This window comes from Synechococcus sp. CCY9201, assembly GCF_034931105.1.
In the GTDB taxonomy this organism is placed as follows: domain Bacteria; phylum Cyanobacteriota; class Cyanobacteriia; order PCC-6307; family Cyanobiaceae; genus CBW1002.
Genome location: NZ_JAYGIC010000028.1, coordinates 56,194 through 112,998, shown reverse-complemented (window position 1 = coordinate 112,998; position 56,805 = coordinate 56,194). Strand labels below are relative to the sequence as shown.

The following is a 56,805-nucleotide window of genomic DNA, read 5'->3' as shown; positions in this document are numbered from 1 at the left end:
TGCCCCGCCGTGCTGCCCGTGTCTCCATCGCTGGATCTGTGGCAACCGGTGGTGATGCTGGCGCTGTTGCTTGGACCGATCGCTGCACTGCCGGCCCAGGCGGATCCTGGCGGCTCCGATCCGGAATCAAGCTCCAGCTCTCCGATCGTGAGTCTTGATTGCCGCCTGGCCGATGGGCCCTGGCAACCCTGCGCGATGACGGTGATGAGCATCGGTGAGCGCTGGCAGCTGCAGGTGGGTGAGCGCCGCTACGACTTCCAGCACGACGGATCCGGCAGCGTGCGCATGCGCCAGGACCAGGCCGCTGGAGGCTGGCGCGAGGTGGAGAGCACCTGGAGCGCGGATGCTTCCCTCTGCTGGGATGGACTCTGCGCCCGAGGTGATATCCCCCTCGACTGAATCACCGTCAAGGTGCAGGGGCAGAGTCGAGTGCATCGAGCAGGCAGACCTTGCAGGCCTCCGCGTCGAGACCCAGCCCCAGGGCCACCAGTTCAAGCCCAGGCTCGCCGGCCAGCTGGCTGGAGGGGGCGGTTTCGTACCAGCACTCCAGACGCGGACCCACGGCCTGAATCTGCAGGGGGCGTGGACGGCCCTGCTGCCACAACCAACCCTTGAGCCGGATCAGCCCCTGGCGCTGGATCAGCTCAGCGATGGCTGGCTCCACCTGCTGACGCGACCAGTCGCCGGCCAGGCGCAACACCGCCGATCCCATCGCCACGTGGGCGTGGTCGTGGTGTTGATCGTGGTCGTCGGGATGGTGGTCGTGGTCGTCGTCGAGGTGCTCGCCGTGCTGATGAGCGTCAGCCTCGTCTGGCCGGCGGAGCTGCAGCACCAGCTCCGGGCTGATGTCACCCCGCTGCATCGGCAGAACGGCCGTGGCGCTGCGCAGGCGTGGATGGAGCTGCTGGCGCAGGCGATCGAGATCGTCTGGGCTGATGCGATCGGCTCGGCTGATCAGCACCAGATCCGCCGCCTCGAGCTGGTCTTCGAACAGGTCCTCGATCGCCGTGGCGTGATCCAGGCTCGGATCCGCCAGGCGTTGCGCCTCCAGCACAGCCGGATCCGCCACCACATGGCCAGCCGCCAGCGCTTCACCATCCACCACGGTGACCACGGCATGGACCCGCGTGCGGGTGCGGATCTCAGGCCAGCGGAAGGCATCCACCAACGGAGCCGGCAGGGCGAGGCCACTGGTTTCGACGACGATGCCGTCGAGCTGGTCCGAGCGCTCCAGCAGCCGCGTCATGGTGGGCAGGAAGTCGTCCTGCACGGTGCAGCAGAGGCAGCCGTTGGTCAGTTCCACCAACCGGCCTTCGGCTTCCTCTTCCGGGCAGAAGCCGCAATCGCGAAGCAGCGATCCATCGATGCCCACATCACCGAATTCGTTAACGAGAACGGCGAGACGCTGACCGCTGTTCAGAAGCAGATGGCGCAGCAGGGTGGTCTTGCCGGCGCCAAGAAAGCCGGTCACCACCGTGACTGGAAGGCGGGAATTCAAGGGGGCCATGGTTGGGTTCAGCCCACCAGGCTCGACCAGGCCCAGGCGCCACCGCAGCCGATCAGCCCGGCCGCCATCAGGCGCTGGCGGGTCGGGGTGAGGCTGGCAGCGGCACGGCGCATCGCCCAGAGCGACACCAGCAGCAGAGCCATCTGACTGAGCATCAGGCCGATCAGATAGCTGCCGGTCGGACCGGCCGTCCAACCCAGAACGGCATCACTCAGCACGTAGCCATGCAAGGCAAAGGCAGGCACCAGAACCCATCGGGGCAGCCTGTCGAGCAGAACCAGGCCCACCAGGGTGAGGGTGAACGCCACGGCTGCTTCGGCTCCGGGCAGGTTGGGCAAGGCCAGCCCCAGAGCACTGCCACCCAGACCGGTGGCCAGCAGGGCCACCATCCAGGTGGCACGCTGCTGCAGCCCCACCAGCGACAGGGCAAGCAGGAAGAGCAGATGGTCGGGACCCAGAAGCGGATGGGCCAGGCCGCTGATCAGTCCATGGATCGGCGTGGGCTTCAGCCCCATCAGCTCCATGGCATGGTGCGCCTGTGCCGGCCCCGACAGCAACAGACCAGCCAGGAGAAGGATCGGCAGGCCACAGAGCGGCAGGAGACTGGAGCGAAGACGTCGGACTGGGGCAACAGATTCCGGGGGCTGTGGCGTGCGAAGCCAGAGGGGGCCGGAGCCCTCCTGGGAACCAGGGAAAGACATGCAGGGGTCCGGTCCGCGCCGGGATCGAGAGAGCAACCGGTGGGCGTTCTGGCTGGGCTCCAGGACTGGAGCCATCACAGCTGCGGGACAGCGCCGGATTTTCACCGGACTTTCCCCGTTACCTCCGGAGGCTGTTCCCCTCCGAAACCGGAGCTCGAATCTATGCGGTCAGACAAGCAGCGGGCTTTGCAGCGGTCGCCATGGCAATCCAACGCATCATGGGATTCGTCTCACCTGGGCTTGGTCGGCTTCGGTCTGGTTGGCCATAGCTCGACTGGCCTCGGCTTGGTTTGCTCAGCGGCAACCCAGGCTTTCGGCTGTGCTGACGCCTGTGACTGGATTGGAGCCGCTGGCTCGCTTGCAGAGGGCCTTCTGTTCGGTCAGATCGAGCACCGCATCGCTGAAATCGGCGCCGCTGATCTCGGCATCGCGGAAGCGGCTCTGCATCAGCATGGCGTTGCGCAGCCGGGCGTCCCGCAGATCGGCACCATCAAACCGACTGGCGTAGGCCACCACATCGCCCAGGTCGGCCCCCTGCAGATTGGCGCCGCGCAGGTTGCTGGAATTGAACACGGCACCCCGCAGATCGGTGTCGCTGAGGTCGTAGCCCTGCAGCTCGGCCTTGAGAAATTCCTGCTGCTTCAGGTCGCGGCCGTGCATGTCCGGTTGCAGGTCCTGGACGGACCGTTGGCCGCGCAGCTCCGGCGCCGTGATCGCCCCAGCTGGAAGGGCTCCGCCGAGCCAGGCGGGTCCGGCGAGCAGCACGAACGTGCTCAGCAGCAGAGCGAGTGGGGCCTTCCTGCTGAGCATCCAGCCGCCACAACGGGCCAGGAACCGCAGACAATGGCGGAGCATCACGGCGCGGGTACGGTGGCCCTTCAAGTTATGCCAAGGGGTTCGCCAGCGCGAGCACCCCTGGCAACGGCCTCCTGTTCATGAGCATGTCCCTGCGGGTGGTGGTGCCACCCCATCCCCTGATCGGCCACTGGCTCACGTTGCTGCGCGATGCCCAGACCCCGCCCGCCCTCTTTGCCACCGGCATGGCCGAGCTGGGACGCTGGCTCACCTACGAAGCCCTGCGCGACTGGTTGCCCCATCAGCGGGTGACCGTCCAGACCGACCTGGCCTCGACCGAAGGCACGGTGGTGGATGCCTCGGTGCCGGTGCTGGTGGTGCCGATGCTGCGGGGCGGGCTGGGGCTCTGGCAGGGAGGCCAGACCGTGCTGCCCGTCGCCACGGTGGCCCATGTGGCGGTGCAACCCACCGGCTCCGGCGATCTGTTCTGGGCACTCGACGCCCTGCCCGCGGTGATCGCTTCCCGGGTGGGGGTGCTGGTCTACGCCCCGGAAATCGGCGATGGGCGCGACCTGATCGCCGTGCTGCAGCGCCTGCAGCAGCGGGGCGTGGAGGGCCAGCGGCTGCGGGTGATCTCAACCCTGGCGGCCCGTCCCGGTCTGAGTGCCATCGCTGAAGCTTTCCCGGATCTCACCGTCTATTGCGCCTGCATCGACGCTGAGCTGGATCCGGCCGGCAGGCTCTCACCGGGAATCGGCGACGTTGTCCTTCGCTTGTTCGGCAGTCTCGGGGCTGCTGCCTAGGCTCAGGTTCGTCGCTCCCGTACCGGAAGAGCCCATGTCCACCTCTCGCCGTTCCTCGGGTCCGGATGCAGGCGGCAACCCTGGCTATGGCAGAAGCAGTCTGGTGCTCAGCGCCTTCGCCGGTGCGGCACTGGGGGCGGCAGGACTGGGCTGGTGGCTGCTCAATCAAGCGGATCGCCGCCGCCAGCGACTGCGGCAGGAGCGACTGCTGCGCCTCTCACGCCTGCAGGGCGCTGGAGCCGGGGACAGCGGATCTTCGGATGAGGGCCTGACCTCCAGACCAGCCGATGGCAGCCCCAGCGAGGCCCAGTTGCACGACAAGGTGCAGCAGCTCAACCAGGCCATTGAAGATGTGCGGCGACAGCTCGAAAGCCTCACCACCAACGGTAATCGTGCTGTGAATCGGGCCTCCAACGGAGACAGCTGAGCCGGATCGGTAGGTTGCTCTCACAGCCAGTTCCGCTCGCCCGCCATGCTCCGCTCCGCTGCCATCACCCAGGGCATCCAGCGTTCACCCAACCGGGCCATGTTGCGGGCCGTTGGTTTTGGAGACGGCGACTTCAACAAACCGATCATCGGCATCGCCAACGGCTACAGCACGATCACGCCCTGCAATCTGGGGCTGAACGATCTCACCCGTTGCGCCGAGCAGGCTGCCCATGCCGCCGGGGCCATGCCCCAGACCTTCGGCACGATCACGGTGAGCGATGGCATCTCGATGGGTACCGAGGGGATGAAATATTCCCTGGTCAGCCGGGAGGTGATCGCCGATTCGATCGAAACCGCCTGCAACGCCCAGAGCATGGACGGGCTGCTGGCGATCGGTGGCTGCGACAAGAACATGCCAGGCGCCATGCTGGCCATGGCCCGCATGAACATTCCGGCCATCTTTGTGTATGGCGGCACCATCAAGCCCGGCAAGCTCGGCCCCTGCGATCTCACCGTGGTGAGTGCGTTTGAGGCGGTGGGTCAGTTCTCCGGCGGACGCATCGCCGAAGAGGAACTGGTGGCGATCGAGAAGAACGCCTGCCCGGGTGCTGGAAGCTGCGGCGGCATGTTCACCGCCAACACGATGAGCTCCGCCTTTGAGGCGATGGGGCTGAGCCTTCCCTACAGCTCCACCATGGCGGCCGAAGATCCGGAGAAAGCCGAGAGTGCGGCCCGATCAGCCGAGGTGCTGGTGGAGGCGATCGCCAACAACATCCGCCCGCGCGACCTGCTCACCCGCGAGGCCTTTGAGAATGCGATCAGTGTGATCATGGCGGTGGGCGGTTCCACCAATTCAGTGCTGCACCTGCTGGCAATCGCCCGCACGGCCGGCGTGGAACTCTCGATCGATGATTTCGAGCAGATCCGCCAGCGGGTGCCGGTGATCTGCGATCTCAAACCCAGCGGCCGCTACGTCACGGTGAATCTGCACCAGGCCGGAGGCATTCCCCAGGTGATGAAGCTGCTGCTGGATGCCGGCCTGCTGCATGGCGATTGCCGCACGATCGAAGGCAAGACCCTGCGGGAGGTGCTGGCCGACGTTCCCAGCCAGCCCCCCGCCGATCAGGACGTGATCCGTCCCCTCTCCAACCCTCTCTATGCGAAGGGACACCTGGCCATCCTCAAGGGAAACCTGGCTCAGGAGGGTGCGGTGGCCAAGATCTCAGGAGTGAAGACCCCGGTGATCACTGGCCCGGCCCGGGTCTACGAAAGTGAGGAAGCCGCCTTGGCCGCCATCCTCGATGGCCAGATTCAACCCGGCGATGTGGTGGTGGTCCGTTACGAGGGCCCCGTTGGCGGTCCCGGCATGCGCGAGATGCTCAGCCCCACCGCCGCGATCATCGGTCAGGGTCTGGGCGAATCGGTGGCCCTGATCACGGACGGCCGCTTCTCCGGTGGCTCCTACGGCCTCGTGGTGGGTCACGTCGCCCCAGAGGCCGCCGTGGGAGGCACGATCGCTCTGGTGGAGGAGGGCGACAGCATCACCGTGGATGCAAGGCAGCTGCTGCTGCAGCTCAACGTGGATGAGGCCGAACTGCAGCGGCGCCGTGCCGCCTGGGTCAGGCCTGAACCTCGTTACCGCACGGGTGTGCTGGGCAAGTACGCCCGGCTGGTCAGCAGCAGCAGCCTCGGGGCTGTGACCGATCCGGTCTGACCCTTGCGCTCAGCTCCGAGAGTTCAAGCCTGAGGGTCTGCCTTTGAGCCCAGCAGGGCTCGCAACCGCCGGGCCAGGGCCTCAAGCCCTGCGCCGTCGGCGGGCCTCTCACAACGCAGACCGGTGACCCCATCCATCCAGACCGGATGGTTGCCATGCCAGAGCATCGGTCGATCCGGGTCGTGGCGCCAGGCCAGAGTGAGGTTCAGGGTTCCACCACTGCGGTAGAGCTCCAGATCCAGGTCATCGTCTGGCCGACGTTCCCCATCGATCGCCCGTGCCTCCAGGCGCAGGCAGCAGTCGCCCAGGTCGTCGTGCGGCGGACCAGCTACCTGATCAGCCTCGCGATCGAGCAGCACGGCATGGCGCAGGGGCTTGCGGCAGAGGTCGGCGGCGGCAGCCACCAGTTGGGACAGATCGGTGGCCATCGCCTCAGGCCACGGCCCGGATCGCTTCAATCACCAGGTGGATCGGCCCGGCACGGAAGCCACTGTTGGAGCCGCCATCATCGGCGAATCGGGAATGGAGCAGCTGCAGGCGCGTGATCCGGCTGGGATCGAAGCGCAGGGGCAGCCCCAGGGGTCTGGCCCGTACCGATGGCCGCAGATCAGCAAAGGCAATCCTGATCCGGCTGAGCTCACCGGCGGGTTGGGTGGCGAACTCCGCGACCCAGCGCAGACCACCGGGGATCAGCTCCGTCATGCCACCCAGGCCATCGGCGCAGGCAACCGCCAGCTTGTAGCGGCGGCCATCGGCCCTGAGATCCAGTTCAAAGGCCGCGTAGGCCGACAGATCGAGCGGCGGGCCGAACACGGGGGAGCGGCAGCTGATGAAGCCACCGCCCGCTTCGATCACCTCGCCATCGAACACCAGCCCACCGCTGCCCGCCTGAGTGCTGCCGCGGCTCTGGCCCCCCATCACGGTGTCGTTGAGGGCATGCCAGCCGCTGAAGCCATCGCCGGCCACCAGGGTGAGCGACGCGGGCTTTTCGGTGGAGGGGCCGGAAGACGCCATGACGAAGGAACCAGAACTGGCTTCAGCCAATCCTGGCGCCTCTCAGGCAGTCGCCGTGCCGGCGGCAGCGGCATCGGCCAGGATCAGCACCTCAGTGGCCGGACTCACCAGCCGGGCTGGGGTGCGTTCCACAGATTCCTGGGGATCCAGCAAGCGCCGCAGGGCCTCCGCCTTAGTGGCGCCGCTCACCAGAAAGATCACCTGCCGTGCCGCCGAGAGCACCGGGGCTGAAAGGCTGAGGCGCGGCAGCCCTTTGCCTTCGCCGATCGTGACCGGCTTGACCCGCTCCAGGCAGGCTGCCGTCCCAGGAAACAGGGAGGCGGTGTGGCCGTCATCGCCCAGGCCCAGCAGCACCACATCAAAGATGGGGATGGCACCAGGGCTGAGTTGAGCCAGCAGGGCGGTGTAGGCCTCAGCGCAGGCCTCAGCCGAGCCGACCTCGGTGGGAACCGGGTGGAAGCGGGCGCCGTGACCGGGTCCACTCTCCAACAAGGTTTCCCGCAGCATGCGCGCATTGCTGGCCGCAGCATCCGGGGGCACCATCCGCTCATCGCCGAGCAGCACATCCACCCGCTCCCAGGGCAGGTGTTCCTGTCCCAGCAGGGTGTAAGCCGCCCGAGGTGTTTCGCCACCCGCCAGGGCGATCAGGGCGCGGTCGCGTTCGGCCAGTGCCAGATCGAGGCGAGAGGCGATCGTCTCGGCAACACGACGGGCGAGGTCGTCAGCTGAGGAGGTAACGACAAGGCGGTAGGTGGTCATGGCAGGCAGCTCCAGCTCCGGTGCGTGGCGTTCCGTTGTGTTGCCGATGGCTGTGTTGCCGTCGGTTGGTTTGTCTTCAATCGAGCCACTCGGTGTGGAAACTCCCCGGGCGATCCGTGCGCTCGTAGGTATGGGAGCCGAAGCAGTCGCGCATGGCCTGCACCAGGTTCTGGGGCAGGCGGCCGGTGCGATAGCTGTCGATGTAGTCGAGGCTGCTGCTCAGGCAGGGCACCGGAATGCCCGCCAGGGCGGCGCCGGCCACCACCTGGCGCAGGCCCGGCAGGCGGCGGTTCACCTGGTCGGCGAACCAGGGATCGAGCATCAGGTTGGGCAGGTTTGGATCAGTGGCATAGGCATCCTGAATCCGCTGGAGCAGGCGGGCCCGAATAATGCAGCCTCCCTTCCAGATCTGGCCGATGGCCGAGAAATCGAGCTGGTAGTCGTGGATTGTTGAGGCCGCCTGCAGCAGAGCCATGCCCTGGCCGTAGCTCACGATGCAGGCCAGGATGCAGGCATCCCTGAGGGGCTCCATCCCCGAGGCCGGTTCGCCCAGATCAAAGCTGTGGGGTGCCGGTGCCGCCAGCACGGATTCGGCCGCCAGGCGCTCCGGCCTCAGGGAACTCAGCACACGGGCATTGAGAGCCGCGTAGATGGTGGGAACCGGCACCCCCATCTGCAGGGCGCTCTCCACCGTCCAGAGGCCGGTGCCCTTCTGGCCGGCCGCATCGACGATGAACTCCACCAGATCGGCTCCGCTCTCGGGATCCTTGGTGCGCAGGCAGACTTCGGTGATCTCGACCAGGAAGGAAGCGAGCTCCTCCATGCTGTTCCACAGGCCAAGCACGTCGGCCATGGCATCGCCATTGAGGCCGGCCACCCGCTTCATCAGGTCGTAGGCCTCGGCCAGAATCTGCTCGATCCCGTATTCAATGCCGTTGTGGACGGTCTTGACGAAGTGGCCGGCACCGCCGGGCCCGATGTAGGTCACACAGGGGCCGTCTTCAACCTTGGCGGCCATCTTGCGTACCAGGGACTCGATGGCGTCGTAGGCGGCGCGGGTGCCCCCCGGCATCATGCTGGGACCCTCAAGCGCGCCCTTGGCGCCACCGCTCACACCCATGCCGATGTAGCCGAAACTCTTGCTCTCGAGTTCCGCCACCCGGCGTTCTGTGTCGGTGTAGAGGGAATTTCCGCCATCAATCAGCAGGTCGCCTTCCTCAAGCAGCGGTGAAAGCTGGGCGATCATCGCGTCGATCGGTGCCCCCGCCTTGACCATCATCAGGATGCGGCGCGGCCGCTCCAGGGCCGCCACAAACTCTTCGAGGGTGGCGGCGCCCACGATGTCCTTGCCGGCACCGCGGCCGGCCAGAAATTCGTCGGTCTTGGCGGTGGTGCGGTTGTAGACGACGCTGGAGAAGCCATTGCGCTCGGCGTTGAGCACCAGGTTCTCTCCCATCACGCCGAGACCGATGAGGCCGAAATGCGCCTTACTCATGAATTCGAAATTGAGGATCCGGTCGAAAAACCGTAGACCTCAAGTGTGGCCAGGCTCAGGCCCAATGGTCAGGCTTGTCACAGGATTGGGCTGGGATGTCAGCGATTCCTGGCTTGGGCGACTGGTCGCCTGAGCCGCAGAGCGATACAGGCTGGACGGTGATCAGATCACCATGCCATCGGGAATCGTGCCGTTCTTCACAACCACCACAATGCCATTGCGAATATAGAAATTGAGCTCAGGACGATCGGCTTCCTCCACTTGATCCTTATTCACGATCGCCACATTGGAGCCGATCCGCACATTCTTGTCGATGATTGCCCGCTTGATCGTGGTGCCCTTGCCGATACCGATCGGCAGCCCGCCACGTTCCCGAAGCACCAGCCGTTCTTCACTCGATTCAAAATAATCCGATCCCATCACCAGGGTGTCCTGAAGAACCACCTCGTTTTCCACCCGGGTACGAACCCCGAGGACGCAGTGGTGAATGCTGCAGGCTTTCAGCATCGACCCTTCCCCGATGATCGATTGCGTGACCTGAGCATCCCAAAGCTTGCTGGGGGGTAGATAGCGAGGGCGTGTATAGATGGGAAACTTTTCGTCGTAGAACGAAAAGGCAGGATTAGGTTGATCGGTCAGCGCAAGGTTGGCTTCGTAGAAGGCACCGATCGTTCCGATGTCTTCCCAGTAGTCATCAAATAGAAAACTCTGCAGATTGTCGCCCCGCTCCAGGGAAGCCGGAATGATCTCCTTGCCGAAATCCGTGGACTTGGGATGGGATGCCAGCAGATCAAACAGTGTGTCCCGGCTGAACACGTAGATGCCCATCGACGCCAGATGGGGCCGTTTCGCGGCTTCCTCTTCGGAGAGCCCAAGGCTGCGGGTGTCCACTCGCATCGCCTCAAGAGCCTCTCCCTTGGGCTTCTCGCGGAATTCCTGAATCTGCCCGGCTGAATTGGTGCGCATCAGGCCGAAACTTTCGGCGTCTGCCGGATTGACCGGCAGAGCCCCGACAGACAGATCGGCACCGGTATCAATGTGGTGCTGGACAAACTTGCTGTAATCCATCCGGTAGAGCTGGTCACCGGACAGAATCAGGTAGTGATCCACGTCCCATTCCTGGAACAGCCACTGGTATTTGCGCACCGCATCGGCCGTGCCCTCAAACCAGCTGGGGCTGTCTGGGGTCTGCTGAGCAGCCAACACCTCGACAAAACCCTGCCCGAAGCCAGCCGAGAGGTTGTAGCTCATCGTGAGGTGACGATTGAGCGAGGCACTGTTGAACTGGGTCAACACGTAGATCTTGTTGATCTCCGAGTTGATGCAGTTGCTGATCGGGATGTCGATCAGACGGTATTTACCAGCCAGAGGAACAGCAGGCTTGGCCCGCATCTTGGTGAGAGGGTACAGGCGAGTTCCGGCTCCTCCGCCGAGAATAATTGCCAGAACTCGCTTCATGAATCAGCGCCTCTCAATGTTCGTCGTCTTGGTCGACCGTACTTGAGTGACCTGCTGTCAGGCGAGTCTCCGCAGCACTTCGATGCCTGTCCCAGATCACCAGATCAGGTCTCGTTGCTGCCGTCGACCAGCTCGAACAGATCCTGCAGCACCTTCATCGCCGTGTGGCGTTGTTGACGCGGCTGGGGGGCCCGCAGGTTGGTCACGGGAGTGTGGAGGATCTTGTTGATGATTCCCTTGCTGAGCGCCTCCACCACCTTGCGCTCCCTTGCCGAGAGATCCGGGCCCATGCGGCTCAGGGCTTTCTGAAGTTCCTGCTCGCGGATGTCCTCCAGCTGGATCCGCAGCCGGTTCACCACGGGCACGGCTTCGAGGCCATCCCACCATTCCAGAAACAGCCTTGCCTCCTCCTCCAGCAGGCCTTCGGCTTCGACGGCGATCTCTCGACGGGCCTCCTGGTTGCGGGCCACCACTTCCTGGAGGTCGTCCACATCAAAAGCCTCGACACCAGCCAGGTCGCAGGCATCGGAGGCGATGTTGCGGGGGACACCGATGTCCACCAGCATCAGGCTGGATCGGCGGTTCAGCCGCTTCAGTCGCTCCGCATCGATGATCGGGTCATCAGCGGCGGTGCTGGTGAACACCAGTGAGCAGGTGCTGAGGCAGTGATCCAGGTCCACCAGGGGTCTGCACTGCACGGGCAGATCCGGGAAATCGGCCGCCAGGGTTTCGGCCCGACTCACGGTGCGGTTCAGCAGCACCACACCCCGACAGCCCTTGGCCGCCAGATGCTGCAGCAGCAGCCGGGACATGCGTCCAGCCCCCACCACGGCCACCTGCTCCTGGTCGAGCGGGACCAGGTCGTCCACTCCTCGGGCCTGGCCGACCTTCAGCTGGGCCAGCTCAACGGCCGCTGAGCTGATCGATACGGCCCCGGTGCCGAGATTGGTTTCGGTTCGCACCCGCTTGCCGGTACTCACCGCCTGGTTCAGCAGGCGGTTGAGAATCGGGCCGAGGGAGCGGTGCTCCTGGCCGAGCCGCACCATCTTCTTCACCTGGGAGAGGATCTGGCCCTCGCCCAGCACCAACGAGTCGAGGCCTGCAGCCACCCTCAGCAGGTGGGCAATGGCATCTTCATGATGAAAGGTGAAGAGATGCGGGCTGAGCTCATCGACGCTCAGGCCGGAATGCTGGCTGAGGAAGGAGCCCACAGCCGAGATGCCCTGGTCGGGATGCCGCAGCAGGGCATAGATCTCCAGCCGGTTGCAGGTGCTGAGGATGGAGGCCTCCAGCACCTGCTCATCGGAGCGCAGTTGCTGGAGAGAGGCCTCCATGGTCTGCTCCGGGATGCTCAGGCGCTCCCGGATCTCCACAGGAGCCGTGCGGTGGCTCAGGCCGACAACGGCAATGTGCATGGAGGCAGACCTCTTGGCGCGGACGGTTTGTCGCGGACGGATTGACGCGGACAGTTGGGGTGATCAGCGCAGCGCGATGCTCTGGGCACCGGGCTTCATGTGGATGGTGTCGGTGAAGCGGGCGGTGCTGTCGAGGGTGCTGATCACCAGGGAACTGGTGCGGGTGCAGTCCTTCTCGAATTTCACCCCGTTGAACAGCAGGCCATCGGTGATGCCACTGCCGGCGAAGACCACGTTCTCTCCGGAGGCGAGCTCCTCAGCTTCGTAGACCTTGTCCACGTCGGTGATACCCATCTCATTGAGGCGGGCGATGTTGCCCTCCTTGGTGTAATCGGCCCACTCGGAGGTCTGGGCGACGGCGGGGTCGTAGACCAGCTGCCCCTGGAAATGGCCACCCAGGGCCCGCATGGCGGCGGCGGAGATCACACCCTCGGGTGCCGCGCCGATGCCCATCAGGCAGTGGGTGCCGGTGCCGGCGAAACCACAGGCGATGGCAGCCTGCACATCCCCATCGGAGATGGGCTGTACACGGGCGCCGGTGGTGCGGATTTCGGCGATCAGGTCCTTGTGACGGGCACGGTCCATCACCACGATCACCAGCTCGCTGGTGGCGAGTCCCAGGCACTCGCTGAGGATGGCGATGTTCTCGGTGGCACTCTTGCGGATGTCCACCTTGCCCTTGGCGGCCGGGGGAGCGGCCAGCTTCTTCATGTAGAAGTCGGGGGCGTTGAACAGGCCACCGCGGTCGGAGGCAGCGAGCACGGCCATGGAGCCACGCTGGCTGTTGGCGCAGAGGTTGGTGCCTTCGCAGGGATCAACGGCGAAGTCGACCCCAGGACCGCTGCCACTGCCCACTTCCTCACCGATGTAGAGCATCGGCGCTTCATCGCGCTCGCCTTCGCCGATCACGATGCGGCCCTGCATCTGGATCTGGCCCATGCGTTTGCGCATGGCTTCAACGGCTGCTGCGTCGGCTTCGTCCTTCTTGCCCAGGCCGGTGAGCTCAGCGGAGGCGATGGCGGCCTGTTCGACGACCTCGAGAATTTCCTGGATAAGAGTGCGATCCACAGCAGTGCGGCAGGGGTGACTGCCTCAACGAGGGGACCGGCAGACCGGGCAGGCGGGAAGAGCCAGTGCTCGGATGCTGCTGTGCAAACGCTTCGGAGACCAGGGCCAGGTCCGGCGAATGGGCCGGTCTCGGCGGAAGGTTCCAGCCGCTGCAGGGCCTCTCAGACTTGAAGCGGGCCAACTGTATCAGCGACCACCGCGGGCCCCTCCCATTGCCCGCCGCCCAGGGTCGGGAAAGGCCGCTTCCTACAATCGGTGCACCCCTTCGTACGACAGGTCCCGCCCATGAGCACCAAGCCCCTGGTGATCTCCCCATCGATCCTGTCGGCCGATTTCTCTCGCCTCGGCGATGACGTGCGCGCGGTCGACGAAGCCGGTGCCGACTGGATCCATGTGGATGTGATGGATGGGCGCTTCGTGCCGAACATCACCATCGGTCCGTTGATCGTTCAGGCCCTGCGGCCGGTCACCTCCAAGACTCTCGACGTGCACCTCATGATCGTGGAGCCGGAAAAGTATGTGGCTGACTTTGCCAAGGCCGGCGCCGATATCATCAGCGTTCAGGTCGAGGCCTGCCCCCATCTGCATCGCAATCTGGCCCAGATCAAGGATCTCGGCAAGATGGCTGGAGCCGTGTTGAACCCCAGCACACCGATCGACACCCTCGAGTACTGCCTCGAGCTCTGCGACCTGGTGCTGGTGATGAGCGTCAACCCCGGCTTTGGCGGTCAGAGCTTCATTGAGAGCCAGGTGCAGAAAATCCGGGACCTGCGACGCATGTGTGACGCGAAGGGCCTGGATCCCTGGATCGAAGTGGATGGCGGCATCAAGGCTGAGAATGCCTGGATGGTGATCGAGGCTGGAGCCAACGCCATCGTCAGTGGCTCCGGGGTGTTCAACCAGCCCAGCTATGCCGAAGCGATCACCGGAATCCGCAACAGCAAGCGGCCCCAGCCGGCCCTGGTCTGAATCGGACTGGCTGCTCAGCACCAACAGGCTGACAATCTAATTACGATTCAGCCCCCTGGTTCCAGGGGGCTTTCCTTTGGTTTGAGCCGTTGCGAGGACGCCTCTCTCTGATGGCATGTCAAGCCCCTAGGAACCAGCCATAGCTGTGCAGGCCGATGCCGAGAAGATTGACGCCGATGTAACACACCACAATCACCACCAGTCCAGCAGAGGCCACGAGCGCAGGGCGACGACCCTGCCAGCCCCGGATCAAGCGGGTGTGGAGATAGACCGCATAGACCAGCCAGCAGATCAAGGCCCAGGTTTCTTTGGGATCCCAGCTCCACCAGCTTCCCCAGGCCTCGTTGGCCCAGACGGCACCGCTCACCAGTCCCACTGACAGGAGCAGGAACCCCACGGTGATGGTGCGATAGCTGAGGCTGTCGAGCTGCTCGCTGATCGCAAAACCTGTGCTGTGCAATTCCACAGCGTCGGGCGCTCCGGCACCGACCAGCTGGGATTTTCGGTAGGCACCCGTGCCGATCGAGCTGCTGCGCAGCACCAGATCATTGCCGCGATCCGTGAACAGCACGGCAATCGAGAGCAGTGACCCCACCAGCAAGGCTGCATAGCTCACCATGATCACGCTCACGTGCATGATCAGCCAGCTGGAGCGAAGGGCCGGAACCAGGGGCGAAGCCTCCTGCATCGTGTCCGGCAGGGCGAAGCTGGCGAAGGCCACACAGCCGAGGGCAATCGGAGTAGATGCCGCCGGCACCAGGGGGGAGGGCCAGGAGCGTTCCACCAGCAGCTGGGTCAGCGTGCAACCCCAGGCCAGGAAACAGAGCGACTCGTAGAGGTTGCTGATCGGAAAGTGACCTGAATCCCACCAGCGCAGCACCAGCTGGGCGGTGAGGCAGAGGTTGGCGGCGGCCACCAGCAGGGTCACCGCTGAACTTCTGCGGCCAGAGCTGAGGGACCAGAAGGACAGAGGCAGCACCAGCAGGAGCAGGCCGAAAGCCGTGAGCCCAAGTCCAAGAACCGGATCAATCACCAGAAACTGCAGCGACCGCGCCAGTCTGCCGCTTCAGCGGCTGGCCTGACGCAGCAGCACCAGTCCGCCGGCCAAACCGATGCCAACCGGCAGCCAGGCAGCCATCACGGGAGAGAGGGTACCGGTGATGCCCAGCGAGCTGAAGATGAACGACATCAGGTAATACACGAAGATCAACAGCACGCTGATTCCAAAGCCCTGGCTGCGGCTTGTGCGGGAATTCGGACGGACCCCCAGACTGCTGCCGATCAGGCCGAACACCAGACAGATGGCGGGGAAGGCAAATTTCTCCTGGATACGCACCCGCAACCGCCGGGCTTCCTTCTGATTGTTGGCCGCCAGCAGGAGCCTTTCAGCACGGCGAGCCTGGCCCACCGTCATCAGGTTGGCATCGGTGGGGAGCTTGGCCACCTCCTCGACATCCCGACTGAGTGGGTAGAAGTAGCGGTCAAAATTGGCAGAGGTCGTGGTGTCGTTCGCCTCATCGACACTGACGATGCGGCCATTGCGGAACTCCCACATCGCTTTGGCCTCGTTCCAGCGGCCGGTATTGGCCATCAGCATCTGACGCTGGCCGGTCCGTGAGAAGTCAATCAGGGTGACATCCTTCATCTCCCCATTGCTGAACTCCTGGGCATAGAACAGCTGGGTCATGCCACGAACGCTTTCTCCATCGGGTCGTGAGATCCTTCCAAAGCGCGAATACAGAGTGTGACGTCCCCGTTCAGCCGCGATGGCCTTGCCGAGAGCCTGATCCAGCGTGATCGAGGCGGAGAGGTTGGCCCTCGGCACGATCACATCGTTGAACACGAAGGTGAGCAGACTCATGGCCACCGCAAGGGCAACGGCGGGTGCCACCATCCGCTTGGTGCTCACCCCCACGCTGCGAAGAGCGGTGAGTTCGCTGTTGCCGGACAGCCGGCTATAGGCCAGCAGGGTGGCCATCAGGGTGGCCATGGGGAAGGACAGCACCAGAAAGCCCGGCAGACGCAGGCCGAGCACCTGCATGGCCGCGGTGAGCGGCAGGCCGGCCTCCGCCACCTTGCGGACCAGCTCAAAGACAACGCCCACGGACAACGAGACGGCCGTGAAGGCGGCGATGCCGAACAGCAACGGACCAACCAGCTCAGCGATGAGCCAGCGATCCATCAGGGGCAGCCAGTGGAGGCTGAAGCGAATCGGGTGGCGTTGAAAGCGCTGCAGCATCGAGGCGGTGGTCACAGTTGGAAAGCCTCGCCGAGATAGTGGCGACGAACCAGCGGATCGTTGGCCATCGCGGTGGAGGTGCCCGAGGCGAGGATGCGTCCTTCGGTGAGGATGTAGGCCCGATCGGTGATTGAAAGGGTCTCGCGCACGTTGTGATCGGTGATCAGCACACCCATGCCGCGGCTGCGCAGATTGGCGATCAGCTCCTGCAGATCGGACACGGCCATGGGATCGACCCCGGCAAATGGCTCATCGAGCAACAGGTAACGCGGGCCAGTCGCTCCTACGGCCAGGGCTCGCGCCACTTCCGTGCGGCGGCGCTCGCCGCCGGAGAGTTGAAACCCTTTGCGGTTCTGGAACGGACCCAGGTGAAACTCCTCGATCAGGGTCTCAAGCCGCTGCCGGCGCAGGCTGCGGGGTGTGCGGCTCTGCTCAAGGGCCAGCCGCAGGTTTTCGCGCACCGTGAGCGTGCGGAACACACTCGCTTCCTGGGGCAGATAGCCGATGCCGAGTCGGGCGCGGCGCGGCATCGGCAGTTTCTGAACAGGCATCCCATCCAGCAGCACCTGCCCCCGGTCTGGCCGCAGCAGGCCGGTGACGAGGTTGAAGGTGGTGGTCTTGCCGGCACCATTGGGGCCGAGCAGGCCCACCACCTCTCCAGGGGCAAGCTCAAGGCTCACGTCTTGCACCAACGGGCGGCCAGCGATGGTGAGCGCCGCCTCCTGAACCACCAGGCTCATGGCTGGTTGGCGCCCGAGGTGGAGTCGGCCGGATCAGATGGCTCGGGTGCTGACACTGTGCTCCTGGCCGTGCCTTCCGCGCCCGGGGCAACAGGGGCAGGCTTCTGAAGGGCATCAACCTTCAGCTTGCTGAACACCTGCTGTTCGCCGAGGGGTTCGGCCTTGACGCGCTCGTTCTCCACCCAGTAGTACACGCGCTCGGCCTTGATCGAATGGCCATCGCTCTGAATCACGTCCACATCGCCACTGAGGATCACCAGACCCTCCTGGCTGAAATATTGCGCTTGGCGGGCCGTCGCCACGACCCGTTCATCGGGATAGACGATGCGAACGTTGCCTGTGGCCGTGATCACCCCGGTGCGGTTGTCGGCCTGCTGCAGGTCGGATTCAATCGTCACCAGACCGGTGGTGGGCGTTTTGGCGGGTGGCCCAGCTGCTGCCGGGGCTGCAGCCGGGGGAGTTGCCGCAGCTGGGACTTGCGGTTCTGCCGATCCTGGTTGGGGTGTGCTGACAGGAGTCGTCAGCGCCGCTGGCGGAGCCTCGGGGACGCCAACCGCCCCCTCTTGAGCCTTGACCGGCACCCCGGTCAACGAGACATGTCCAAGCAGAAGGGCCAGCATCCAGCCCAGCTGCAGCCTTCGGTGCGTTGATGCAGGCGGTGTCGCCCTGACCCGGAACTCCGGGAATTCCCCGGTGGCAAGGTGAACCCCCGAAGCGTGGCCGTGGTCAACATCCAACCCCAAGAGAAGAGCCACGGCAGCACAGCACGACAATTTACAGAGGTCCCGGAGGGGCCTTCTGGCATGGGGGACGCAGCTGCACGAATGCCAGCTGATCCATGGCAAGGGGCAAGGGCTCGCCACCCAGCTGCAGGGTCTGAAGCTGGGCGAGAGCTGGCTGGCGCAACCGCTCGAGATCGAGGCCCAGGGCTGTGGGTCCGCAGGGCCCAAGGCGCCCCACGCCCTCTCCCAGCAGCACCATGGCCCCCCTGAGATTGCCGCGCCCCAGGTGAATCTGGGCCACGGCAATCTGCAGGATTCCCTGCAGCACCGGCCTAAGGGGGCCCTGAGTTTCATGCCAGAGCTCCTCGAAACCATCGTGGCAGTCGTACCACTCGCCGGCATTGAACAAGCGCACGGCTTGATCGAAGCGCGGATCCGCAATCAGCTGAGACTCGTGCGGATCAACATCATTCGGCTCGGCTGCGGAATCCGTCACACCGGAGTCAGCGCTTGGCGGGCTTCTTGGCGGGAAGCTTGCGCAGACGGATCGACTCGGGAGTCACTTCGAGCATCTCGTCGGGACCGATGTACTCGAGCGCACGCTCGAGGGTCATCTGGATCGGCGATTGCAGGGTATCGAGCACCTCGGCACCCGCGGAGCGGATGTTGGTGACCTGCTTGGCCTTGCAGACATTGAGCTCGAGATCCTGGGGGCGACTGTTCTCACCCACGATCATGCCCTTGTACACCTTGGTGCCTGGAGTGATGAAGAACTGGCCGCGATCTTCGGCGCCCTTGAGCGCATAGAAGGTGGCTGTACCTTCCTCAAAAGCGATCAGGACGCCACTGCGACGGGCATCCACGTCGCCCTGCATCGGGCGATAGTCGAGGAAGGAGTGGCTCATGATCCCCTCGCCACGGGTGGCGCGGATGAACTCGCCACGGAAGCCGATCAGGCCGCGGGAGGGCACCACGAACTCCAGCTGGGTGCGGCCATCACTGGTGGTTTCCATGTTCTGCATCTCGCCCTTGCGAATGCCCAGCTTTTCGATGCAGGCGCCCACCGACTCTTCAGGAACATCCATCACAAGCGCTTCGAACGGCTCATGGGGGGTGCCGTCGATGGTGCGGTAGATCACCTGGGGCTGGCTCACCTGGAATTCATACCCCTCCCGACGCATCGTTTCAATCAGGATGCCCAGATGGAGTTCACCCCGGCCGCTCACGGCCCAGCGGTCGGGTGAATCGGTGTCTTCGACACGCAGAGCCACGTTGGTGAGCAGTTCCTTCTGGAGGCGATCGCGGATCTGCCGGCTGGTGACGAACTTGCCTTCCTTGCCGGCGAAGGGCGAGTCGTTGACCACGAAGGTCATCTGCAGGGTGGGCTCATCCACCTTGATCAGGGGCAGAGCCTCGGGGTGATCCGGGCAGGCGATGGTTTCGCCGATGTTCACCTCATCGAAACCGGCCACCGCCACCAGATCACCGGCGCTGGCCTGCTGGATCTCCACCCGTTGCAGACCCTGGAAGCCCAGCAACTTGCTGATCCGCCCGCGCTTGATGCTGCCGTCGTCGCGGATCAGGGCAGCGGTCTGGCCCGACTGGATGGTGCCGTTGTGGATCCGGCCGATCATGATCCGGCCGAGGAAATCGCTGTAATCCAGCGTGGTGACCTGCATCTGCAGGGGCTTGGTGGCATCGCCCACCGGCGGTGGAACATGGCGCAGGATGGCATCGAAGAGCGGCTTCATGGTGTCGCTTTCGGTCGCCATGTCCGGCTTGGCGTAGCCCCCCATGCCACTGCCGAAGAGGTAGGGGAAATCGCACTGGTCGTCGTCGGCACCCAGCTCGAGGAAGAGATCGAGAACCTTGTCGACCGCCTGTTCGGGATCGACCCTGGCCCGGTCGATCTTGTTGACGAACACGATCGGCCGCAGACCCTTTTCCAGGGCCTTCTTGAGCACGAAGCGCGTCTGGGGCATGGGCCCTTCGTTGGCGTCGACGATCAGCAGACAGCCATCCACCATGCCGAGCACCCGCTCCACCTCTCCGCCGAAATCGGCGTGTCCGGGGGTGTCGACGATGTTGATGCGGATGCCGCTGTAATCCACCGCCGTGTTCTTGGAGAGGATCGTGATGCCCCGCTCCCGCTCCAGGTCGTTGGAGTCCATCACGCAGGTGGGCACCGCCTCGCCTTCGCGAAAGATGCCCGACTGGGTCAGCAGGGCATCGACCAGGGTGGTCTTGCCGTGGTCAACGTGGGCAATGATCGCAATATTGCGAATCGGGGCGCCTTTAATGTCGCCGCTCATGGGCAGATCTTCGTGATGGAGGGGTCTATGGGTTCGGTCCTATGGGTTCGGTCTTCCGAGTCGTTCAGAAATTCCGGGATGTCCGCGTTGCCGGAATGACCGGCCACACCACACATCGCAAGCGCGCAGATGCCCTGATCAGGGGGTCACACCCCTGAATCCTGAAATGCGGGCGCCTGGGCACTGAAGCATCCGTAGCTCAAGCGATGACCAATGGAGCGAACGTTCATCCTATCTCAGTCTCTGGACGGGTCTCAATCTCTGGATTGGCGTGAGACCCGATCCCGCAGGGTGCCGCGCGTCACGCCAAGACGACTGTCGAGATTCTCGTTGCGCCACAGATCACGGCCGCTGAGGCGGCCGTCCAGGGCCTGGCGATAGAGGTCGACGCGTCGCCGTGTCGCCTCGGCGTTCTCCTCCAGCAGCTCCAGGCGCAGGTGCCGCACCCCGGAATCCAGTAACGCGGGCAAGGCCTCGGCAGCGGTCTGGGCCTTGCCGTTGAAGAGCGTGTTGCGACAGCCCAGATCGGCCCGCAGGGGATGCTCCACGCCGCTGCGATCGCGCAGGCGTACCTCGTGCTGCTCACAGGGACGGCCGCAATCGGTGTGGTCGTGACCGTCGGAGAGAAAGGCACAGAAGAGGCAATGCTCCATGTGGAACAGGGGCATGTGCTGGTGGACCGTCACCTCAAGACGACCGGCCGGGCAGCCGCGGATCAGGTCCTGCAGCTGGCTCAGGGCAAGGTCGTAGCTGGCGGTGACCCGCTGCAGACCCCAGTGGTCGAGATACCAGTGCGCCGCCAGGGGGTTGGCCACGTTCAGGCTGAAATCACCGATGCAGGGAGCCAGGGGCGTCAGCCGCTCCAGTTGATCGGCGTTGCGCACCAGGAAACCATCGGGCCGGGCTCTCCACAGGGGCTCCAGGCTCCAGGCTTCATCGGGGCGGGTGATGCGGGCGCCGGCCAGCCAGATGCCTCCCGGCCAGCAGCCCCTGCCGAGGGCCACGGCCTCGCGCAGGTCGGCCGGTTGCTCCAGATCGGCGATCACCTGGGCCACAGGCAGTCCCTGTAAGGCCTGCAGCTGCTCGAGGCTGCGCACCAACACCACCAGCTCCGGCTCAGTGCTGGAGCTCTGCTGCAGCTCGGCGGCACTCCAGGCCTGAATGGCCTGGGCTGGCGTCCGTGCTGGAGCGTTGGACAAGTCTTCCAATGGCCACGGTTTCCCTGAGGTGCTCGAGCCACTGGCCAGCAGGGGGGTCAGCGCCGCGACCAGCCCCCGGCGCAGGCGATTGAGTTCGGTGACCGGCAGGAACAACCCGGCTGGCAGGTCCACATCCAAGGATCCAAGCCGCCATCCCGTCCCACCCAGCCGACCCAGCTGTTGCTCCAGCCGCTGGCGATCCAGGCCTGGGCCCCTGGCGCTCTGCAGCGGTAAATCCGTGTACCACTGAAGTGGGGGCTCAGGCAGGGTCCCAGTGCCATCCACAGCCAGCAGTTCCAGCTGCAAGGGCTGATCGAGGGCCCCGCGCACATGCAGGTGCAGAGCACGGGCAAGCTCGGGTGTGTCCGCCGTTGCCAGGCGTCGCCAGCGCTTCTCCAGGGCGGGATCGCTACTCAACCAGCAGGGGGAACCAGGTGGCAGCGTCTCCGCGCTGATCCTCCCCGGGCCGAGCCGCAGGGCCAGCCGGCCTTCACCGCGCGACTCCACTGCCATCACCCGGCCACCGATCTCCTCCGGTGGCACCAGGGGGGCGGAGCCCGCCAGTTCGAACACCAAGCCATCCCCAGGCTTGAGCGACGTGATGGTGTCCAACAGCCACCAGCCGCCGCGCGCCTCCTGGCCGCGATAGTGACCGATCTGGGGGCCCCGCTTCTTGCTCCAGCGACCATGCACCAGCTGGCGGTGGTCCACACCGTGCAGCCAGCCGCTGGAGAGCCCCCGCGAAAAGCTCAATTCCAGTTCATGGCGCCTGGAAGGCTCGGGGGGCTGATCGGCAGAGACCTCCGAGCGGGATTCCGAGACGAGCTGCGCAGGGCTCGTTGCCGTTGCCAGACGATCAAGGCTCTGGCGGTAGGCGGAGGTCACCGCCGCCACATAGGTGGGGTCCTTGAGGCGCCCCTCGATCTTGAGGCTGGCCACACCGGTATCGACCAGCTGGGGCAGCAACTCCCAGGCGGCCAGGTCCTGGGGCGACAGCAGATAACGCTGCGTTCCAAGATCCCGTTCCACCCCATCCACGATCAGCTGATAGGGCAGGCGGCAGGCCTGGGCGCATTCCCCCCGGTTGGCGCTGCGCTGGCCCAGGGCCTCACTGGTCAGGCACTGGCCCGAATAGGCCACGCAGAGGGCTCCATGCACGAACACTTCCAGGGGCATCGCCATACCGCGCTGGCGCTGTTGCCGATCGATCCGCCTGAGATCCCGCAGGCTGAGCTCGCGGGCCAGCACCACCCGATCGCACCCCAGCGCCTCGGCCTGGGCCACCCCTGCTGCACTGGTGATCGACATCTGGGTGGAGCCATGCAGGCTCAGCCTCGGCACGACCTGGCGCGCCAGCCGACACAGACCCACGTCCTGCACGATCACCGCATCCACACCCGCGGCGTCCGCCTCCAGCAGCAGATCGGCGGCCTGCTCGAGCTCATCGGGGAAGATCAGCACGTTGAGGGTCAGAAACCCCCGGATTCCGCGCCGGTGCAGCCAGTCCATCAGCTCCGGCAGATCCTGGCGGCTGAAGTTTTCGGCCCGCAGGCGGGCGTTGAAAGCCTCCACACCGAAGTAGACCGCGTCGGCGCCATTGGCAGCTGCAGCCTTGAGCGACGCCCAGCAGCCCGCCGGCGCAAGCAGTTCCGGCATGGTCAGCGGGACCTGGATGGCCGTGGCAGGGTTGTTGCTCATCGCGCCAGTCTCTGGGCGGGCTCAAACAGCTTCAGGGCGTCCGCTGATCCTTCGAACCGCCAGTGCCAGGGCTCATAGCTCACGCCCTGGGGATTGTTCTGCGGGAAGGAGAGCTGAAAGTGAAAGCGAGCGGCATTGGCCTGCAACCAGCGGAAGGCTTCGGTGCGATCGAAAGCCTCAGACAGATTGGTGGCGGGATCGCGCCCATCGCCCAGATCCACGGCATACCCGGTGCTGTGCTCGGAGAACCCGGGCGGCGCACTGACACGAGCCCGTTCCTGGGCGCTCTGGTTGCGTTCGGCCTTGATATCAAAAAAGATCGACTTCTGCAGCGCAATCGAGCGAAAGGCGCTCAGCACCACCAGATCCACCCCATCCGCAGCGGCGGCCCGTTGCATCGCAGCCACGGCAGCGGCGGCTTCCGGCTTCAACTCCAGTCCTGGCGACAGCTCCAGCTCCACCAGCTGGTCGCGGGGGACCTCGGGGTAGGGGTGATGGCCGAGCAGGCGCCCATCGGCACTGAGCCGGGCATTGAGCCCCTCCACCGGCAGGGGCTCCAGCCAGCGACGCCATGGTCCTGGAACCAGCAGCAGCACGGCGGTGGCGCCGATCAGGCCCAGGACCAGTCCCACGAAGGCGGTGCGCTTGGAGGGCCGGCGCGCCAGGGTCGCGGGCGATCGCCGGGCCAGAGGAATGTCTTCACCGATCACGGGTGCCGGCACCCCTCCATCCACAGCGTTTCAACAATCGTACGGACAGCTCCTTTCAAGCCCCCGAACGGATCGGCAACAGTGTTAGCTTCCAGCCGAGGATCCTTCTGGCGGAGCAGGTTTCAAGATGTTGCGCGTTGCGGTAGTGGGCGGTGGCCCGAGCGGGTCCTGTGCTGCGGAAGTGCTCGCCAAGGCGGGAATCGAGACCTGGCTGTTCGAGCGGAAACTCGACAATGCCAAACCCTGCGGCGGAGCGATTCCGCTCTGCATGGTCGAAGAGTTTGATCTGCCCGAATCGATCATCGACCGCAAGGTGCGAAACATGCGGATGATCTCCCCCTCCAATCGGGAGGTGGACATTCATCTGGACAATCAGAATGAATACATCGGCATGTGCCGGCGCGAGGTGATGGATGCCTTCCTGCGCAACCGTGCCGCTGATCTGGGCGCTCACCTGATCAACGGACTGGTCACGAAGATCGACACTGGTGTGGCCCGCCAGGGTCCATACACCCTCACCTATTCCGATTACGCCTCCGGTGAGGCGACCGGCGAGGCCAAGACCCTGGAAGTGGACCTGATCATCGGCTCCGATGGCGCCAACAGCCGGGTGGCCAAGGCCATGGATGCCGGCGACTACAACGTGGCCATCGCCTTCCAGGAGCGGATCAAATTACCGCCCGAGGAGATGGCCTATTACGAAGATCTGGCAGAGATGTATGTGGGCACCGATGTGTCCCCCGATTTCTATGCCTGGGTCTTCCCCAAGTACGACCATGTGGCTGTCGGCACCGGCACCATGCAGGAGAACCAGGCCTTGATCAAGGGTCTGCAGGTCGGCATTCGCGAGCGGGCCAAGATGCGCCTGCTCAACGGTGAGGTGATCAAGGTGGAAGCCCACCCGATCCCAGAACATCCCCGTCCTCGCCGCGTTGTCGGACGTATGGCTCTGGTGGGGGATGCCGCCGGCTATGTGACCAAGAGCTCGGGTGAGGGCATCTACTTCGCTGCCAAGAGCGGGCGCATGTGCGCTGAGGAGATCGTGGCTGCCAGTGCTGGTGGAACCCGAATTCCCAGCGAAGCTGATCTGAAGAAATACCTGAAGAAGTGGGACCGAAAGTACGGTGCCACGTACAAAGTGCTCGAGATTCTGCAGAATATCTTCTACCGCAACGATGCCGCCCGCGAGGCCTTCGTCGAGATGTGCGACGACAAGGATGTGCAGAGACTCACCTTCGACAGCTATCTCTACAAACGCGTTGTGGCGATGAATCCCTGGCAGCAGCTCAAGCTGACCCTGCTCACTCTGGGCGCTGTGTTGCGCGGCAACGCCCTCGCGCCCGGCACCTACAAGCCGGTGCCCAGTGCCGTGCGATCCGAGGAGGAGGCCGGAGCGCTTCTGGCCGTGAGCGCGATCAAAGGAGGCATCAAGGTGGCCAATCAGAAGAAGCCATTGGCCCGTCCAGAAGCCAGCAGCAGACCCGAAGGCAGCAGTGAAGAGCGAGAACCGGCACTGGCGGGCAAGTGAAGCCCGGCCAGTACACAACACCACGGAAATCAATGGCCCCTGGAGCGGGCCATTTTTTTTTGGATCAAACGAGCATCAGATCCGATCTCAGCCGCTGATCCGGCTGAAATCGGCCAGCACGGTGGCCTGATTGCGCAGCACCCCCAGCAGATTGAGGCGATTGCGGCGCACGGCCGGATCGTCCACCATCACCAGGACGCTGTCGTCGCCATCAAAGAAGGCGGCCAGAACTTCGGCGCTGCCCACCAGGCCATCGGCCAGTGCCTGATAGCCGTCCTGCTTGCCGCTCAGGGAGCTGGCGACCGCCAGGGGTTCGAGCTGCTGCAGCACCTCCAGCATGGCCACTTCACTGCTCGTTTCGAACAGCTGCGCCTCCACCACCCCAGCCGGATTCAGTACCAAGGGGTCCAGATCTCCCTTCGCGGCGAGCCTGGCGGCTCGGGTCACCACCGCCTGCAGGGCCGAAAGGGTGCCGCAACCCCGAAGACTGCGCAGCAACTCGGCCCGCCGCCGGGCATCGGCCGGATCCCTGAGCACCCGCTCCAGGGCCATCGCATCCCCGGCGACCGCCTGCACCAGATCCGCATCGATGCCCTCCTCCTCCAGCAGGCTGATCAGACGTTGCCGCAGCAAGTCGCCCAGTTCGGCGGCCAGAGCCTGCGGATCCACCGCGAAGTGGGGCAGCAGCTCGGCCCAATGGCCTGCAGCCCGATGGAGCAGGGCATGCAGATCCAGAATCCAGTTGCGCTCCCAGAGGATCTGAAGAAGGCCGTTGCCGGCGCGGCGCAGGGCGTAGGGGTCGGAGGAACCGCTGGGGCGTTCTCCCTTGGCGTAGATGCTCAGCAGCAGTTCCAGCCGTTCAGCCAGGGCAACAATGGCGCCGGCATCGGAGCCGGGCAGAGCGTCGCCGGCTCCCCTGGGCAGGTAATGCTCCAACACCGCCAAAGCAACCGGCCGCGGTTCTCCCTCGGCCAGCAGATATTTGCCCCCGATCACCCCCTGAAGCTCGGGGAACTCGCCCACCATCTGGCTGACCAGATCGTGCTTGCAGAGATGGGCAGCACGGCGGGCGTGATCCGCGGTGACGGCCGGCAGATCGAGCTGCTCGAGCAGCACATCGGTGCACCACTCCAGCCGCTCGCAGCGATCCCGCAGGCTGCCCAGTCCCTTGGCGAAGGCCACCCGGTGCAGCTGATCGCGCCGATCGATGCTGGCCACGGCCCGGTCGGCCTCGAGGAAAAAGGCGGCGTCAGCGAGGCGGGCTTTGAGAACGCGCTCGTTGCCCCGGCGCACGGTGTCTGTGGCTTCGGGCAGGCCATTGCCGATGCAGAGGAACCGAGGCAGCAGGCTGGAGCGGGCCTCCAGGGCCAGGGGATCGCGCTCCGCCGTGAGCTGATAAAGCGGCACGTAGCGCTGATGGGCCCGCATCACGGTGCTGAGCACCTCGGGTGGCAGGTCCAGGGAGTGATCGCTGATGGCCCCTTCGATCAACAGCGGCGCCTCCACCAGGTCGGTGAGCTCCTCAAACAGCTCCTCCGGCAGATCGGCCTGGGCCGATAGGGCAGTGGCAGCCACTTCGATCATCCGGCGAATCTGATCGGCACGGATCTGGCGATCGACGACCACACCAGAGGCCGCGAGAGCGGCCTCATAGGACTCTGCTGACGCGATGGCCACATCGGCGCCGGAGAGGCGATGCCCGCGGCTGCGGTTTCCCGCTGTCACCTGGGGATCGCTGCCCGACAGCGTCACCGGCAGAACGTTCTCGCCCAGCAAGGCCACAAGCCAGCGAATCGGCCGGCTGAAGCGATCGTCGCCCTCGCCCCAGCGCATGAAACGACGGCCCTGAAGCCCGTTGATCCAGGCCGGCACCAGGTCGGTGAGCAGATCCGCAGCGGCCCGGCCCGGGTCGAGGATGCGGGCGAAGACAAAGGGACCCTTGGGGGTGTCCCGGACCTCGAGCTGCTCGGCGGCCACGCCGCAACGGCGGGCGAAGCCGATGGCCGCCGCTGTTGGGGCACCATCCCGGAAGGCCTGGGCTTCAGGGGGCCCCTTGCGTTCCTCCTCCAGATCCTCCTGCCGTTCGGCAAGTCCATCGATCAGCACCACCAGCCGCCGCGGTGTGCCGAGGCAGCGCACACGCCCAAAGCTGAGGCGGCTCACCAGCAGATCGGCGCTCACCAGCTGTTCCAGCTGAGACAGGGCGGATTGAGCGAAGTCGGCGGGCAGTTCCTCGGTACCGATCTCCAGCAGGAAGGTGGACACGCTCCAGCCACAGCAATGGACGACTGTATTGAACGGTGTGGGGACGACCCCTCTGTTTGGCACACCATTCGCTAGTTTCGAGTCCTTCCCGTGCCCGCCGGATCCGCAATGCCCAAGACGACGGCCCCCGCCAGCGCGTCGGCGGTGTCGACCCCTGAGGCAGAGACGGGATCCGAGACCAGCCTGAATCCAGCCATTGCCGCCAAAGCCCCGTCCAAGCTGGAGGGTCTCAAACGCGAAAGCGGCTTTCTGCGAGAACCTCTGGCCACGGAACTGGTCAATGGTGTCTCACATTTCAGTGAGAACGCCGTTCAGATCCTCAAGTACCACGGCAGTTACCAGCAGGACAACCGCGACAACCGCGAGAAGGGCAAGGAGAAGGACTGGCAGTTGATGCTGCGCCTGCGCAACCCGGGTGGTCGTATCCCCACCGATCTCTATCTCGCCCTGGATACGTTGGCCGACCGGCTCGGCAACGGAACTCTGCGGATCACCACCCGCCAGGCCTTCCAGATGCATGGGATCCGCAAGGGGAACATCAAGGAGGTGATCGGCACGATCATCCGATCCCTGGGCTCCACCTTGTCGGCCTGCGGCGACATCAACCGCAATGTGATGGCCCCCGCCGCTCCCTTTGAGAAGGGTGGCTATCCAGCGGCCCGAGAGCTGGCCGATCAGATCGCCGACCTGCTTGCTCCCCAGGCTGCGGAGGGCACCTACCTGGACCTCTGGGTGGATGGCGACCTCAGCTACCGCATCAAAGCGGCGGCTCCGGTCCGCAAGGCGCGGCAGCGGCAGGTGGACGGCCACATCTACAGCGGCACGCCCGAAGAGCCTCTGTATGGAACCACCTATCTGCCGCGGAAGTTCAAGGTGGCGGTCACCGTTCCCGGTGACAACTCCGTTGACCTGCTCACCCAGGACGTGGGCCTGGTGCTGTTCACCGATCCTTCCGGCCGTCCCCAGGGCTGCAACGTGTATGTGGGAGGCGGCATGGGCCGCACCCACAACAAGGAGGAAACCTTTGCCCGCATCGCCGATCCGCTCGGCTATGTGGCGGCGGATGGGATCTTCGATCTTCTGCAGGCGATCGTGGCCCTGCAGCGCGATCACGGTGACCGCCACCAGCGGCGCCACTCGCGCATGAAATATCTGATCCACGACCGCGGCATCGCCTGGTTCCGCGACGAACTGCAGCAGCGTTACTTCTCCCATCCGATCAAGGGTCTGCGCCAGGAGCCCACCACCAAGCTCACCGACTACCTCGGCTGGCATCGTCAGAGCAGTGGCCTCTGGTTCGTGGGACTGCCCGTCCTCTGTGGCCGCCTCGAGGGAGATCTCAAGCTGGGCCTCCGCAAGCTTGTCGATACCTTCAAGCTGGAGGTGCGCCTCACTCCCAACCAGGACCTGCTGCTCTGCAACATCGGCACCAGCCAGCGGGCCAGCCTGCGCTTGGCCCTGGCTGATCTCGGTTTCGAAACGCCGGAGGCGCCGCCGCTGCTTGCCCGCCACGCGATCGCCTGCCCAGCCCTGCCCACCTGTGGACTGGCGATCACCGAATCGGAGCGCATCCTGCCGGCGGTACTGGATCGATTGGAGGCACTTCTGGGCCGGCTCGGCATTGATCGGCAGATTCTGGTGCGCATGACCGGCTGCCCGAACGGTTGCGCCCGGCCGTACATGGCGGAAATCGGTCTGGTGGGAAGTGGCGTCGATCAGTACCAGCTCTGGCTCGGCGGCTCGCCCAACCTCACCCGGCTGGCCCAGCCTTACCTGGAGCGCATGCCTCTTGAGAATCTTGAGGCCACCCTGGAGCCGCTTCTCAGGGCCTGGGCTGAACGGGGAGGGCGGCGCAGCTTCGGCGACTTCGTGGCCCGTGAAGGCGATGCAGCCGTGCGTGATCTGCTGACCGCTGCCAGCCTCTGAGACTGATCAGCTCAGCCCGTATCCGTTCCCATCTCCTCATCCCGCTCCGGGTCATGCAGCAGCACCGTTCCACCCAGCGTCGTCTGATGCCCAGGGCCCGGCAGCTGTATCTGCTGGCGGTTGTCTGTCTGTCGATCGGAACGGCCGCCCTGGCGGAACCGGCCAAACCGCCCCGTCCACCCGGCAAGCCCACCATTTACCAGCCCGATCAGCAGACCTGTCAGGTGAGCACGATCACCGCGGCGTACCAGCGGCATCTGGCGCCCTTCGCCGACCAGCCAGAGGCCGTGAAACAGAAGCTGCGCGGGATGCAGGCGGACATGACCAGCCGAACGATTGATGGCTGCCTCTCCCAGGGCCTGCTCAGTGCCGGCCAGGCTGCCCAGTTACGCCGCAAGCTCGGCCTGCATTCAGGCCCCACGGCCCCAGCCCGTTAGGCCTGCCGCAGCCCATCAATCCAGACAGCGCCCGTAACGGGCCTGTGCAGCTCCCTGCCGCCAGGCCCAGAGCTGGTCGCCGTGGCTGAAGTGCCACCACTCATTGGGGTGTTGCCGGAACCCGGCCGACTCCATCGCCTGCCGTAGCCCATGGCGTCGCCGCTGCCAGGTGCCCGCCTCACTCGAGGGGTCTTGCTCCGCGGCGGCCCGGTAGTGATCGGGTTCCGATACAGCATCGAGCGCATCGATGGCGCCCCCCATCGCCAGAGGAACTCCGGCGGAGTCCGCCAGGGTGAGATCCACGGCTGCTCCGGTGCTGTGGGGCGGTGGCGTGGCCGGATCGTCGCTGGGTGGAGCCCAGAAGCGACCCACCTGCTCCACCACCTGCCGCTGGGCAGGGGCGATGGCGTCGGCCTCTGCGTCGCCCTGTACCAGGGCGAGTGCCGGAGCTGGATCCAAGCCCAGTCGACCACACTCCTCGATCACGGTATGGCGCACCATGAAGCTCTGGACGGCCACCGGCCGCCAGGCATCAAAAATGGCAAGCCTCCAGCCCGGGTGGTGGCGCTGCAGCTGTTCCTGAGCCTGCAACAGCCGCTCGATCACACCGCGACGCAGGCGAAAGGGCCCTTCCGCCGTGCCATAGGGGGCGCCAAGCACCTGGTACGGATGGGGTTCCAGCCGCAGCAGCGCCATCGGCAGCGCCTCGAGCGGCTCGCCAGCGTCATCGATCGGGATGGCACTCCAGGGACGCAGCATCGGGGAATCAAGCAGGGGGTTGGCAGAATTGCCACCCGCTCAATTCAAGCGGGCCGCTTCCAGCTGCCGCTGCCGCTGCTCCGCCAGCGCTTCGGCCAGGCCACGATGGTGCTCCAGATTGGGATCCGCTGCGATCAACGCCTGGGCCACATCCCGGGCCAGCTCCAGCACGGAGCCATCGTCCGTGAGGCTGGCCAGGGCCAGATCCGGCAGACCGGACTGCCGGGTTCCGAGCACCGCACCGGGCCCACGCAACTGCAGGTCCATCTCGGCAATGGCAAAGCCATCGCTGCTGCCCACCAGCACCTCCAGCCGCTGCCGTGCCAGGGCGCTGTTGCCGTCATGGATCAGCAGACACTGGGAGGCGGCGCTGCCACGACCGACGCGGCCGCGCAGCTGGTGCAGCTGAGCCAGTCCGAAGCGCTCGGCATGCTCGATCACCATCACGCTCGCCTCCGGCACATCCACCCCCACTTCCACCACCGTGGTGCTGACCAGCACCTGGCAGTCGCCGTTGGCGAAGGCCGTGAGCACCCTCTGCTTGTCGTCGCTGCCGAGCCGGCCATGCAGCAGACCCACCTGCAGGTCGGGGAAGACCTCCTCCTGAAGCTGCCGGTGCACCGCCACCGCCGAGAGCAGGTCGATCTTCTCCGATTCCTCCACCAGGGGCAGCACCACGTAGGCGCGCTGCCCCGCGGCCACCTGCTCCCGGATCAAGGCATGAACCTCATGGCGCTGGCTGGCACGCAGGCAGCGGGTCCGGATCGGCTGGCGACCGGGGGGCAGCTCGTCGATCTGGCTCACGTCCAGATCGCCATGCAACGACAACGCCAGGGTGCGGGGAATCGGCGTGGCCGTCATCGTGAGCAGGTGGGGCTGCAGGCCCTTGGCCAGCAGACGGTTGCGCTGACGCACGCCGAACCGGTGCTGCTCGTCCACAACAACCAGACCCAGCCGCTGGAACTGCACCGGGTCTTCCAGGAGCGCGTGCGTTCCCACCAGCACCTGCAGCTGGCCGTTGATCAGGTCCTGGAGCAGCTCCCGCCGCCGCGCCGCCGGAGTGGATCCGGTGAGCAGGGCGCTGCTGACATGAAGCTGCGGCAGCCAGGCACCGATCTTGGCGACATGCTGCTCGGCCAGCACTTCCGTCGGGGCCATCAGCACCCCCTGGCAACCGGCCTCGACGGCGATCAGCAGGGCCGCCAGGGCGACCACGGTCTTGCCGCTGCCCACATCCCCCTGCACCAGGCGGGCCATGGGCTGGGGGCGGGCCAGGTCGCGGCGGATCTCGCTCAAGACCCGTTGCTGGGCACCGGTGAGGGGAAAGGGCAGCAGGTCCAGGAAGCGCTCCACCAATGTGGGAGTGGGAGTTGGACTGGCAGTGCCGGTCGTGCCATCAGTGGTGCCGCCGGCCGGAGATTGCAGCACCGGTGCGATCCGACTGCGGAACTCCTGCCGGCGGCGGCACAGCGCCAGTTGCAGCAACAGGAACTCATCGAAGACCAGACGCCGCCGGGCCGCCTGCAGCTGGGCTGCATCGGTAGGACGGTGGATCGCCACCAGGGCGCCGGACCGTTCCATCAGCGCGTGGTGCTGACGGATCGCCAGGGGCAATGGATCGGGCTGAGCCGACGCCAGGCCGAGCACCCCTGCCACGATCTGACGCAGCCGATCGGCACCCAGCCCTTCGGTGAGGCCATAGACCGGCACCATGCGGCCGATCTGCTCGGATCGCACCAGGGCACGGGGGTCCTCCAGCACCTCGATCAGCGGATCCTGGAAACAGGGGCCGTAGGGGCTGTCCTTGACCAGCCCGCTCACAGCCACATCAGCGCCCGGCGGATAGAGACGCTGCTGGCCCTTCAGCCAGCCCGGCGAGGCGAAGCGTTTTCCGGCAAAGAAACGGGAGACCCGCAGACGACCGGTGCAGTCCTGCAGATGCAGCTCCAGGATCGAGAGGTTGGGGTTGCGCGGGCTGTTGAAGGCATGGCAGCGCCGCACGCTGGCCACGATCGTGGCGGTTCGGCCCGGTTCCAGGGCGGAGATGCGCACCAGATGGGCGTAGTCGAGGTAGTCGCGTGGGTAGTAGTGCAGCAGGTCTCTGGCCAGCAGCAGTCCCAGGGCCGCCAGGCGAGCGGCGGTTTTCGGCCCGACGCCGGGCATCTCTGCCAGGGGGGTGTCGAGCTGCAGCCGCCCGGAGCCACGACGCGGGGCCTGGCAGGAATCGGGGGAGAGCCGCAGTCGGGGTGGAGCCACGGGGCTGCTGGGTTGCCGGCTCCGTTGCCAGTCGTGCAGCCACTGGCGGCAGCGGCGCACCAGGCTCTGACGGCGGGCCACACTCAACTGGCCATAGGTGGCGAAGGCCTCGGCAAAACTCCGGGCCTGGCTCCGTTCCTCCGTCCGGAGCGATAGCGGCACCGCCTGCCAGCACTCCGCCGCAAAGGCACTGAAGCGCTGCTGACGGCCCATCAGATCGACACAACCCCGCTCCACCTCAAGGCGCAGGGCCTGTTGCAGATCCCGGAGCCACCGCTCCGCGTTCAGCTCGCCGGTGGCTCCTGCGGGGAGCCTTCCCGCTGGGAGATCTCCTGTGGGGATGGCTCCTGAGTTGGATTCAGCCTGTTGTTGTCCTCCAGCCACAGAACCTCGGCTTCCAGCACCTGGATCCGCCGCTCCAGACGGCGAAACTGCTCAGCCATTCTGCGATCCTCCTGCAGCATCTGCTCCAGCCTTCGCCGGCAGGTTCGCAGGCTGGGCAGCTCCAGTTCGAGATCAGCCGAACGCAACAACAGCGCGATCGACTCGAGACTGCCCTGCCCACTTGGATCGGGGAAGGACAGAGCCAGTCGTACCAGGTTGGGTCCCGCTGGCAGGGTATCCACCTGGCCCTGCAGCACCGCATCAAGCAGGTTCACAGGCAGCAGGCTGCGGATCAGCCCCAGGCGCAGCAACTCCACATTGATCGCATGGGAGAGATTGCGCAGCCGGCGTGTCAGCGCCGCCTCCATGCCCTCGAACCACAGCGTCAGCCCCACAGGATCCGCAGGCAACGATCCCTGAGTCCAGAGAGACTCTTGTGTGGTGGAGTCCGGCGCAAGCTGACCTGGCTCATCCTGGGCAGTCTCAGGCTGATCAATCTCAGGCAGAGCTGATTCAGGAAGACCCGAGCGAAACTGATTCGACTGAGCTTGATCCTGTTGATCAACACGACCGGATCGAGTCTGGTCACTCAGGCCGGCGGGACCATCACGCAGGGAAGCCTCCAGCAACTGCCCGAAGGCCGCCATCAAGGCCGAATGGGAGCCCTCGGACTCTGGATCGGATGATCCGGGGGACTCCACCCCAGGGATCTCCAGATCCTCCTCTGCGAGGCCGTCATCCAGTCCGTCGTCGAGGCCGTCATCAAGCCCCTCGAGGTCAAACACATCGCTGTCTGGATCAGCAGGCCCCTCGGCGTCGCTGGGCTGATCGATGGAAACGGCTCCACGGGCCGCTGCTTCCGAAGCTGCCAGCGGTGATGGCAACCCGGAGGTGAACAATTCCTGGCCGGCCAACAGATCAGTGGACAGGGGCAGATCGAGTCCCAGACGGATCGACCCCTGAGGCAGTGGTTCAAGCTGCTCTCGCTCAGGAGGTTGCACCGTCTCCTCGACGGAGTCACGCAGCGACTGCAGAAACCGGCGCTGCTGGCGCTGACTGCGAGCAATCTTCTGCTGGGCCTGTTGGTGAGCCAGAACCGCGAGCTGCTCGACCGTGAGCAGGGTGCTGCACCGTTCCACCAGCGCCTCAAGACGGCGATGCAGTTCCAGACGCTGGGGCGGCCGCAGAGCGGCATAGCGTTGGGGAAAAACCTGCGTGGCCAGATGAAAACAGGCCTGCTGAATCCGGTTCAGCAGGCCTTCGCGCAGCACCTGGAGATACAGGGCCAGGGCTCTGTATCGCTTGGCATTGCCACGTTTCACCTGGTCGATCAGGGCCAGACGGGTTCGTCTGGCTTCGAGCAGGGACATCGGTGAGTCGGGAGTGATCAGCGGCTCAGGCTGCCTTGCCGGACATGGCGGCCACTTCGGCGGCAAAGTCAGACTGCTCGACTTCAATTCCTTCGCCGAGGGTATAGCGGGTGAAGCGACGCACCTGGATGTTTTCGCCCACTTTGCCGGCCACCTGCTTGACCAGTTCCGCCACGGTCAGGGTGTTGTCCTTGATGAAGGCCTGCTCCAGCAGGGCCATCTCCTTAAGACGCTTACCGATGCGGCCTTCGACGATCTTCACCTTCATCTGCTCTTTCTTGCCCGCCAGGTCATCGCGGCCCATCTCGATCGCCTTCTCGCGCTCGGCGATCTCGGCAGGAATGTCGTCGACGGCGACATATTCCACACCCGGGCAGGCGGCGATCTGCATGGCGACGTTGCGCAGCAGTTCCTGGAACACTTCGCCTCGAGCGACGAAGTCGGTCTCGCAGTTCACCTCCACGAGCACGCCAACACGGGCACCCGTGTGGATGTAGCTGCCGATGGCGCCCTCAGCGGCCGTGCGGCCAGCTTTCTTTTCGGCGCTGGCAATGCCCTTCTGGCGCAGCCACTCGCTGGCCTTGGTCATGTCCCCGGCGGATTCGGCCAGGGCCTTCTTGCAGTCCATCATCCCTGCGCCGGTCTTGTCGCGCAGTTCCTTGACAAGCTTCGCTGAAATCTCAGCCATGGGTGGGGTGGAAAGGAAGGAAAGGTGCCCAGTGTCTGAAGCCGCCTGGGCGTCGCGGCAGACCCGTGTGACCAGCCAGCGCCAATGCGGTGGACCGGCGAACTGGCGTGGCGTAGCGCCCGAGTCTCTCGAAAGAAGAAATGAGGAATGGAGGAGAGGTCGCCAGACTCTCCCCCTCTGGATCGCGTCCACCACCAGGGCGGACAGTTCAGACGACGATGGTGTAACCGGGTTTGTTCGAGACGACTCAGCTCTCGTCGTCGGCACCGCGCTGGTCCTGCGCACCGTGACGGCCTTCATTGATGGCATCGGCGAGGCGGCCGAGCACCAGCTGCACCGAACGCACGGCGTCGTCGTTGCAGGGAATCGGCACGTCGCAGAGGTCCGGATCGCAATTGGTGTCGAGCATCGACACCAGGGGGATGTCCAGCTTGCGGGCCTCGAGCACCGCGTTGGTCTCACGGCGCTGGTCCACCAGAACAACCACGTCCGGCAGGCGGCGCATGTTCTTCAGGCCACCCAGATACTTCTGCAGACGCTCCAGTTCACGTCGCAGGACAGCGCCTTCTTTCTTGGGGCGCATGGCGATGGCACCGGAGCTCTCCATGCGCTCCAGGTCCTTGAGGCGGTCGATGCGGGCCCGCATCGTGGTCCAGTTGGTGAGCATGCCGCCCAGCCAACGCTGGTTCACATAGGACGCGCCGCAGCGGGTGGCCTCAATGGCGATCACCTCGGAGGCCTGCTTCTTGGTGCCCACGAACAGGAAACGCTTGCCGCTGCGGGCGGCATTACGCACCCACTTGTAGGCATTGTTCATGCAGACGGCAGTCTGCACGAGATCGATGATATGGACCCCGTTGCGCGCGCAATAGATGTAGCGCGACATCTTGGGATTCCAGCGGCGGGTCTGGTGCCCAAAGTGGGCACCCGCCTCCATCATTTCGGAAAGGGTGACAACAGCCATGAATCGGGAAGTTTCGGGTTGGCCTCCACCTGCCTGGGATCCGTTGGCACGACTGAAAGACGCCAACTACCCTGGAAGGAGGGATTGGCAACGTCATGCCCGATCACCCGAAACGGACAGGTGTGCGGTGAATAGGACCCAGACACCGTATCAAATGGTGTTGCTGGCTCCACAGCCCCTCAGGCCTGGCGCGCTTCCCCATACAGCGCCCGAACGCCGATGCGGTTGAGCGGCAGCCGCAGCAGCTCCATCGCCAGCCCTGCCTTGCCATGGCGAATCAGCCAGGCCAGCAGAGGTCTGAGGCTGCGTTCATTGAGCAGACCACCCAGCGTGAGCAGCTCCCAGAGGGCGCGATGCAGCCAGGTGTACTGGATGATGAAGCGCACCCGCCGGGTGGGGTGCTTGCGGAAGAACACCAGCCCCATCTTGGCCCGCTCGCGTTCGACCCGGATCAGATCAGGGATCTGCTCAAGGCTCAGGGGCGGATGCCAGTGATAGCCGGCGGCTTCAGGACAACGGACCAGCACCACACCAAGCCTGCGCAGTCGTTCCCCCAGCTCCAGATCCTCCCAGCCGTAGAGGCGAAAGCTGGTGTCGAACAGGCCGGCGCGCTCCAGCAGCTCCCGATCGATCGCCACGTTGCCGGTGGCGAAGTAGGCCCAGGAGTGGTCGTTGAGCTTGTGCGGTTCGCTGGTGGGTTCCTCGAAGTTGGCGGTGTTGATCACGGCGCCATAGGTGAAGCAGAGCTTGTCGCCGCGGCTCTGCCAGCTGCGCTGCAGGGCGCGGGCATGGCAGCAGAGGAAGTCGGGCAGCACCACCAGATCGCTGTCGATGAACACGATCACATCGCCGTGGGCATGATCGACACCGCGGTTGCGCCCTTCGGCCGGGCCTCCGTGTTCCTGGCGGATCAGGCGCACATGGGGAAGCAGATCGGCCTGCTGCTCAAGCCAGGTGACGGTGTCGTCGGTGGAGCCGTCGTCGACCAGCACCACCTCGAAATCCTCAACCGGCGCTGCCAGCTGCTGAGCCTCCAGTGCCAGCAGGCATTTCCGCAGGATCGGCAGGCGGTTGTAGGTGGGGATGACGACGCTCAGAAACATGGCCGATCAGGAGGGGGTACAGGCTGCGGGTCTGCAGAAGCAGAGGCAGCAGCAAGGCGCAGAGCAAGGGGCGCGCCGGTGATGACGAGGCGGTCGGTCGGGCGCCGGGACAACAGTGGGGCGAAAAAAAAGGATCCCGCAGGATCCTTGACTCTCCGGGCCCAGCAAGAAGCTGGACTCAATCAGCAGCGCCGCCGTTGTTGGCCGTGCCGGTCACGCCATTGCCGGCCCCTTCACCGCGGCCATCGTTGCGCAGCTTGCGCTTCTTGAACTTGCGCGCGTAAGCGCGATTGCGTTCCTGTTTTTCCTTCTTGAGATTCCTGCGCTTGGACATACGGCCTGCGGTAAGTGGAAATGACTGAACTTCAACCCTAGCCAATCGTCAGACAGCGTCCGGCTGGGGATTCCCGAAACACCGCCCAGCCCAACACCCCGCTCCAGACCTGGCTCAGGCCGTGGCATTCACCAGCGGCCGTGGATCTGCCTGCTCCTGCAGGCAGCCATCCTCCATCCGCACCAGACGATCCGCCACATCGAGGATGCGGGGATCATGGGTCACCATCAGCACCGCGCAGCCCTGCTCCCGGGCCAGCCCCCGCAGCAGCTCCACCACTTCACGCCCACTGCGGCTGTCAAGGGCGGCGGTGGGCTCGTCGGCCAGCAGCAGGCGCGGATGGGAAGCCAGGGCACGCGCGATCGCCACGCGCTGCTTCTGGCCACCGGACAGATCGTGGGGCAGCTTGCCGAGGTGATCGCCCAGGCCCACGGCCCGCAGCCATTCACGGGCCTGGTCGCGGCGGGCGCGATAGCCGAGACCGGGGAGCAGGTCGGAGCCCATCTGCACGTTCTGCTCAGCGCTGAGGAAGCCCAGCAGGTTGTGCCCCTGGAAGATCATGCCGATCTGACGGCGAAGCCGCTGACGCTGGCGCCTGTTGGAGTCGAGCAGCTCCTGGCCGAGCACCCGCACCGATCCCTCCTGCACCTGGCGCAAGGCCCCCACCAGGGTGAGCAGGGTGGTCTTGCCGCAGCCGGATGGTCCTGTGAGCAAGACCACCTCGCCGGGATGAATCTCCAGATCGATCCCCTGCAGCACCTGCCGTTCCATGGCGCCGCTTCCGTACCAGTGGCTCAGGCCCCGCAGCGCCACGCTGGGGCCGCCCTGCTGGGGCGCATTCGCGGTGGCAAGAGGGTCGACGGACATGGCCGGGGAAGGGGAACGGAAGCGGTATGAAAGGAGGTCCTGAAGAGAGATTCAGAACAGAGATTCAGAGAAGAGCATCAGAAGATTTCAGCTGGATCGGCATCGGCCAACCGGCGCATGGCCAGGGCCGCTGAGCCCATGCACATCACCAGGATCAGGCCGAAGACCAGCACCGCACGAGGCGTGTCCATGCCCACCGGCAGGTTGGTGGCGTTGCGTACCAGCACGTAGAGGCCTTCGCCGGCGGCGTAGGCCGGCAGGTAGCCGAGGATCGCCAGAAAGAAGCCTTCACGCGCCACCACGCCCAGCAGGGTGGAGAGGCGGTAGCCCATGGCCATCAAGGTGGCGTATTCGGGCAGGTGATCACTGACGTCGGAATAAAGGATCTGGTAGACGATCACACAGCCCACGATGAAGCCCATTGCCGCACCGAGGGTGAAGATGAAGCCGATCGAGGTGCTGTCGCGCCAGTAGTTCATCTCGAAGTTGATGAAGCCCTGCTTGGTGTAGACGCGCACGTCCTGCGGCAGGGCCGCCTCCAGGCGACGCTGCACAGCTGCGGGGTCGGCTCCCGGTCGCAGGCGGATCAGACCGACTTCGATGCTGCCGGGTGGCGTTTCGGGCAGAAGGCTGAGATAGGTCTCGCTGCTGGTCAGCAGATTGCCATCGGCGCCGAACGAGGTTCCCAGGGCCACCAGCCCCGCCACCCGCACCCGTTTGCCGGAGATTTCACTCTCGACCAGCCGGCCCTGGCGGAACCATTCGGCCACAGGGCCGAATTCTGGCCGGGACAGCTCATCGAACAGCACCCGACCCCGCTGGGTCAGCACCTGGCTCTTGGCAGCCAGGCTGGGATCGGTGAACAGGGGGTCGTCGGGCTCGAAGCCCAGGGTGAGCAGGGAGCGGGTGGCCCGGGTCTGGGGATTGCGCCAGAGCAGCAGGCTCCAGTGCACCGGGGTGATCCCGGCCACATCCGGATCGGCCAGGGTCTGAACCAACCGGCGCCGAGGGAAGCCCGCCATGCTCACCGAACTGCTGGAGCGGGGGCTCAGCAGCACCAGGTCGGTATCGAAGAGCTTGTGGATCGTGACACTGGCATCGAACAGTCCGTCGCGGAAGCCGAACTGCATGAACATCAGGATGCCGGCGAAGCAGATGCCCGCCAGGGCCACGGCCAACCGGGCCGGCTGACGGGTGAGCAGCAGCCAGGACATCGGAATGCGCCTGGACGACCACAGCGAAGCCAGTGCCGCCAGGGGTTGCATCCGATCCACCTCAGCTCTCGAAGCGGGTGACGATCTTGAGGCCGGCGAGGCGACGCACCCGTTCCATATCGGCTGGATCAATCGCCAGACGAACCTCCACCACCCGGGCATCGGCATCGCCGGTGGGGTCGGTGGAGAGCACATCCCGCTGGCGCACCTGCGGGCTGATCCGGATCACGCGGCCGGCCAGGCTGCCACTGAACCCGCCGTTTTCGCTGGTGATCCGCACCTTCTGCCCCAGCCTGATCCGGTCGATATCGCTCTCGTAGACCTCGGCAATGGCTTCCATACCAGTGCCACCGCCAAGCTCGAGAATGCCGTTCGCCCCCGGACGCTCGCCCGCCCGGGTCCAGATGTGCAGCACGGTGCCATCGATCGGGGCCCTGAGTTCACTGTCCACCAGGTCGGTTTCGACCCGGCGCAGCTCCGATCGGGCCTCGTCGAGATTGCCTTTCAGTTCGAGCAGCTTGATCTCCCTCACCTCCAGATCACCAGTGGCGGTGGCTCCGGCGCTGGCGAGGCGGCGGTAGCGGCTGGTTTCCCGCTCCAGCAGCACCAGTTGATTCTGGAGACTGTTGATCCGGGTGATGAGCACATTCTTCTGAGCCAGCAGGCCCGGGCGGCTGTCGAAGGTGGCCAGCACCTGTTGGCGCCGCACCAAATCGCCTTCCTCGACCAGCAGGGTTTGGATGCGTGGGCTGCCCCCCATGCCGTTCATCGGTTCGGCCAGCTTGCGCACATCACCGTCCGGCTCAAGCCGGCCCAGGGCGGAGACCGCCTCCAGCGTCTGGGTCGTGGCACTCGCAGGGGCCGGAGCAGGTCGGGCCGGAGGCGTGGACCGTTGTCGCAACAGGATCACTCCGCCGAGCACCAGCACCAGCAGGCCAAGACCCAGGACCAGGGGGCGGGAGTGGAGCCCTCCGAGACTCAAAGCGGCGCCGGGTCGTCGAACAGCAGCTCCTCGATGTAGCGGTCGGCCCATTCGGGGTTGAAGGCTTTCTCCAGGACCCGCCTGGTCTTGTCGTTTTGTTTCTGCTGCTTGCAATAGTGGAGCTGACCAGCCCAGCGCTTGATCGTATTCGGATGTTGGCTGGATTGCGGTTCGGTGCCCCTGATCGCCTCGCCCAGGATCTGCAGGAAACAGGCCACCTCCTCGATGAACCACTCCTCTTCCTGGGGATTGGCCGGCCTCACGAAGCGCACGTGCCGGGAAAAGATCGAGCCCCACGGGGGTAGTTCCCGTTCGCCTTCATAGGTGTGGCGTTCTCGCCCCTCCAGGGCTGCATCGATTCCTTCAGGGAGATCCCCACGCACCGGAGATAGATCCACGATGGCGGCCGACACTCCGCCGCGCCCCGCCACGATGTCGGCGCCGAAGACGGGCAGGTCGTAGCGAGGATCCGGAAAGAAGACGCAGTGGAGAATCTGAAGGCCGGCCCCTAACCGTGCCGTTTCCAGGTGCAGCTTGCGCAATCCTCGGCACTGACGCAGCTCGTTGCGGATGAACAGGTGCTCGCCATCGAGGCTGCCGGTGATGGCCTCCAGGGCTGGGTCCACCGCCAGCGGGGCCAGCTCCGGCAGGAGCGCCCATTGCTGGCGGATTCTCTCGGCCAGAGCATCCACCAGGGGATGGACACCCTCGGCGCGCTGGGCCTCAGTGGTGGGCATGGGCGGCAGGGACGGGCGCGTGCCGCCGGTGGCAGCAGCAGAATGCAGATCCTGCCATGCTTCTGCCACCGTGCCCGTTGCCGTGCCCCAGGGGGCGTCGCCGCTGCTGCTGCCGGAGCTGGCGCCCCCTCAGCTCGACCATCTCGCCAACGGGGCTCCGGTGGTCAGCCTGTCCCTGCCGGACGCGCCGCTCATCTGCCTCAACCTCTGGTGCCGGGCCGGCAGTGCCTGGGAGGCTCCGCAGGAGAGCGGTGTGGCCCACTTTCTCGAGCACATGGTGTTCAAGGGCAGTGCCCACCTCGAGGCCGGTGAGTTTGACCGGCGCATCGAGGCCCTGGGTGGCAGCAGCAATGCCGCCACCGGCTTCGATGACGTGCACTATCACGTGCTGATTCCACCAGACGCGGCCGATCAGGCCCTCGATCTGCTGCTGGATCTGGTGCTACGCCCTCGCCTGGAGGAGGAGGCCTTCGCCATGGAGCGCCAGGTGGTGCTGGAGGAACTGGCCCAGAGCGAAGACCAGCCCGAGGAGATCGCCATGCAGCGCCTGCTCGCTCTGGCCTGCCCGGATCACCCCTATGGATTGCCGATCCTGGGCCGCCGCGACGCCCTGCTGCAGCACACGCCCGCTGTGATGGGCGAGTTCCAGCGGCGGCTCTATGGGGCAGACCGTTGCATCCTGGCCCTCAGCGGCTGCCTGGAGACGGGTCCCCTGGCCGCGGACCAGCGGTTCGATCGGCTGATCGGCAGTGCCCTGGCCGAGCTCGACGCCAGCAGCGATCCACCCTCGCCGCCGGCCCTGCGTCTCCGCCCTGGAGTCCACCGTCTCGCCATCCCCAGGCTGGAAGCTGCCCGCCTGCTGATGGCCTGGGCCCTGCCCGCGGCCGTTGAGCAGGAGGCCGTGATGGGCGCCGACCTGCTCACCACCGCCCTGGCGGAGGGGCGTCGCAGCCGGCTGGTGGATCGGTTGCGGGAAGATCTGCGGATCGTTGAGAGCGTCGATCTCGACTTGCACGTGCTCGAGTGCGGCAGCCTGGCGCTGCTGGAAGCGGTGTGCGAGCCCGAGGATCTGCCGGAAGTGCGCCGGGTGATCGCCCAGGTGTGGCAGGAGCTCGGCGAGACGGCCCTGCCGGAGGCCGAGTGGCAGCGAAGTCGGCGCCTGGTGGCGCATGCCTATCGATTCGGGCTCGAAGCCGCTGGTGGGGTAGCCGGACTGATCGGCGCCAATGGGCTCTGGGGCCGCCATGCTCCTCTCGAGCAACCCCTGCAGCTGCTCGAGGCCTGGAGCCCCGCTCGCCTGCAGCGGAGCATGCTGCCCCTGTTTGATCCAGCCCTGGCCTGCGTGCTGGAGGCCGTTCCCGCCTGATGCCCCTCGCGACGTTGTCTTTGTTCCGCACCACGCCGGAGACCATGCTGCTACCAGGCGGCCTGCCCCTTGCGGTGGTCCATCGCCCCGGGCCGGCAATCCTGTCGGCACGGCTCTGGATCCGGGGAGGCAGCAGCCTCGATCCAGCGGGAGCCTGCGGTGCCCACCAGATCCTGGCTGGCCTGATGACCCGCGGCTGCGGCGACCTGGGTCCGGAGGCCCTCGCCGATCTGGTGGAGGGATGCGGCGCCGCGCTCCGCTGCGAGGCCTCCGAAGACAACCTGCTGCTGAGCCTCAAATGCGCCAGGGAGGATGCCGATCTGCTCCTGCCGCTGCTGCTGACCATGGTGCAGAGCCCCTGGCTGCGGGCCGATCAGTTTGAGCTGGAGCGGCAGCTCAATCTGCAGGCCCTGCAGCGCCAGAAGGAGGATCCGTTCCAGCTCTGCCACGACCGTCTACGCCAGCAGCTTTATGGGAACGGGCCCTACGGTCATGACCCCCTGGGGCTCGAGGCGGACCTGCAGGGCCTGGAGCTGGAGGCCCTGGATCCGCTGCGCCAGACCCTCGGGGCGCACGGCGCCGTGCTGGTGCTCTGCGGTGATGTGCCTCAGTCGTTGATCACGCTTCTGCAGCGCAGCCTGGAGGCGTCACCCTGGAGCAGCCAGGCGCCGTTGAAGGGGACTGGTCCCCTGGGGCGGCCGGGGGAGCGCCTGGCCCTCTGTTCCCAGGACACCGAACAGATGGTGCTGATGCTCGGTGCAGCCACCGTGCCCCTGGGCGAACAGGATGGTCTGGCCCTGCGGCTGCTGCACAGCCATCTGGGCATGGGGATGTCCAGCCGCCTGTTCGTCGTGATGCGCGAAGAGCAGGGGCTGGCCTACGACGTGGGTGTCCACCTGCCCGCCCGCCGCGGCGCCGCCCCGTTCGTGTTCCACCTCTCCACGTCGGCCGATCGCGCCGCCGATGCCTGCCGCTCGCTGCTGGACGAATGGCAGCGACTGCTGGAGCACCCGCTGGACGCTGAGGAACTGGAGCTGGCCCTGGCCAAGTTCCGTGGTCAGGACGCCATGGGCCGGCAGACCTGCGGCCAGATCGCCGACCGTCTGGCCCTGGTGTTGGGCCATGGACTTCCCACGGATTACGTGGACCAGGCCCTGGAGCGAGCCGGCCAGTTCGATGGTGCAGCCCTTCAGGCAGCGGCACAGCGTTGCCTGCGCCGCCCTCACCTCAGCCTCTGTGGACCGACCGCGGCGTTGGAAGGAGCCGCAGCCGTCTGGACAGCCCACCCGTTATCGACCTGACGGTGTCGCCTTGCCCTGACTCGGTCTGAGCTGGTCAGCGAGGTTGCTCAGATGCTCAGCAGAGCTTCAGATCATCGCTGTTGATCAGGAAGCTGCCGCGACGAAATCGCACCGAGACCTGACCCATCATCCGGATGGCTGTGACCGTGCCGACCTCGCCCGGATCGACCAGATCGGGGGGGCGCAACATCGGCATCGGGTCAGAAGTCTTCAGATAGCGCAAGGGCCGGCATACCTCGACCCTCGCTCCAATCTGGAGAGCAACCGTCTCGGGTTCCTGGGGAATCGCGGTTGCCGCGTCTTCCTGTCCCGGATGGTCATGTCCACCAACGTCGTTCACGGCATCACCTGATGCCGCCTCACCCGAGGCTGCGGCCTCGATCGGAACGCCTTGGCCTGGCGGAGGTGCCTGTTCGGGCTGTCTGGGTGGCATGGGCCTGAACTCCGCCCCCGAACCTGTCTGGCCCGAGGGTGTCTGGTCAGGTGAACCTAGCTGCAGCAGGATGGCGCCAGCCCTTTGGTTGTGCCGTTGCGGGCCCTTGCCACCTGGAGCGGCGCCATCGCCGGACTCCTGCTCATCCTGGTTGGAGGCCTGATCCAGGCTGCCGTTCCCCTTCCCTCCGGAGGTCTGGACGATCTCACGGGTGCCTGGACGCTGGTCAGCCTGCCGATCACCCTGCAGGTCCCCGGCCTGTTGCTCACGGCGCTGGTCTGCGGCCCGCGCAGCAGCATGCTCGCGGCCGTTGCGTACCTCAGCGTGGGGCTGTTCCAGCTGCCGGTGTTCTATGGCGGTGGTGGCCCCTCCTATGTGCTGGATCCCGGCTTCGGCTATCTGGCCGGGTTTCTGCCGGCGGCCTGGCTGACGGGCCGTCTGGCCCGCCAGCCGGGCATGAACGACCCCCTCTCCCTGGCCGGTGCTGCCGCCATCGGCCTGCTGGTGATTCAGTTGTGCGGCATCGCCAACCTGCTGCTCGGGGCTCTGGCAGGCCGTTGGAGCGGCACCCTGGTGCCGTTGCTGATGAGCTATTCGATCGGGCCCCTCTTGCCCCAGCTGATGCTCTGCTGCGCCGTTGCCGTGGTGGCCCTGCTGCTGCGGCGCCTGCTGCTCCTGCCCTCATGATCCGTTCAACCCTCTGGCGCCGACCCAACCGCCGCCAGCTGCTCTGCCTGGGGCTGGCGGCTCTGCTGGTGATCCTGGATCAGCTCAGCAAGCACTGGGCCTTGAAGCAACTGGCCGCCGGTCAGGTGGACACCCTGATTCCCGGGATCCTGCAACTGCGCCTGGTGTTCAACACCGGAGCCGCCTTCAGCCTGTTCACCGGCTCCACCGTCGCCCTGGGTCTGGTGAGCCTGCTGGTGGCCCTGGGGTTGGTGCTGTGGCTTCTGGCCCAGCCCCGCATGGGGGTCTGGCAAGCATCCGGTTGCGCATGCTTGCTGGGGGGAGCCATCGGCAATGGTGTCGATCGCTGGCGCCTTGGAGCCGTGGTGGATTTCCTGGAGTTCGTGCCAGTGAGCTTTCCGGTGTTCAACCTGGCGGACGTGGCGATCAACGTGGCCGTGGCCTGTTTCCTGCTGGATCTGCTTGGCCGGCCCCGTTCGGTGGCATGACCGGTCTTCCTCTGGCAGCAGCGCAACTGGAGCTCTACGGCCTCGATGGCTCCCGGAGGGATCCCCTGCCGCGCCATGGCCATGGCACCGCATCTCCCGGGCGAGGTGGGCCTCCATCGGCCTCCGCTGCAGCAGCAGAGCATGCCGAGGCTGAACGCACCAAGCTTGAGCAGATCAAGCCTGAGCGCACGCTCCGCCTGCATGGCGGTCTCTGGCGCATCGGCCGGGATCCCGACCTGGAGATTGTGATCGATCACCCGGCCGTGAGTCGTGAGCACGCACGCCTGGAATGGCGCGGTCAGCATTGGCTGCTTCAGGACGCCGGCTCCACCAACGGCCTCTGGTGGCAGGGTCGGCGCGTGCAGGAGCTGCTGCTGCGGGACGGTGACGCCGTGGCTTTCGGCCCGGAAGAACGCGGGCCGGTGCCGCTGCTGGTGTTCCGCCAGCCGATGCAGCGCCGCCTGGCCCCCCTGCTGCTGGGCACCTGCCTTGCCCTGGCCGGTCTGGCCGGTGGCGGGGCTCTGCTCCTGGGCCTGGCCCTGTGGCAGGCGCCGATCCGCGGCAGTCTGGCCAACGTGCGCGGACCCTTGGCGCTCTACGACCGCAACAACCGGCCGCTCAGCTCGGCGGAGGGCGTGGAGCATCGCGAGCTGGCCGCCTTGCGGGACTACCCGGGTGTGTTGATCGATGCACTGCTGGCCAGTGAGGACAGCCGCTTCTGGTGGCATCCGGGGGTGGATCCCATCGGGACAGGCCGGGCCCTGGTGACCAACCTGGTGGGCGGCCGCGTGCTGGAAGGTGGCAGCACCCTCACCCAGCAGCTGGCCCGCAGCCTGTATCCGGAGCAGGTGGGACAGGGGGAAACACTGGGTCGCAAGTGGCGGGAGCTGCTGGTGGCCCTTCAGCTGGAAGCCCGCTTCAGCAAGGCCGATCTGCTGCTGAGTTATCTCAACCGTGTCTACCTCGGGGTCGGCTGGGGCTTTGAGGATGCCGCCCGCCACTACTTCGACAAACCGGCCGCTCGCCTGGAGCTGGAGGAGGCCGCCCTGTTGGTGGGGCTGCTGCCCTCCCCTAACGGCAATGATCCCTGTGTGGCGCCCGAGGCCGCTCTGGACTCTCGCAACCGTGTGCTGGCCAAGATGGCGGACACCGGCCGGATCGGTCGCGATGCGGCCCGCCGGGCCCGCCGCCGCCCGGTGCAGCTCGCTCCACAGGCCTGCCGATCCAATGGACCTGGCCGCAATGCCCCGTTCTACAGCGATCAGGTGCGCCGTGATCTGGAGGCCCTGGTGGGGCAGGAGGTGGCACAGGAGGGCAACTTTCTGATCGATACCCACCTCGATCCAGCCCTGCAACAACGGGTGGAACGGCAGCTGCGCGACTCCCTGGCTCGGCCGGCCTTCAGCGGCGTCAGCCAGGGTGCCGTGGTGGTGCTCGACAGTCGCAGCGGCGGCATCCTGGCCATCGCCGGCGGCCGCGACTATCGCCAGAGCCAGTTCAACCGCGCCTCGATGGCCCTGCGCCAGCCGGGCAGCACCTTCAAGCTGGTGCCCTATCTGGTGGCCCTGGAGAAGGGGGCCAGGCCGGGAGATCGGATCGGCTGCGGCCCCCTGCAATGGCGTGGTCAGTTCTTCGCCAGCACTTGCGGCGGCAGCCTCAGCCTGCGGCAGGCCCTGGCGCGCAGCAGCAACACCGCTGCGCTGCGGCTCACCCAGCGGGTCGGCCTGGAGGCGGTGGTGAACAAGGCCCGCGTGCTCGGCATCAGCAGCCCCCTGGCGGCCGTGCCGGGGTTGGCCCTGGGACAGAGCGAAGTGACGCTGCTGGAACTCACCGGTGCCTACGCCGCCATCGCCAACAACGGCCTCTGGCATCAGCCCAGCACGATCCGCCGCCTCACCGATGCGGAACTCTGTGGCGGGGGTGCTCGGCTGGCCGATCCCGCCACCCTCCAGCGCTGCAAAGCCAGTGCGGCGGGCAGTGCCGCAGGCAGTAGCCGTGGCGAGAGCGATCCAGGCGGGCGTCAGCCCACCGCCACCGTTGCCCCTGGGAGGCGGGTGAGCAGCGAAGCCACGGCCCGCGCTCTCCAGGATCTGTTGCGCGCGGTGGTGCGCAGTGGCACCGGCAGCGCCGCCTACCTGGGGGGGCAGGAGGGTGGCAAGACCGGCACCACCAACGAGGGCAGGGATCTGCTCTTCGTGGGGTTCGAGCCGCGGCGCCACTGGGTGATTGGCGTCTGGCTCGGCAATGACGACAACCGCCCCACCCACGCCAGCAGTGCCCTGGCCGCGGGCCTCTGGGGCGATCTGGTCCGAGGCGCAGGCACCACGAGCCCAACACCATGAAGCTGCCCGCCAGGCCCTGGATCTGGCTCGTCGTCGCCCTGGCGGTGCTGGTGCTGGTGGGCATGGTGCTGCAGACCGTGAATCAGCTGCTCTGGCAGTTGAGCTACTGGCTCCCAGGCTGGCTGGTGGGCCCGATCGCCCTGCTGCTGCTGGCCGGGCTGCTGCTGGTCCTGGCCCGGTTGGTGTGGCCCTGGCTCCAGGGAGGACGGCGCCTCGGCCGTTCCAGCCGCAGCGGCTCTGCCGCTGGTGAGCTGCCGCCGCCACCGAACAATCGCCAGGACGCGGCCCAGAGCCAGCTGGCCTCGATTGATGCCACCCTCGATCGCGTCCGGGATGCGGTGGCTCGCGAGGCCCTGCGGCAGGAGCGGGAGCGGGTGCAGGCGGAGCTGGAGCGCGGCGATCTGGTGATCGTGCTGTTCGGCAGTGGTTCGGCCGGCAAGACCTCCCTGATCCGCGCCCTGCTGGGCGAGCTGGTGGGAGAGGTGGGGGCCCCGATGGGATCCACCCTCGGCTTTAACCGCTACCGGCTGCGGCTGCGGGGATTGCGCCGGGCGGTGATCCTGGTGGACACACCCGGCATCCTGGAGGCCGGCGTCGATGGGCAGCGACGGGAGCAGGCCGCCCGCGATCAGGCGGCCCGGGCCGATCTTTTGCTGCTGGTGGTGGACGGAGATCTGCGGGCCAGCGAGCTGGAGGTGTTCGACACCCTGGCCGGGCTGGGCAAACGCCTGCTGCTGGTGCTGAACAAGTGCGACCTGCGCGGTGAACGGGAGGAACAGCGGCTACTGGCTCTGCTGCGCCAACGTTGCCAGGGCCGCCTGACCGCCGCTGATGTGGTCAGTGCCAGTGCGTCTCCCCAGAGCGTGCCGATGCCAGGGGGCCGTCCGCTGCAGCCTCCGCCTGAAGTCGACGCCCTGCTGGGCCGGCTGGCGGCGGTGCTGCACAGCGACGGCGAAGAGCTGATCGCCGACAACATCCTTTTGCAGAGCCGCCGACTGAGTGAGGCCAGCCGCGCCCTGCTGGCCCGCCAGCGCCGCAGCGATGCGGACCGGATCGTGGATCGCTACATGTGGATCAGTGCCGGGGTGTTGGCGGTCACGCCCCTGCCAGGGGTGGATCTGCTCGGTGCCGCCGCCGTGAATGCCCAGATGGTGGTGGAGATCGGCCGGATCTACGGCATCACCCTCAGCCGCGCCTCAGCTCAGGATCTGGCCCTCTCGGTGGGTCGCACCCTGGCGGGGCTGGGGCTGATCAAGGGGGGCGTGAGCCTGTTGAGCGGGGCTCTCAGCCTGCAGCTGCCGACCCTGCTGGTGGGTCGCGCGATTCAGGCGGTCAGCGCCGCCTGGCTGACCCGGGTGGCAGGGCGGAGCTTCATCACCTACTTCGACCAGGACCAGGACTGGGGGGATGGCGGCCTGCAGGAGGTGGTGCAACGCCAGTTCGAGCTCAACCGGCGGGAAGGAGCCCTGCGCCGCTTTCTCGATCTGGCCCTGCGCCGCGTCGTGGAGCCCCTGCAGCGGCCGGAGCAGACCGCACTGCCGCCACGCCGAAGGCCTCCGGCGGAGGCGGCAGCAGGGGACCCTGACGATCCAGAACCGTGATCAACACCAGGTAGGCCACTCCGATCAGGATCGACAGGGCCCCGGTGACGACGGCCACCCACTGGCCACGCCGCCGATCCCGTTCGACACCGGCAGGGGGATCAGACGCTCCTGAGCCCCTGGCTGGGCTGGCGGCATCGTCGGAGCGAGACGGTGCGGAAGCGAGCTTGTCGGGCGTCTCCGGAGCGGATGGGTCCATAGGGGTTGGTGAGGGAGCGGGAAATGAAACGGGATTGGGGTTGGCAGTGCAAAAGAAATGGGTCTGAAATGGTGATCAGGCCTGGTCGTCTTCAGAGCTGCGGCAGAAGCGAGGCGTGCACCAGCTGCGCCAGCCGCTCCAGGTGTTCGGCCCTGGTGTGGGGGTTGCCGAGCACGGCCTTGAGGTGATGGCGGCCGCCGTACAGGGGCCGCGACAGCATCAACTGCTCGGCCAGAAGGCGCTGGCGGGTTTCGGCGCTCCAGTGGGTGGCCTGCTCGGCGTCATAGCCGGCGGGGCAGAAGGCGAGAAGGTGCAGCTGGCCGTCCTTGAGGTCGAGCCGGTCACCAGAGGCCAGCAGCTGGCGCAGATGTCGCCGCCGCTCGATGGCGCCATCCAGCACCGCTTCGATTCCCGCCAGGCCCAGTTGCCGAAGGCCCAGCCAGAGCTTGAGGATTTCGGCGGGACGGGTGCCCTGCAGCCCTGCCTCGCCGCCATGGCTGCCCCCCCAGCTGGGCTCCATGTAAGGAAGCCCCGTGCCGAACACCTCCTCCAGACCTGCCGGATCAGCCAGCAACAGCAAGGAGGAGGTTTTGGTGATGCCCAGAAGCTTCTGGGGATTGAGGGTGATCGAATCCGCCTGAGCCAGACCCGCCACCCGGTGGCGATGGCGATCACTGAGGGCGTACACCCCTCCGATCGCCCCATCCACGTGCAACCAGATCCCCTGAGGCCGGCACAGATCCGCCACCGACTCGAGGGGATCCACCGCTCCCCGCACGGTGGTGCCGGCGGTGGCCACCACAGCCAGAACCGGCACTCCCTGGGTTCGCAGTGTCTTCAGCCTGCTCTCCAGAGCCTCGATGGCAAGACCGCCCGAGGCATCGGTCGGCAGCGTGAGCAGGGCCGTGGCCGGCAGCCCCATCACCGTGAGGGCCTTGGCCAGGGACACATGGGCATCCTGGCTGCAGAGCACCACCGCCTGGCCGCAACAGGCCAGGCCAGCGCGGTGGCGTGCCAGCACCAGAGCCATCAGGTTGCTGAGGCTGCCACCGCTGGCCGGGATGCCACCGGCACCGGCCGGCAGACCGATCGCTTCGGCCAGCCAGCTGCAGAGACTGCGCTCCAGCCTACTGAGGCTGGGGGAGAGCTCCTCCGCCAGCAGGTTGTTGTTGAGACCAGCGCAGATCAGATCGCCCACGATCGAGGCCGCCAGGGGCGGGGGGTCCAGGTGGGCCAGGGCTCCGGGGTGGTGGGGGTTGTAGGCCCCATCCATCAGTTGCTGGAGATCGGCCAGCAAGGCTTCCGATGGCAGGCCGAAAGCCTCAGGAACCGCGCTGGGAAGCACACTCAGACCAGGCAGGGGCGAGCGGGCCAGGCTGCTGCCCATCCAGACCGTCAGCTGGCTGGCAGCCCGATGCAGAAACGACTCCAGGGCCGCATCCGGCTGGGCAGGATCGGCAAAGGGCAGGGGCGAGGCGGCCCGCAGAGCTGGTGGCGCGCTGGCCAACGGCGGACGGTCAAGGTCTCCCATTCTCACCTGAGGGGCGCAGCATGGTTCAGGCCCTGGTTTGGCCGGGCTCGCCCCGCTGCCACGATCGATGCCGACACTCCGTCGGGACGACCGGCCCCACCAGCCCTTGCCGACCCAACAGCTCCTTGATGATCCTCTCGGTTCGGGGGATCCTCAACTCCTGCCCGATCAGAACCACAGGCCTGCCGAGCTGGCATCAAGAGCACCGATCGAGCACACCAGGCTGGAGAGCTGGATGGATCGGTTGCTGCGCCATGCAGCCGCTGTGGGGGAAACCGGTGAGATTCCGGTCGCGGCCGCGATGCTGGATGCCCAGGGACGCTGCATCGGCTGGGGCAGCAATCGGCGCCATCGCGAGATGGACCCGCTGGGGCACGCCGAGCTGGTGGCCCTGCGCCAGGCGGCGCTGTTGCTCGGCGACTGGCGTTTCAACGCCTGCACCCTGGTGGTGACCCTCGAGCCCTGCCCGATGTGTGCCGGCGCCCTGGTGCAGGCGCGGGTCGGACGGGTGGTCTATGGCGCCCCGGATCCCAAGCGGGGCGCATTGGGGGGGTGCCTGGATCTGGCCAGCGATCCCAGCGCCCACCACGCGATGACCGTGGTGGGCGGGGTGCGCGGCGAGCAGGCTGGAGCTCAGCTCACGGCCTGGTTCAGGCAGCGGCGGAGCGGAAGGCAGGCAGCTCGGCCTCGAACAGATCCAGCAGCCGATCGACGTTCTCGGCGCGACTGTTGAAGCCCATCAGACCGATGCGCCAGACCTTGCCGGCCAGCACACCGAGACCACCACCGACCTCGATGCCATGGGTGTTGAGCAGATGGAGGCTGAAGGCCTTGCCATCCACGCCCTCCGGAATGCGCACGGTCGTGAGGGTGGGCAGCCGCAGCTCTTCAGGGACGTGGGGCTCGAGACCGAGGCGCTCCAGACCGATCCAGAGGCGCTCCGCATTGGCCCGGTGACGGGCCCAGGCATTCTCCAGACCCTCTTCAGCCAGTAGACGCAGCGCCTCGCGCATGCCGAAGTTCATGTTCACCGGGGCGGTGTGGTGATACACCCGGTTGCTGCCCCAATACTGGTTCAGCAGGCTCACGTCGAGATACCAGTTCGGCACCTTGTCCGGCCGGGCCGCCAGTTTGGCCTCGGCCCGGGGCCCCATGGTGAAGGGACCGAGGCCTGGAGGGCAGCTGAGGCCCTTCTGGCTGCAGCTGTAGGCCAGATCCACCTTCCAGTCGTCCAGGAAGACGGGGATCGCCCCCAGGGAGGTCACGGTGTCGAGCAGGAGCAGGCAGTCGTATTGCCGGCAGAGCTCACCGATGCCCTCCATGGGCTGGCAGACCCCGGTGGAGGTTTCGGCATGCACCATCGCTAGGATGGCGGGGCGATGGTGTTGCAGCGCCGCCTCGATCTCCTCCAGGGTGAACGCCTCGCCCCAGGGGCGTTCGATCGTGGCCACCTCCGCCCGGTAGCGGCCGGCCATATCCGCCAGTCGGAGGCCGAAGTAGCCCTTCACGGCCACCAACACCTTGTCACCCGGTTCCACCGTGTTGGCCAGGGTGGCTTCCATGGCGGCACTGCCGGTGCCGCTCATCGGAATGGTGAGGCGATTGTCGGTCTGCCAGGCGTAGCGCAGAAGCTCCTGCACCTCGCCCATCAACTCCACGTAGAGCGGGTCGAGATGGCCGATTGGCGTCCGGGACAGGGCCTGAAGCACCGTGGGATGGGCATTGGAGGGCCCGGGTCCGAGCAGAAGACGATCCGGTGTGGCGATCGGGCCGAGCGTGCAGCGGTGAGCTTCGCTGAGCTGGTGATCGCCGACGGGCGGACGGGCAGGAGTGGAGACCAAGACCGAGGGCGGAGGGGGGTGAGACGATTGAGCCTAAACAGAGAGCTGCTGCTGGTCAGCGGGCACGCACGTTGGTGGAGGCCAGACCACGGCAGAGGTGATCAAAAGGAGCCTTCACGACCGAGGCCAGCACGGCCGCCTCAGCAACTCCGGCCTCGGACAATTGTTCACACACCACCTCACCCAGCAGGGCGATCCCCCGGACGGTGGGACCGGTGGGAACCCCAAGGCTCTTGTACGTGTCGTCGAGACCGTTGAGCACCCGTTCGTTGAGGATCGTGGCGTCGTCAGCGATCAGGGCGTAGCTGGCATAACGGAGGAAATAGTCCATGTCCCGCAGACAGGCGGCCAGACGACGGGTGGTGTAAGCATTTCCTCCCGGCAGGATCAGTTCAGGATCCTCTTTCCAGAGCCGTTGCGAGGCTTCGCGAACGATCTCGGCGGCGTCTCGGTTGATCAGCTCCACGGCCGCCAGACGAAGAGCGGACTGGGAGTAAAAGCCCTTGATGCGGTCGATGGCATCGCGATCGAAATAACGACCGAGCTGGTCGTAGCGGCCGATCAAACCAGTGATGGCATCGCGCATGGGTGTTGTGGATCGACGCACCTGCAGCGGAAACTAGCACTCACCAACCGGCAACATTCCTGCTGCCAGGCGCGATCTCGGCAACTTGACAGAAACGGTTACGCAAAGTGGCGCCATCGGACCAGACCTGGCGAGTGAGCTTCGGGGCGATCCCTACCGTTCAGTCAACCCGTGGTCTGCGCGGGCTCCCCCCACCACTTCGTCATGGCCCAAACCGCCCGGGACGTTCTGAGCCAGATCAAGGACGAGGGAATCGAACTGATCGACCTCAAAGTCGCTGATCTTCATGGCAGATGGCAGCACCTCACCGTGTGCGCTGACCAGGTCAACGCCCGGGCTTTTGCCGACGGGCTCGCCTGGGACGGTTCGGTATTCCGCGGCTGGAATCCGGTTCAGGACTCAGCGATCGCCTTGGTGCCCGATCCCGGCACCGCCTGGATTGATCCCTTCCAAAGCCACAGGACCCTCAGCCTGATCTGTTCCATCCAGGAGCCCCGCAGCGCCAAGCCCACAGGCCGCTGTCCCCGCTCCCTGGCCCAGAGGGCCTTCACCTATCTGGGCTCGACCGGTCTTGCCGACACGGCGTACTTCGCGCCCCAACCGGAATTCTTCCTCTTTGACGACGTGCGCTACAGCTCCAGCGAGGCGGGCTGCTCCTACAGCATCGAGTCGATTGAGGCTGCCTGGAACCAGGGCCACGTCGACGACGGCGGCAACCGCAGCGACGCCGATCAGGACTTGCGCAGCGAGATGGTGCTGTTGCTGGGCTCACTCGGGGTTCCGATGGACAAGCATCACCATGCGGTGACGGCATCGGGGCAGCACGCACTGGGCATGAAGGATGCGGAGTTGATCAGCGCGGCGGACAACCTGATGATCACCCGCTATGTGGTGCGCAAACTGGCCAGAAAATATGGACGGTCGGCCACTTTCATGCCGCAGCCAGTCTTTGGCGCGAACGGCTCTGGACTGCCTGTCCACCAGAGTCTCTGGAAGGCTGGCCAGCCCCTGTTCTTCGGGGAGGGCACCTACGCCAACCTCTCCCAGACCGCTCGCTGGTACATCGGCGGTCTGCTGCGCCATGCGCCCAGCGTTCTGGCCTTCACCAACCCGGGCACGAACAGTTACAGGCGTCTGGTGTCGGGCTTCGCAGCGCCGGTGAACCTGGTGTATTCCCAGGGCAACCGCTCAGCGGCCGTCCGCATTCCGATCACGGGCCCCAGCCCCAGGGCCAAACGGCTGGAGTTCCGATCCGGCGATGGCCTGGCCAATCCCTACCTTGCCTTCTCGGCGATGCTGATGGCCGGACTGGATGGAATCAGGAACCAGATCGATCCCGGTGACGGCATCGATGGGGATCTGATCGCACTTCCGGCCGATCAACGGACCAGGATTGCATCGCTTCCGGCCTCCCTCAGTGGCGCTCTCGAGGCCCTGGAGGCTGACCAGGACTACCTGCTGGCGGGCGGCGTGTTCAGCGAGGATTTCGTCGCCAACTGGATCGCGCTCAAGCACGCGGAGGTGCAGCAGCTGCGTCAGCGCCCCCACCCCTGCGAATTCAGCCTCTACTACGACATCTGAAGCCTGAGGCTTGACCGCATCGTAGGAAACCTCGCATCCCAGGGCATTGCAGAGCGCAAGGCTGAGCAGATCTCAAAACGGATCAGGTGTACGGATCAGGTCTCCGGAACGGATCCGATCGCGAAGCTGATCAGGATCCTGGCTCACGGATGAGCATTCCAATCCGTTGGAATGCACCCAGACGTTGTCGCTTCGGCCCTTCCATGTCCGATCAGCTCAGCAAGCTGGCTTATCACACCCTGCAGCAGGGCAAGAGTCTGGTCGGGCTGGCCCACAAGGAAGTGAGCAGCCGCCTCATGGACCTGATCAGTCCTGAGGTCAGCGCCCGCACGGTGCCGGTGCCACCGGCCCTGCTGGCCATGCTGCAGGCATCGATGCAACGTCTGCTGGATCGGGACTGGCAGGAGGCGGAACAGGGCCTCTATCCGGCCTCCCTGCTGTTCGATGCCCCCTGGCTTGACTGGGCCAGCCGGTACCCGCTGATCTGGCTCGATATTCCTGCCACCTGGACCCGCCGCCGGGAGCGGAAGGTGCGCGACCTGCCCCGCACCATCGATCCCGCTGCCTACCCGGACTACTACCTCCAGAATTTCCATCACCAGACCGACGGTTACCTCAGCGACCACTCCGCCGCCCTGTATGATCTGCAGGTGGAGCTGTTGTTCAACGGCACCGCCGATCCGATGCGGCGACGGGTCCTCGGCCCCCTGGTTCAGGGCCTCAAGGCCTTCACCGATCGGCCCCCGGGCTGCCTGCGGGTGCTCGACGTGGCCACCGGTACCGGTCGCACCCTGCGCCAGCTGCGTGGTGCCCTGCCCAAGGCCCAGTTGATCGGCATCGATCTTTCCACCGCTTACCTGCGGCAGGCCAATCGCTGGCTGGCCGAGCTGCCTGGCGAGCTGCCCCAGCTGATCCAGGGCAATGCCGAAACGCTGCCCTTCGCTGAGGCCAGCCTGCAGGGCGCCACCTGCGTGTTTCTGCTGCATGAGCTGCCGGGGTCGGCAAGGCAGGCCGTGCTCAACGAGATCCAGCGGGTGCTGGAGCCCGGTGGCGTGCTGGTGCTGGCGGATTCGGTGCAGCTGAACGATTCGCCGGAGTTCGCCGCGCCGATGGAGAATTTCCGGCGGGTCTTCCACGAGCCCTACTTCCGGCACTACATCGAGGACGACATCGACGCGCGGCTGACGGAGGCCGGATTCGAAGACATTGCTGCCGAATCCCATTTCATGACCCGCGTCTGGACCGCCCGCAAACCGCTCTGAGCCGAATCGCCGTCTGGCGGGTGCAG

51 protein-coding genes and 1 riboswitch are annotated in these 56,805 nt (G+C 65.9%); of the genes, 17 read left to right on the top strand and 34 right to left on the bottom strand.

From position 1 onward, the window contains the following. Nucleotides 1–18: 18 nt before the first annotated feature. Complete coding sequence (locus VB716_RS02935) at nucleotides 19–399, top strand: hypothetical protein (protein ID WP_323247972.1); 381 nt, start codon at nucleotides 19–21, stop codon at nucleotides 397–399. Nucleotides 400–406: 7 nt separating this feature from the next. Here the strand turns inward: VB716_RS02935 and cobW are convergent, their stop codons facing one another. From cobW to VB716_RS02920, 3 genes are all read right to left on the bottom strand, one after another. Then, nucleotides 407–1,507 (bottom strand): cobalamin biosynthesis protein CobW, encoded by a 1,101-nt coding sequence (gene cobW / locus VB716_RS02930; protein WP_197170203.1) that lies wholly within the window; start codon nucleotides 1,505–1,507, stop codon nucleotides 407–409. An 8-nt stretch (nucleotides 1,508–1,515) separates the two neighbouring features. After that, entirely contained in the window at nucleotides 1,516–2,064 is a 549-nt protein-coding gene (locus VB716_RS02925; RefSeq protein WP_322756954.1) for a HupE/UreJ family protein, read from the bottom strand. Nucleotides 2,065–2,228: 164 nt separating this feature from the next. Continuing rightward, nucleotides 2,229–2,375, bottom strand: a riboswitch (cobalamin riboswitch). Nucleotides 2,376–2,502: 127 nt separating this feature from the next. Beyond that, nucleotides 2,503–3,018 (bottom strand): pentapeptide repeat-containing protein, encoded by a 516-nt coding sequence (locus VB716_RS02920; RefSeq protein WP_323269680.1) that lies wholly within the window; start codon nucleotides 3,016–3,018, stop codon nucleotides 2,503–2,505. Nucleotides 3,019–3,143: 125 nt separating this feature from the next. On the opposite strand from VB716_RS02920, the gene upp reads away from it, so the two are divergent. Genes upp through ilvD form a run of 3 tightly spaced genes read left to right on the top strand, consistent with a single transcriptional unit; the run spans nucleotide 3,144 to nucleotide 5,949 of the window. Then, entirely contained in the window at nucleotides 3,144–3,806 is a 663-nt protein-coding gene (gene upp / locus VB716_RS02915; RefSeq protein ID WP_197155467.1) for a uracil phosphoribosyltransferase, read from the top strand. 34 nt (nucleotides 3,807–3,840) lie between these two features. Further along, complete coding sequence (locus tag VB716_RS02910; protein WP_231605263.1) at nucleotides 3,841–4,233, top strand: hypothetical protein; 393 nt, start codon at nucleotides 3,841–3,843, stop codon at nucleotides 4,231–4,233. A 45-nt stretch (nucleotides 4,234–4,278) separates the two neighbouring features. Then, the gene (gene ilvD / locus VB716_RS02905) at nucleotides 4,279–5,949 is read left to right on the top strand and encodes a dihydroxy-acid dehydratase (RefSeq protein WP_197155459.1); all 1,671 of its coding nucleotides are present in this window, start codon (nucleotides 4,279–4,281) and stop codon (nucleotides 5,947–5,949) included. Nucleotides 5,950–5,972: 23 nt separating this feature from the next. Here the strand turns inward: ilvD and VB716_RS02900 are convergent, their stop codons facing one another. The 7 genes from VB716_RS02900 to glpX form a co-directional block, all read right to left on the bottom strand. Then, entirely contained in the window at nucleotides 5,973–6,377 is a 405-nt protein-coding gene (locus VB716_RS02900; RefSeq protein WP_197155457.1) for a hypothetical protein, read from the bottom strand. Nucleotides 6,378–6,381: 4 nt separating this feature from the next. Then, entirely contained in the window at nucleotides 6,382–6,963 is a 582-nt protein-coding gene (locus VB716_RS02895; RefSeq protein ID WP_323269665.1) for a CIA30 family protein, read from the bottom strand. A 42-nt stretch (nucleotides 6,964–7,005) separates the two neighbouring features. After that, on the bottom strand, nucleotides 7,006–7,722 hold the full coding sequence (pgl, locus tag VB716_RS02890; protein WP_197155453.1) for a 6-phosphogluconolactonase: 717 nt from the start codon (nucleotides 7,720–7,722) through the stop codon (nucleotides 7,006–7,008). A gap of 76 nt (nucleotides 7,723–7,798) precedes the next feature. Then, a complete protein-coding gene (gndA, locus tag VB716_RS02885) occupies nucleotides 7,799–9,217 on the bottom strand; it encodes an NADP-dependent phosphogluconate dehydrogenase (protein ID WP_323247979.1) in 1,419 nt (472 codons plus the stop codon). Between the two features lie 162 nt (nucleotides 9,218–9,379). Beyond that, nucleotides 9,380–10,675: a glucose-1-phosphate adenylyltransferase gene (locus tag VB716_RS02880; protein WP_197155443.1), complete on the bottom strand. Its 1,296-nt coding sequence runs from the start codon at nucleotides 10,673–10,675 to the stop codon at nucleotides 9,380–9,382. 104 nt (nucleotides 10,676–10,779) lie between these two features. Continuing rightward, nucleotides 10,780–12,090: a glutamyl-tRNA reductase gene (locus VB716_RS02875; protein ID WP_323269664.1), complete on the bottom strand. Its 1,311-nt coding sequence runs from the start codon at nucleotides 12,088–12,090 to the stop codon at nucleotides 10,780–10,782. Nucleotides 12,091–12,153: 63 nt separating this feature from the next. Beyond that, entirely contained in the window at nucleotides 12,154–13,158 is a 1,005-nt protein-coding gene (glpX, locus tag VB716_RS02870) for a class II fructose-bisphosphatase (RefSeq protein ID WP_197155439.1), read from the bottom strand. Between the two features lie 285 nt (nucleotides 13,159–13,443). On the opposite strand from glpX, the gene rpe reads away from it, so the two are divergent. Then, a complete protein-coding gene (gene rpe, locus VB716_RS02865; RefSeq protein WP_197155436.1) occupies nucleotides 13,444–14,127 on the top strand; it encodes a ribulose-phosphate 3-epimerase in 684 nt (227 codons plus the stop codon). A gap of 118 nt (nucleotides 14,128–14,245) precedes the next feature. Here rpe and ccsB read toward each other — a convergent pair whose 3' ends face one another. The 8 genes from ccsB to VB716_RS02825 all read right to left on the bottom strand — a co-directional run bounded on the left by ccsB (nucleotide 14,246) and on the right by VB716_RS02825 (nucleotide 23,759). Then, the gene (ccsB, locus tag VB716_RS02860; protein WP_323269663.1) at nucleotides 14,246–15,160 is read right to left on the bottom strand and encodes a c-type cytochrome biogenesis protein CcsB; all 915 of its coding nucleotides are present in this window, start codon (nucleotides 15,158–15,160) and stop codon (nucleotides 14,246–14,248) included. A 33-nt stretch (nucleotides 15,161–15,193) separates the two neighbouring features. Further along, nucleotides 15,194–16,366, bottom strand: a complete 1,173-nt coding sequence (locus VB716_RS02855) for an LptF/LptG family permease (protein ID WP_197159265.1) — start codon at nucleotides 16,364–16,366, stop codon at nucleotides 15,194–15,196. Between the two features lie 11 nt (nucleotides 16,367–16,377). Then, nucleotides 16,378–17,106, bottom strand: a complete 729-nt coding sequence (gene lptB, locus VB716_RS02850; RefSeq protein WP_197155433.1) for an LPS export ABC transporter ATP-binding protein — start codon at nucleotides 17,104–17,106, stop codon at nucleotides 16,378–16,380. Further along, complete coding sequence (locus tag VB716_RS02845) at nucleotides 17,103–17,504, bottom strand: hypothetical protein (protein WP_323269662.1); 402 nt, start codon at nucleotides 17,502–17,504, stop codon at nucleotides 17,103–17,105. Before VB716_RS02845 ends, lptB begins: the two co-directional genes overlap by 4 nt. A gap of 376 nt (nucleotides 17,505–17,880) precedes the next feature. Next, on the bottom strand, nucleotides 17,881–18,324 hold the full coding sequence (locus VB716_RS02840) for a DUF309 domain-containing protein (protein WP_231605262.1): 444 nt from the start codon (nucleotides 18,322–18,324) through the stop codon (nucleotides 17,881–17,883). 7 nt (nucleotides 18,325–18,331) lie between these two features. Further along, nucleotides 18,332–20,140, bottom strand: coding sequence for a translational GTPase TypA (typA, locus tag VB716_RS02835; RefSeq protein ID WP_197155423.1), 1,809 nt, complete (start codon nucleotides 20,138–20,140; stop codon nucleotides 18,332–18,334). 254 nt (nucleotides 20,141–20,394) lie between these two features. Then, nucleotides 20,395–23,037, bottom strand: coding sequence for a U32 family peptidase (locus tag VB716_RS02830; RefSeq protein ID WP_323269661.1), 2,643 nt, complete (start codon nucleotides 23,035–23,037; stop codon nucleotides 20,395–20,397). Continuing rightward, complete coding sequence (locus VB716_RS02825) at nucleotides 23,034–23,759, bottom strand: M15 family metallopeptidase (RefSeq protein ID WP_323269660.1); 726 nt, start codon at nucleotides 23,757–23,759, stop codon at nucleotides 23,034–23,036. The genes VB716_RS02830 and VB716_RS02825 overlap by 4 nt, the downstream gene beginning before the upstream one ends. A gap of 115 nt (nucleotides 23,760–23,874) precedes the next feature. On the opposite strand from VB716_RS02825, the gene chlP reads away from it, so the two are divergent. Further along, entirely contained in the window at nucleotides 23,875–25,275 is a 1,401-nt protein-coding gene (gene chlP / locus VB716_RS02820; protein WP_323269659.1) for a geranylgeranyl reductase, read from the top strand. A gap of 87 nt (nucleotides 25,276–25,362) precedes the next feature. Here the strand turns inward: chlP and glyS are convergent, their stop codons facing one another. After that, nucleotides 25,363–27,540, bottom strand: coding sequence for a glycine--tRNA ligase subunit beta (gene glyS / locus VB716_RS02815; RefSeq protein ID WP_323247992.1), 2,178 nt, complete (start codon nucleotides 27,538–27,540; stop codon nucleotides 25,363–25,365). A gap of 108 nt (nucleotides 27,541–27,648) precedes the next feature. On the opposite strand from glyS, the gene sir reads away from it, so the two are divergent. Beyond that, the gene (gene sir, locus VB716_RS02810; protein WP_197155411.1) at nucleotides 27,649–29,466 is read left to right on the top strand and encodes a sulfite reductase, ferredoxin dependent; all 1,818 of its coding nucleotides are present in this window, start codon (nucleotides 27,649–27,651) and stop codon (nucleotides 29,464–29,466) included. Nucleotides 29,467–29,519: 53 nt separating this feature from the next. Next, nucleotides 29,520–29,903, top strand: a complete 384-nt coding sequence (locus VB716_RS02805; RefSeq protein WP_323247993.1) for a hypothetical protein — start codon at nucleotides 29,520–29,522, stop codon at nucleotides 29,901–29,903. Between the two features lie 15 nt (nucleotides 29,904–29,918). Here the strand turns inward: VB716_RS02805 and VB716_RS02800 are convergent, their stop codons facing one another. The 11 genes from VB716_RS02800 to VB716_RS02750 form a co-directional block, all read right to left on the bottom strand. Next, a complete protein-coding gene (locus VB716_RS02800; protein ID WP_323247995.1) occupies nucleotides 29,919–30,662 on the bottom strand; it encodes a M15 family metallopeptidase in 744 nt (247 codons plus the stop codon). A 39-nt stretch (nucleotides 30,663–30,701) separates the two neighbouring features. Then, on the bottom strand, nucleotides 30,702–33,155 hold the full coding sequence (recG, locus tag VB716_RS02795) for an ATP-dependent DNA helicase RecG (protein WP_323269658.1): 2,454 nt from the start codon (nucleotides 33,153–33,155) through the stop codon (nucleotides 30,702–30,704). Between the two features lie 47 nt (nucleotides 33,156–33,202). Further along, on the bottom strand, nucleotides 33,203–34,672 hold the full coding sequence (locus VB716_RS02790) for a hypothetical protein (RefSeq protein WP_197155398.1): 1,470 nt from the start codon (nucleotides 34,670–34,672) through the stop codon (nucleotides 33,203–33,205). Nucleotides 34,673–34,697: 25 nt separating this feature from the next. Continuing rightward, nucleotides 34,698–35,360: a translation elongation factor Ts gene (gene tsf, locus VB716_RS02785; RefSeq protein ID WP_197155396.1), complete on the bottom strand. Its 663-nt coding sequence runs from the start codon at nucleotides 35,358–35,360 to the stop codon at nucleotides 34,698–34,700. A 247-nt stretch (nucleotides 35,361–35,607) separates the two neighbouring features. After that, the gene (gene rpsB, locus VB716_RS02780) at nucleotides 35,608–36,324 is read right to left on the bottom strand and encodes a 30S ribosomal protein S2 (protein ID WP_197155394.1); all 717 of its coding nucleotides are present in this window, start codon (nucleotides 36,322–36,324) and stop codon (nucleotides 35,608–35,610) included. 179 nt (nucleotides 36,325–36,503) lie between these two features. Continuing rightward, nucleotides 36,504–37,427 carry a glycosyltransferase family 2 protein gene (locus VB716_RS02775; RefSeq protein ID WP_197170189.1) on the bottom strand — a complete coding sequence of 308 codons (924 nt, stop codon included), beginning with the start codon at nucleotides 37,425–37,427 and terminating at the stop codon, nucleotides 36,504–36,506. 178 nt (nucleotides 37,428–37,605) lie between these two features. After that, nucleotides 37,606–37,761 (bottom strand): hypothetical protein, encoded by a 156-nt coding sequence (locus VB716_RS02770; protein ID WP_011293689.1) that lies wholly within the window; start codon nucleotides 37,759–37,761, stop codon nucleotides 37,606–37,608. 114 nt (nucleotides 37,762–37,875) lie between these two features. Next, on the bottom strand, nucleotides 37,876–38,628 hold the full coding sequence (locus VB716_RS02765) for a DevA family ABC transporter ATP-binding protein (protein WP_197155390.1): 753 nt from the start codon (nucleotides 38,626–38,628) through the stop codon (nucleotides 37,876–37,878). A gap of 77 nt (nucleotides 38,629–38,705) precedes the next feature. Then, complete coding sequence (devC, locus tag VB716_RS02760; protein WP_197159260.1) at nucleotides 38,706–39,893, bottom strand: ABC transporter permease DevC; 1,188 nt, start codon at nucleotides 39,891–39,893, stop codon at nucleotides 38,706–38,708. Between the two features lie 10 nt (nucleotides 39,894–39,903). Beyond that, nucleotides 39,904–40,824, bottom strand: a complete 921-nt coding sequence (locus VB716_RS02755) for an HlyD family efflux transporter periplasmic adaptor subunit (protein WP_323269657.1) — start codon at nucleotides 40,822–40,824, stop codon at nucleotides 39,904–39,906. Continuing rightward, nucleotides 40,821–41,561 (bottom strand): phycocyanobilin:ferredoxin oxidoreductase, encoded by a 741-nt coding sequence (locus VB716_RS02750; RefSeq protein ID WP_323269656.1) that lies wholly within the window; start codon nucleotides 41,559–41,561, stop codon nucleotides 40,821–40,823. The genes VB716_RS02755 and VB716_RS02750 overlap by 4 nt, the downstream gene beginning before the upstream one ends. 70 nt (nucleotides 41,562–41,631) lie before the next feature. Here VB716_RS02750 and VB716_RS02745 point away from each other — a divergent pair, with 70 nt between their 5' ends. Both VB716_RS02745 and VB716_RS02740 read left to right on the top strand, forming a co-directional pair. Next, nucleotides 41,632–42,927 (top strand): pitrilysin family protein, encoded by a 1,296-nt coding sequence (locus tag VB716_RS02745; RefSeq protein ID WP_323269655.1) that lies wholly within the window; start codon nucleotides 41,632–41,634, stop codon nucleotides 42,925–42,927. Continuing rightward, nucleotides 42,927–44,228, top strand: a complete 1,302-nt coding sequence (locus VB716_RS02740; RefSeq protein ID WP_322756967.1) for a pitrilysin family protein — start codon at nucleotides 42,927–42,929, stop codon at nucleotides 44,226–44,228. Before VB716_RS02745 ends, VB716_RS02740 begins: the two co-directional genes overlap by 1 nt. Nucleotides 44,229–44,283: 55 nt before the next feature. Here VB716_RS02740 and VB716_RS02735 read toward each other — a convergent pair whose 3' ends face one another. Continuing rightward, nucleotides 44,284–44,568: a DUF3148 domain-containing protein gene (locus VB716_RS02735; RefSeq protein WP_323269654.1), complete on the bottom strand. Its 285-nt coding sequence runs from the start codon at nucleotides 44,566–44,568 to the stop codon at nucleotides 44,284–44,286. Nucleotides 44,569–44,757: 189 nt separating this feature from the next. Here VB716_RS02735 and VB716_RS02730 point away from each other — a divergent pair, with 189 nt between their 5' ends. The 4 genes from VB716_RS02730 to VB716_RS02715 are packed head-to-tail and all read left to right on the top strand — an operon-like array spanning nucleotide 44,758 to nucleotide 49,779. Further along, the gene (locus VB716_RS02730; RefSeq protein ID WP_197155379.1) at nucleotides 44,758–45,348 is read left to right on the top strand and encodes a biotin transporter BioY; all 591 of its coding nucleotides are present in this window, start codon (nucleotides 44,758–44,760) and stop codon (nucleotides 45,346–45,348) included. Continuing rightward, entirely contained in the window at nucleotides 45,345–45,836 is a 492-nt protein-coding gene (lspA, locus tag VB716_RS02725) for a signal peptidase II (protein ID WP_322756969.1), read from the top strand. Before VB716_RS02730 ends, lspA begins: the two co-directional genes overlap by 4 nt. Further along, nucleotides 45,833–48,178 (top strand): transglycosylase domain-containing protein, encoded by a 2,346-nt coding sequence (locus tag VB716_RS02720; protein WP_323269652.1) that lies wholly within the window; start codon nucleotides 45,833–45,835, stop codon nucleotides 48,176–48,178. Before lspA ends, VB716_RS02720 begins: the two co-directional genes overlap by 4 nt. Further along, entirely contained in the window at nucleotides 48,175–49,779 is a 1,605-nt protein-coding gene (locus VB716_RS02715; protein ID WP_323269651.1) for a DUF697 domain-containing protein, read from the top strand. Before VB716_RS02720 ends, VB716_RS02715 begins: the two co-directional genes overlap by 4 nt. Before the next feature lie 290 nt (nucleotides 49,780–50,069). Here the strand turns inward: VB716_RS02715 and VB716_RS02710 are convergent, their stop codons facing one another. Then, nucleotides 50,070–51,485 carry a pyridoxal phosphate-dependent decarboxylase family protein gene (locus VB716_RS02710; RefSeq protein ID WP_416238073.1) on the bottom strand — a complete coding sequence of 472 codons (1,416 nt, stop codon included), beginning with the start codon at nucleotides 51,483–51,485 and terminating at the stop codon, nucleotides 50,070–50,072. 259 nt (nucleotides 51,486–51,744) lie between these two features. Between VB716_RS02710 and VB716_RS02705 the strand changes: the two genes are divergently transcribed. Then, nucleotides 51,745–52,242: a nucleoside deaminase gene (locus VB716_RS02705; protein ID WP_197172421.1), complete on the top strand. Its 498-nt coding sequence runs from the start codon at nucleotides 51,745–51,747 to the stop codon at nucleotides 52,240–52,242. On the opposite strand, the gene VB716_RS02700 is transcribed toward VB716_RS02705, so the two are convergent. Together VB716_RS02700 and VB716_RS02695 are read right to left on the bottom strand one after the other, a co-directional pair. Continuing rightward, nucleotides 52,160–53,350 carry a pyridoxal-phosphate-dependent aminotransferase family protein gene (locus VB716_RS02700; protein WP_197170179.1) on the bottom strand — a complete coding sequence of 397 codons (1,191 nt, stop codon included), beginning with the start codon at nucleotides 53,348–53,350 and terminating at the stop codon, nucleotides 52,160–52,162. The two genes, VB716_RS02705 and VB716_RS02700, sit on opposite strands and share 83 nt — an antisense overlap. Nucleotides 53,351–53,405: 55 nt before the next feature. Continuing rightward, on the bottom strand, nucleotides 53,406–53,936 hold the full coding sequence (locus VB716_RS02695; RefSeq protein WP_197170178.1) for an allophycocyanin subunit beta: 531 nt from the start codon (nucleotides 53,934–53,936) through the stop codon (nucleotides 53,406–53,408). 204 nt (nucleotides 53,937–54,140) lie between these two features. Here VB716_RS02695 and glnA point away from each other — a divergent pair, with 204 nt between their 5' ends. Together glnA and VB716_RS02685 are read left to right on the top strand one after the other, a co-directional pair. Further along, nucleotides 54,141–55,517, top strand: coding sequence for a type I glutamate--ammonia ligase (gene glnA, locus VB716_RS02690; protein ID WP_323269649.1), 1,377 nt, complete (start codon nucleotides 54,141–54,143; stop codon nucleotides 55,515–55,517). A gap of 203 nt (nucleotides 55,518–55,720) precedes the next feature. Beyond that, entirely contained in the window at nucleotides 55,721–56,779 is a 1,059-nt protein-coding gene (locus tag VB716_RS02685; protein ID WP_322756974.1) for a class I SAM-dependent methyltransferase, read from the top strand. Nucleotides 56,780–56,805 lie beyond the last annotated feature (26 nt).

What these genes read in the sequence shown, in the direction of transcription:
- cobW (WP_197170203.1), bottom strand. Translation starts at nt 1,507, where the DNA reads ATGGCCCCCTTGAATTCCCGCCTTCCAGTCACGGTGGTGACCGGCTTT.
- VB716_RS02920 (WP_323269680.1), bottom strand. Translation starts at nt 3,018, where the DNA reads ATGCTCAGCAGGAAGGCCCCACTCGCTCTGCTGCTGAGCACGTTCGTG.
- upp (WP_197155467.1), top strand. Translation starts at nt 3,144, where the DNA reads ATGAGCATGTCCCTGCGGGTGGTGGTGCCACCCCATCCCCTGATCGGC.
- VB716_RS02910 (WP_231605263.1), top strand. Translation starts at nt 3,841, where the DNA reads ATGTCCACCTCTCGCCGTTCCTCGGGTCCGGATGCAGGCGGCAACCCT.
- ilvD (WP_197155459.1), top strand. Translation starts at nt 4,279, where the DNA reads ATGCTCCGCTCCGCTGCCATCACCCAGGGCATCCAGCGTTCACCCAAC.
- VB716_RS02900 (WP_197155457.1), bottom strand. Translation starts at nt 6,377, where the DNA reads ATGGCCACCGATCTGTCCCAACTGGTGGCTGCCGCCGCCGACCTCTGC.
- VB716_RS02895 (WP_323269665.1), bottom strand. Translation starts at nt 6,963, where the DNA reads ATGGCGTCTTCCGGCCCCTCCACCGAAAAGCCCGCGTCGCTCACCCTG.
- pgl (WP_197155453.1), bottom strand. Translation starts at nt 7,722, where the DNA reads ATGACCACCTACCGCCTTGTCGTTACCTCCTCAGCTGACGACCTCGCC.
- gndA (WP_323247979.1), bottom strand. Translation starts at nt 9,217, where the DNA reads ATGAGTAAGGCGCATTTCGGCCTCATCGGTCTCGGCGTGATGGGAGAG.
- VB716_RS02880 (WP_197155443.1), bottom strand. Translation starts at nt 10,675, where the DNA reads ATGAAGCGAGTTCTGGCAATTATTCTCGGCGGAGGAGCCGGAACTCGC.
- VB716_RS02875 (WP_323269664.1), bottom strand. Translation starts at nt 12,090, where the DNA reads ATGCACATTGCCGTTGTCGGCCTGAGCCACCGCACGGCTCCTGTGGAG.
- rpe (WP_197155436.1), top strand. Translation starts at nt 13,444, where the DNA reads ATGAGCACCAAGCCCCTGGTGATCTCCCCATCGATCCTGTCGGCCGAT.
- VB716_RS02855 (WP_197159265.1), bottom strand. Translation starts at nt 16,366, where the DNA reads ATGCTGCAGCGCTTTCAACGCCACCCGATTCGCTTCAGCCTCCACTGG.
- lptB (WP_197155433.1), bottom strand. Translation starts at nt 17,106, where the DNA reads ATGAGCCTGGTGGTTCAGGAGGCGGCGCTCACCATCGCTGGCCGCCCG.
- typA (WP_197155423.1), bottom strand. Translation starts at nt 20,140, where the DNA reads ATGAGCGGCGACATTAAAGGCGCCCCGATTCGCAATATTGCGATCATT.
- VB716_RS02830 (WP_323269661.1), bottom strand. Translation starts at nt 23,037, where the DNA reads ATGAGCAACAACCCTGCCACGGCCATCCAGGTCCCGCTGACCATGCCG.
- chlP (WP_323269659.1), top strand. Translation starts at nt 23,875, where the DNA reads ATGTTGCGCGTTGCGGTAGTGGGCGGTGGCCCGAGCGGGTCCTGTGCT.
- sir (WP_197155411.1), top strand. Translation starts at nt 27,649, where the DNA reads ATGCCCAAGACGACGGCCCCCGCCAGCGCGTCGGCGGTGTCGACCCCT.
- VB716_RS02805 (WP_323247993.1), top strand. Translation starts at nt 29,520, where the DNA reads ATGCAGCAGCACCGTTCCACCCAGCGTCGTCTGATGCCCAGGGCCCGG.
- VB716_RS02800 (WP_323247995.1), bottom strand. Translation starts at nt 30,662, where the DNA reads ATGCTGCGTCCCTGGAGTGCCATCCCGATCGATGACGCTGGCGAGCCG.
- VB716_RS02790 (WP_197155398.1), bottom strand. Translation starts at nt 34,672, where the DNA reads ATGTCCCTGCTCGAAGCCAGACGAACCCGTCTGGCCCTGATCGACCAG.
- tsf (WP_197155396.1), bottom strand. Translation starts at nt 35,360, where the DNA reads ATGGCTGAGATTTCAGCGAAGCTTGTCAAGGAACTGCGCGACAAGACC.
- rpsB (WP_197155394.1), bottom strand. Translation starts at nt 36,324, where the DNA reads ATGGCTGTTGTCACCCTTTCCGAAATGATGGAGGCGGGTGCCCACTTT.
- VB716_RS02775 (WP_197170189.1), bottom strand. Translation starts at nt 37,427, where the DNA reads ATGTTTCTGAGCGTCGTCATCCCCACCTACAACCGCCTGCCGATCCTG.
- VB716_RS02770 (WP_011293689.1), bottom strand. Translation starts at nt 37,761, where the DNA reads ATGTCCAAGCGCAGGAATCTCAAGAAGGAAAAACAGGAACGCAATCGC.
- VB716_RS02765 (WP_197155390.1), bottom strand. Translation starts at nt 38,628, where the DNA reads ATGTCCGTCGACCCTCTTGCCACCGCGAATGCGCCCCAGCAGGGCGGC.
- devC (WP_197159260.1), bottom strand. Translation starts at nt 39,893, where the DNA reads ATGCAACCCCTGGCGGCACTGGCTTCGCTGTGGTCGTCCAGGCGCATT.
- VB716_RS02750 (WP_323269656.1), bottom strand. Translation starts at nt 41,561, where the DNA reads ATGCCCACCACTGAGGCCCAGCGCGCCGAGGGTGTCCATCCCCTGGTG.
- VB716_RS02740 (WP_322756967.1), top strand. Translation starts at nt 42,927, where the DNA reads ATGCCCCTCGCGACGTTGTCTTTGTTCCGCACCACGCCGGAGACCATG.
- lspA (WP_322756969.1), top strand. Translation starts at nt 45,345, where the DNA reads ATGATCCGTTCAACCCTCTGGCGCCGACCCAACCGCCGCCAGCTGCTC.
- VB716_RS02720 (WP_323269652.1), top strand. Translation starts at nt 45,833, where the DNA reads ATGACCGGTCTTCCTCTGGCAGCAGCGCAACTGGAGCTCTACGGCCTC.
- VB716_RS02715 (WP_323269651.1), top strand. Translation starts at nt 48,175, where the DNA reads ATGAAGCTGCCCGCCAGGCCCTGGATCTGGCTCGTCGTCGCCCTGGCG.
- VB716_RS02705 (WP_197172421.1), top strand. Translation starts at nt 51,745, where the DNA reads ATGGATCGGTTGCTGCGCCATGCAGCCGCTGTGGGGGAAACCGGTGAG.
- VB716_RS02695 (WP_197170178.1), bottom strand. Translation starts at nt 53,936, where the DNA reads ATGCGCGATGCCATCACTGGTTTGATCGGCCGCTACGACCAGCTCGGT.
- glnA (WP_323269649.1), top strand. Translation starts at nt 54,141, where the DNA reads ATGGCCCAAACCGCCCGGGACGTTCTGAGCCAGATCAAGGACGAGGGA.
- VB716_RS02685 (WP_322756974.1), top strand. Translation starts at nt 55,721, where the DNA reads ATGTCCGATCAGCTCAGCAAGCTGGCTTATCACACCCTGCAGCAGGGC.